This window comes from Paraburkholderia sp. C35, from assembly GCF_003121405.1.
Taxonomy (GTDB): Bacteria; Pseudomonadota; Gammaproteobacteria; order Burkholderiales; family Burkholderiaceae; genus Paraburkholderia.
Window position 1 is genome coordinate 1 of the sequence record NZ_QBUY01000008.1, and the last position, 57,671, is coordinate 57,671.

Here is a 57,671-nt window from a genome sequence, read left to right on the forward strand (position 1 = left end):
CTCGAAATGCTGGCAGCGGCGCCGTACAACGGACGCGCGGACATGCCGGAAATCGCGCGCTCGCTGCATCTGGAAGTGGACGATCTGTTCCCGATCGCCGAAGTGCTGCAGCATCTCGCTTTCGCCGACATGCGTGAAGGCGATGTGATCCTCACACCGGCCGGCCGCGAGTTTGCCGATCTGGGAACCCAGGAGCGCAAGGCGCTGTTTGCGAAACATCTGCTGCGCCAGGTGCCGCTGGCTGCACGCATCAAGGAAGTGCTCGACGAACGTCGGGGACACCGTGCGCCGCGCGTGCGCTTCGAACAGGAGCTGGAAGACTTTATCGTCGACGAGGTTGCGCAGGACGTGCTCGATGCCGTGATCGACTGGGGTCGCTATGCCGAGATTTTCTCGTACACCGACAAGACGGAAGTCTTCAGTCTCGCGGACGTCGAAGCCTGAGCGTGGCAGTGGTTTCGGTTGCGAAGCACGACCGGGCGCGATGACCACGCGGCGCCGGCCGCACAATCCGGCTTATTTCCGGCTTATTTCCTGCGCCGCTGACTCATGAGCTTGACGATATTGTTCGTCGGTCGGCTGGTCATGAGGCGCGCGATGTCGTCGAGGTGAACCCAGCGGCACTTCGCGATTTCATTGCTGGGACGCGCTTTGGCGCGATTCGGGATTTCGCAGGCGAACACGTGATGGTGCTTCTGCTTGCCGCGGAAATCGAAGAGATGTTTGGCCGATTTCCCGGCCAGCCGCGTTTCCTCCTTGAGTTCACGAAGCGCGGCGACCGCGCTGTGCTCCCCCTGCTTGAGGATTCCGCCCGGTAATGCCCACTTCGATTGATTACGTGCGACCAGAAGAATTCGCTTGCCTCTACGACAGATCACGGTGGCGCGTTTCTTCAAACCGGACTCCCGCTTGTATTCCAGATTATTAGGGGACACTCGTTGCGCCAGTACATGCGGCGATACTGACTTAGCCCGGTATCCTAGTACATAAATATGCATGAGTGGCAAAGACATAATCGAAAGCCGACTCACTCGCCACAGGCCATACAATATTTCATCAAGGCGTCACAATATTTGCTGTACGCGCGAATTGATGTGATAAGGTCTCGGCAGAACTTTTTCGTCCGATTTGAGGCTCAAATGGATATGGATGGTGACTGGCCTTTGCCGAGGCTCAACGCGCTATTCAAGGTTGACCGAAAAGCGACGGGTCCATCGCTTTCAAAAACGAGTTCGATCGCCAGCACGTTTTCTTCGCTGGCAACGCCTGTTGTCGCCGAGGCCGTGCAACGCGCGAAAGCACTCTCCACCAGCAGCGATGTCGAAGGTTTTCATCAACTTCGCGTCGCCTTCCGGAAATTGCGTGCCCTGTTCTGGGCGTATTCCCCTTATCTCGGCGCGGAGGCAACCGCACAGGCCACGGAAGAATTCAAGCGCCTCGCGGCCATGGCGGGCGTCACGCGCGACTGGGACATTGCGGGCGATCTGCTGAAGGCCGCGCAGGAATCGGGTGCATCGATCGATCCCCTCGTCATGGCGGCACGTGAGAAACGTGCGCAAGCGGTATTGCATAGCCGGACAATGATTCAAGCCGACCATGTCGAAACGTTCCTCAACGAGGTGCTGCTTCGCGCGCAGACCATCTTGCAGTCCGAGTGCCGTGACCGTCCTGTTCGCGCCTTTGCCGAAAAGCGCGTCAGGCTGGCGCAGCGCTCGCTTCAAAAGCGCAGCAAACTGGCCGCTCGCGACGAGATCACGCACGAAGAAAATCTTCACGATGTGCGCAAGGCGGGGAAAAGACTCCGTTATCTGCTCGAGTTCTTTCAGCCTGTTATCAAGGGCGGGCAGGGCCGCACCATCAAGGCATTGACGTCCGTGCAGGACGAGTTGGGGCGCTTCAACGACATCGCCGCCAGCGAGACACTGATCCGCAGCACGTCATTCAGCGATGTCCCACCCGAAGTCGTGCAGGCATCGCTGCGCTGGCTGGAAGAGCAGAAGTACCAGCGCATGCAGGCCGCTTCGCAGCGGGTGCGGGATATTATGGCCTGAGCCCGTATTCAAGCCAGTGAGTACCGCATGATTACGCCTTAGCCGTCTTTCGCGCCGTGCGCGCACCCGCAGGCTTCTCGACGAGGCCGCATTGCTGGATGACTTGCTGCAGATGCTCCGGGCCCGCCGTGATGGCGCTGAGTGCCGTCATCACGACGAATTCAATCAACCTGGGGATAGCCACTTTGGTGTCGGCGCGCGGCGCGCGGTTCGCCAGCAGCAGCGTGGCGAGGCCGTGCTCCATGCTCCACGCCGCATGCGTCACCAGCTTCAGATCGGCCTGGCTCCAGCCACTTTCGATGGCCAGCGCTTCGATGGTGTCGGAGAACAGACCGAAAGAGCGGTTACTTTCCTCGATGAGTTCCGGGTACGCCTGATGGGCCACGATGCGTGGCCCGATCATCAGGCTGAACAGCCCGTTGTGGCGCTGCGCGAACTCGATATAGACCCGCATCATCCGATACGCTTTGGTGAGCGCCGTATCGTCGCTGTCGCGGATGGCAACCCGCAGTGCAGCGAGATCACGGTAGCCGCTTGCCGCGATCGTGGCCAGCAGTTCGTCGATACCCGCAAAATGCCGCGACGGCGCCGCTTCCGACACCCCCACCATACGCGCGAGAGATCGCAGGCTCAGGTCTTGTGCCGAGACCTCCATGAGCGCGCTGCGCCCCGCTTCGATAAGCGCGTTGCGCAGATTGCCGTGATGGTAATCCGCGTTCTTCGCGATAGATGGCTTCGGACTCACGTGATCTTTGTTCAAGGAGCAAATCAAGGAAACGATTATAAATTCCGCTCGGAGAGGCACGCAATATTGCGGATTACGTGGCCCGTTGAGCGGGCAGATCGTCAACGCGCGAGCGCCTGCTGATAACGCGTTGCACGCCGAACAGAAGCACGATCACGCCGAGCGCCTGCACGCAGGCCACCATGACGAATCCGCTCGCATAGGTTCCCGTGGCATCGCGAACGTAGCCGATCAGAAGCGGCGTGACGAATCCCGCGACGTTGGCGACCGAGCTGATCAACGGCACGCCAACCACCAGCGATTTGCCGCTGAGCAGGCCGACGGACATCTGCCAGAACAGCGTAATGCCCGCGCCTGTTCCAGCGAAGCCGAGCACGAGCAGCAGGAATGTCGCGATCGTGCTGCTGTGCCAGACCAATACAAGCCCCGACAGGCTGACCGCCGTGAAGAACGAGGCGAGCGCGCAGAACAGCCGTCGGCGGTGCGGTGCGCCGCCAATGCTGCAGATGAGCACATTGCCGATTGCCCCGAGCATGCAGGCGCCCGCCACTGCGCTGCCAATCTCCCGGTATCCGCCGAAACCGGCCTCACGAAGGATCGTAGGAGAGAAGAAAAATAGCGCCGCCGTTGCGGCAAGCAGGCAGAAGTAAGCGGCACTCAGGATCCAGACAGCCGGGTTCAGGAGTAGTGAGCGCTCGTCGTTGCCAATGTCGTCAGTCGTTTCGGCGTGGTCACGGAGATCGTCTTCGATAAGCTGGCGTTGCCGAGGCGACAGCCATTTTGCGCTGCGTGGCAGATCGGGAAGGAGCGCGAACGCAACGCACGCCAGCGCGACGGTGGGGAGTGCCTGAGTGAAGAACATCCAGCGCCAGCCCTGAAGCCCGAACAGTCCGTTCAGATGTTCGAGTGCGAATCCTCCCATCAGGCCGATCGTGACCGTCGAGAACAGCGAGCCTGAATGGAAGATGCTGAAATTGCGGGTGCGCCGTTTTCCCGCGAACCACGCATTGAAGTACAGCACCACACCGGGATAAAAACCCGCTTCGAATACGCCGAGCAGAAATCGCAGCGCGTAGAACGTCGGTGCGTTGTCGACGACCGTCATCGCTACGCTCGTCAAACCCCAGCCGCCCGCGATACCGGCAAGCACCGCGCGCGCACCGAACTTCTTCTGCAGCATGGTTGTCGGAATGCCGAACAGCACATAGCCGATGAAGAAAAGACCCGCACCCAATCCATATACCGTTTCGCTGAACCGCAGATCAGTGATCATCTGCAGCTTCGCGAAGGCGACATTCGAGCGCCCGACCCACGCCAGCATCCATAAGCCGAACAGGATCGGCAATATTCTCCATTGCGCAGAAGCATAAGCCTTGCGCAGGAGGGCGCTATCTGGCGATGAACCGTCTATACCCGCTTGCTTCACCCCTTCCATTCGCTCCTCCGATGTGTTGCGTGAGATAAGTGCGCACATCGCCTGTTGTGAAAACGGTGGCGGCTTGTGTGCAGGGCGCTACCTGTCGCGCTTGTCGGTTGCGTTTGCTCACGACGGCCGGCAGCGCGACAGGTGGTCGTGCCTAGATGGACTGCGCTTCCGCAAGATCCACGGTGTCGATCTTCACGGCCGACGGCGGCGGGCCGCCCAGGAGAATGCCCACGTCGATCGCATGCCGGATCTCGGCATCGTCCAGACCTGCTTCGCGGAACACCTGCTCGTTGTGTTCACCCCTGAACGCGGGCGCGCTGCGCATGCCGAGATCGTCGTCGGAGAAATGCCACGGATAGCCGTGCAGCAGATACGAACCGCCGCTACGATCCGGGACTTCCTGCACGGCACCCCATTGCTTTGCCCAGTCCGTTTCCGCCAGTTCCTTAAGCGTGCGAATCTGGCCGATTGCGATCTTGGATTCGTCGAGTTGCGCATCGAGCGTCTTGAGATCGCGGAACGACAGCATCCATGTCTGGATCAGTGCGTGCAGGGCCTTGTAGTTCTGCAAGCGGCGTTCAGCGGTGCAAAAGCGCGGATCTTGCGCGAGGTCGATCCGGCGCATCGCGCGCAAATAGTTCGTGAAGGTATTGCTGCCGACAATACTCTGCGCCGCCACGAACTCCTCGCCACCAGGGCCGACGAAATGTGGACCGTCGGCGGCACCGAGAATGCCGGGTTCCGCACCCGTATCGATACCCGCGAGATCGAGGTGCGCACGCTCGTTGATGGACAGCATCACGGCCGCCATCGCGACATCGATATACTGGCCGCGCCCCGTCACTTCCCGTTTGCGCACAGCGGCGAGCACGGCGATCGTCGCCTGCAGACCGGCGTAGACGTCCGCGTGCGAGAGGGGATCGGTCCATCGGCGGTCATCGCCTGCGCTTTCGAAATGGCGCAGCGTGTTGTGCGTGAACCCGGCTTCGGCCTGCACCGTCGGCGCGTACGCCATGCGTGAAGCCCACGGGCCGTGCTGGCCGTAGCCCGTGATCGATACATAGACCAGCCTGGGATTGCGCTTCGCGAGCGTGTCGTAGTCGAGTCCGAACCCCTTGAGCGTGCCCGCCCGAAAATTCTCGACGATGATGTCGGCCTCGTCGCACAGGCGCAGCACGAGTTCGCGTGCGTGCGGCACGTTCAGATCGATGCTGACGTTGCGCTTGCCGCTGTTCTGCTGCGCGTAGTAGCCCGACATGCCATCGCGATTCGGGAACGCCGCACGCGACACGTCCGGCCGCGGCGGCTCGATCTTGATCACATCGGCGCCGAGATCGGCAAGGGTCCGTGCACACAGCGGACCGGCGAGCACGCGCGAAAAATCGACGACCTTGAGTCCTTCGAGTGGTCCGGCCATGTCAGTTTCCTTCGAAAATGGCCGTGCCGGGGCCGGCCGCATTGAAGGCCTCCAGTCCACGCCTGATATCGTGCGATGCCCAGATCGGCTTTTGCACCTCGAACATCGCCTCATCGGCGGCAGCGATGCCCTCGTTGACGGCGACCCGTACGAGTTGCTTGGTGGCTGCATGCGCGACGGTCGGGCCCGCCGCCAGTTCCTGTGCAATCGACAAGGCGACTTCATCGAGTTTGTCGTCGGGCACGACCAGATTGATGAGGCCCCAGCGTTCGAGCGTGGCCGCATCGTAACGGCGGCCGAGCATCGCCAGTTCTTTGGCACGTGCCGGGCCGGCGCGCATCACCTGACGCTGGATGCCGCCGAGCAGCGGATGCAGACCGAGCGCGACTTCGACGGAGCCGATCTTGGCCGATTCCGCAACCACGCTGTAATCGCAGGCCAGCGCCACTTCGAAGCCGCCACCGAGACAGGTGCCGTTCACCGCGACGACGATCGGGATAGGCAGCGTCTCGAAGCCGCGCAATACGTCCAGCGGATCCATCAGCGCCTTGCCTTGCTTCGCAATGCGATCAGGAAAGAGCGACACTTCTGCGCCCGCCGAAAAGTGGCGCAGGCCGCTGCGCAGCAGGATGGCGCGCGAGCCGCGTTTCACGGCCGCGTCGAACTCATCGAGCAGGGCGCGGTACAGCGTCGGCCCCATCAGGTTATGCGGGCGACGGTTCATCGTGAGAACCGTGACATGACCTTTGAGTTCTCTCAGAACAATGGGTTCGTCCATGCTTGCTCCATTTCTTCGGTATTTATGTTAATAACATTAACATTTGGATAAAAAATAAGGCCGCGACGGCGCGCGACGCATTCAGTCGTCGAGACCGGCCACGACGCGTGCGTCCCGTTCGGCGCCATCGCCGAGTACGTCCAGCGCTTTCTGATAGGCGTCGCTCTGGAAGGTGGCGAGCGCCAGTTCGAAGCTCGGAAATTCGACCACGACCGTGCGTTCCTTGAGGCCCGCCTGGAACGCCACGACCTCGCCGCCGCGCACCAGAAACTTCCCGCCTGCTGCTTTCACCACGTCTGTCGCGAGCACGCCGTACGCTGCCAGCCTGCTTGCATCGTGGACTGCGCGATACGCAGCCACCCAGTATCCCTTTGCCATTTCGCTTCCTCAGTCGATGAAGTACAGGACAATGGTAACGGCGTTAACATAAACTTCAATGAGGGTAATTCCTGGGCCGAAAGTGCTGGGCAGAACGAGTGTTAACGGTGCTAACATAAATCGATGCAATGACTCAATTTTTCTGCGGAGAACTTCATGCCGTACACCACTATCAATCCTGCTTCGGGCGAACTGCTCGCCACCTTCGATGACATATCGGACACATTGCTCGAAGAAAAACTCGCCGCGGCGCAGCGTGCGTATGAAACCGACTGGCGCCGTCGCCCGGTTGACGAGCGGGCGCGCATCGTGTCGCGCGCTGCCGCGCTGTTGCGGGACAAGGTCGATGAATATGCCGGTTATCTGACGCTGGAAATGGGCAAACGCAGCGGCGAGGCGCGTAAGGAGGTGGAGTCGGCGGCCAACATACTCGACTACTACGCAAAGCATGCACAAGCGTATCTGCAGCCGCGAGCGCTTGCTGAAGCGCCTGGCTCGGCCGTGCATATCGAGCCGATCGGCGTGCTGTTCGGCATCGAGCCGTGGAACTTCCCGTACTACCAGATCGCGCGCGTCGCCGGCCCGCAACTGATGGTGGGCAACGTGCTGCTGCTCAAGCATGCGGAAAGCGTGCCGCAATCCGCACTGGCTTTTGCGCGGCTTTTTGAAGAGGCAGGCGCGCCCGAAGGCGTCTACACGAATCTGTTCATTTCAATCGAACAGGCAGGCCGCGTCATCGACGATCCGCGTGTGCAGGGCGTGACGTTGACGGGCAGCGAGCGCGCCGGCGCCGCCGTCGCCGAACGCGCGGGGCGCAATCTGAAGAAGGTCGTGCTCGAACTGGGCGGCAGCGATCCCTTCATCGTGCTCGAAGATGCGCCGCTCGACTGGGCGATCCAGAGCGCTGTCGCGGGCCGCATGCTGAACGCGGGGCAGTGCTGCGTAGGTTCCAAGCGCATCATCGTGGTCGGCAAGACGCGCGGCGAGGCCTTTCTCGAAGGCTTCGCCAGACAGATGACTGCCCTCAAGACAGGCGATCCCGCTGATCCATCGACATCCGTTGCACCGCTTTCGTCAGAGCGCGCGTTGACGCTGCTGCTGGCACAGATCGATCGCGCGGTGTCGCACGGCGCGCGGGTCGTGTGTGGCGGCAAGCGTGTCGAGCGTCCGGGCTTCTACCTGCAGCCGACTGTTCTCGCCGGGATCGCGCCGACCAATCCCATCTTTGCGGAAGAGCTGTTCGGTCCCGTCGCCGCGTTTTACATCGTCGAGGATGAGGCCGCCGCAATCGCGCTTGCGAATGGCACACCGTATGGACTCGGCGCGTCGGTGTTCACTGCCGACACGGAACATGGCGAGCGGGTGGCGGCGCAGATCGAAAGCGGCATGGTGTTTATCAACCAGCCTTTCGGCACTGCGCCGGAACTGCCTTTTGGCGGCGTCAAGCGCTCGGGTTTCGGCCGCGAGCTGTCGCAACTCGGCTGCGACGAATTCGTCAACAAGAAGCTCATCAGGGTCGCGCCCGTCGGCGCTGCGCCGTTCGGTCCCGCGCGCGCTGCCTGACGACATGGGGCGCTCCACGGCGACACTTTATTCATCTTTCATTCGAACCCACACCATGACAAGCAAGACGATCATCAGCTGTGCGCTGACTGGCAGCGACGACACATTCCGGATCAATCCCGCCGTGCCCATCACGCCCGAGCAGATTGCCAACGAAGCGATAGCGGCCTGTGAAGCCGGCGCGAGCATCGCGCACATTCACGTCCGCCATCCCCGGACCGGTGCGCCGAGCACGGACGTGGCGCATTACGCGGAAGTCGTATCGCGCATCCGTGCGAGTGGATGCCCGATATTGATCAATCTGACCACAGGGCCAGGCGCGCGTTTCGTTCCGAGCGATGAAGACCCGAACCGCGGCAGCGAACTCAGCACGATGATGACACCCGAGGCTCGCGTGCAACATGTACTCGAATTGCGCCCGGAAATCTGCACACTCGATGTCGCGACGATGAACTTCGGCAATCGCGCCTTCGTGAACGTGCCGGATCATCTGGTGAAGATGGCGAAACTGATCGAACAGGCTGGCGTGAAGATTGAAATCGAAGCATTCGATCTGGGGCATATCCGTCTCGCACGGCATCTGATCGAAACATACGGAATCCTGCAGTCGCCTGTTTTTCAGTTGTGCCTCGGCGTGCCCTGGGGCGCATCGGCCGACACCGAGAGCCTGCTGGAGATGAAGCGCTATCTGCCGGATAACGCGCGCTGGTCGGCATTCGGTATTTCGCGTGCCCAGTTTCCGATCGTGGCGCAGAGCGTGATTCTGGGTGGCAATGTCCGCGTCGGACTCGAAGACAACCTGTATCTGGCGAAAGGCGAACTCGCGCCGGGCAATGCGTCGCTAGTCAAGCGCGCGGTTAGTATCGTCAGGAGCATCGGCGCCGAGGTGGCGACGCCTGACGAGGCACGCAGCATTCTCGGCATTGCGCCTCGCAAACAGGCCACCGTGTAGCTGCAATGCATGGTTTTTAACCGGTAGCCTATGCTTGGTCTACCTATATCGCCGCCTCGCTGATGTCGGATTCTTCGCGTCACGCAAAAGACCCGAATGTTCCGACATAAGCAACGCGGCATCTATCGATGTATGGAGACAACGATGCCTTTGTGGAATATCTATCATCCTGTCGGCGCCTACACGCCGGAAGACAAACTGGAGATGTCGAATCGGATCGCCGACATTTACATCATCCCGCGCTTCTATGTCGGCGTGCTGTTTCATGAGCAACCGAAAGACTCGTTCTTCATGGGAGGCGAATCGCGAGAGGACTTCGTCAGAATCCGGCTGGATCAATTCGCGCGGCACATCTCCAAAGATGTCGAATGGACGGAGTCCTGGCTACGCAAGGCCAATGCCGCGATTGCGCCGTTCGTTCAGGAACGCGGCTATCACTATGAATTGCATGTGGGGGAAACGCCGCGCGAGCTGTGGTTGATCGACGGCATTCGCCCGCCGCGGCCCGATACGGAAGCCGAGAAGAAATGGAAACGCGAGAACCGGGCTTCGGCTTTTGATCCGAGCGAGGGTTGACGCGCGCTGCAAGCCATCTAATGGATGGACTGCGGTCAATGCCGGGCATTGGCCGCAGTCTGGTTGGGCGTTGCCCGATAGCGGCACGGACGTATGACCGAAGCTGGAGGTCTGGGCATCCATGCGTTCCAACGGTTGCATGACAAGACAGATGAGAGGTATTCACTGACGGCCTGTCTAACGAGCCGATGCAGCCGAATGCTTCGCGCGTTTGCGCGCCGGATTTGCCTTTCGCGATTCAGTTTCAGCCGCAAGACCCAGCCTCTTTCGCAATACAGGCACAGCGAAATCGATGAAAGCTCGCAGCTTGAGCGGAATCTGTCCCTGACCCGCATACATCAGATGGATTGGCATAGGTTTCGGATCGAAGGCTTCCAGCAGCCGCACGAGCTTGCCGGATTCGAGCAACGCCTCGATCTGGTATGACGCCAGGCGTGCGATGCCAGCCCCTTCCACGGCAGCGACGACTGCAGCCTCCACTGAATTGACGAACAGCCTCGACGGCACTTCGACTTCGATGGTTCGTGCTTTCGACTGAAACGCCCAGTTGCTGCCCACGGCATAGGCTTCATACGCGATGCAGTCGTGCGACAGCAGATGATCCGGTTTCGTGGGCGTGCCGTGCGCCGCGAGGTAGGCGGGGCTGGCGCACACCATTTGCCCGAGCAGGCCGATGCGCGTGCTGTTTAGCCTGCTGTCTGGCTGCTCGCCAACGCGCAGCACCAGATCGACGCGCTCTTCCAGCAGATTGACCAGGCGGTCCGTCATTTGCACGCGCATACGGATACGCGGAAACGCACGCAGAAACTCGACGATGACAGGCATAACATGCATGCGCCCAGCACGGGCGGCATGCTGACGACCAGTTCGCCTTGTGGTGCGTGGTATTCGCCGGAAGTCGTACGCTCGATTTCCGCGATGTCTTCGAGCACGCGCCGGCACGAGGCCACATAGCCGCGTCCGGCCTCCGTGAGAGTCAAACTGCGGGTGCCGCGCACGACCAGCCGCACGTTCAGGTGCGCCTCCAGTTCCGATACGCGACGGCTCACGGTAGCCAGCGGAATGTTGAGTTTCCGGCTTGCGGCGGAGAGGCTGCCCGTGTCGATCGCCGCCAGCAGGATCACCATCGCCTCGAGTCGATTCATGTGCCTTCCACCAAAGAAAGGAGGGTTCCCAATTCTACCGGCTACCGGTGAGCCCGGCAGAGGCATAGATTGTCGCTTTCCGGAGCTGCCGGTAGTTACCCCGAGGACGTCGCCCATGTTGCTCGATACGCTCAAAGTGAACCGCGACGGCGCGGTTCTGTTCGTCGAAATCGCCGCGCCGCCCATGAATCTGCTTGGCCCGGCACTCGTGCATGATCTGGTCGCGCTGATCCGCGCAGCGGAAGCCGACGACACGGTCAAGGTGCTGGTGTTCCGCAGCGCCGACCCCGACTACTTCATCTCCCACGTCGATGTGAACAAGGTGAAGGAGTACCGCGACGAAGCCGCGAAATTGACAGGCGAACCATCGATTGCGCTGCTGTTTCGTCACCTGAGCGCTAGCCGTCTTGTCTCCATTGCGCAGATCGAAGGGCGCGTGCGGGGCGCGGGAAGCGAATTCGTGCTGGCCTGCGACATGCGCTTCGCGGCACGCGAGACGGCCGTATTCAGCCAGATGGAGGCTGCGTTCGGACTGATTCCCGGCGGCGGCGCGGCGCAGTTCCTGACTCGCCTGATGGGGCGAGGCAGGGCGCTGGAAGTGATGTTGAGTGCGTCGGACTATGACGCGGATATCGCCGAACGCTATGGATGGATCAATCGCGCGCTTCCTGCCGCAGAACTCGATGCGCACGTTGAGTCGCTTGCACGCCGCATCGCGCGCTTTCCTGCGGCTGGGCACGCTATCGTCAAGGAGCGCGTGAACGCTATTTCACTCGCGCCGCTCGACGATTTCCGGCGCGACTCCGAACTCTTTGGGCAAAACGTGCGGAGCGAGGCTGCGCAGCGCCGGATGGCTGATGCGGTCGCGCGTGGCTTCCAGACGCGTGAAGCGGAGCTGGATCTCGCGCGTCTGCTCGGCGAACTCGATGACGCCACGCCCATTCGAAGCGCGTAGCGCCAATCGTGATCAATGCCCCTGCAGCAACCCAATACAGAGCGCGATGCCGAACGCGTACGTTCCCATCGCGGCGATGGCGCGGGCGGGATTGGGCTTCGACATGGTCGGCCACGCAACGAGGGCGACCACCAGCAGCAGCCGGCATGCTGTCGCGCCGGCCATGCACCAGACCTGCCAGTCAGTTGGGTTGCGCATGCCAATGTAGAGAAAGAGCACGGCCAGAAACGGCGCATATTCAGCTGTATTGCCGTGAGCACGGACCAGTTTGGTGAGCAGGCGGTCCGGCTCGGGCGCATAGCCGCTGAGGATGCCGTTTCGGGTGCGCTCGATCGAGATGGCCAGCCCGAGAAGGAATAAGTTCAATCCCAGTAGAGCGGTGCAGACCAGGGCGGTGCTATTCATTGAATGTGCCTTGAAAGTAGGATTGGCTCGTGAATGGGACTGTCGTCGTCCCTGAAACAAGGTTACGTTGAATTCACAGAAGGGTGCTATTGCACGATGGTATTGGCGACATGCTGGCATCCCGCAAGCAAGTATTGAATCTTGATGGTTATACTGTGTGCATATGCACGTCGTTACCCGTATTTCTCATAGGATTGGGATAGCTAAGCTTAATACGGGCGTGCGCAGCAGACGAACACGACTGTCTGATGATTGCAGATTTGCCGGTATTTCAAGGCGTTTTTGCTTGTGTCGATAGTCACGCATTCATCGCATTTCGCCGCGAGACAAAAAGGCGAACCGTTTTCTGGATTGTCATGCAAATCGACATCGAAGGCCGCCAGTCTGTGGACGCACGCTTGCTAGGTGGACAGCGCCTGCTAGAAATGATTGCCGTGGGCTTGCCATTGCCCGCAGTACTGAATGAAATGCGGCAACTGGTAGAGAAACTGGTGAGCGGGTGCCGCTGCGGAATCTCGCTGACCGATCCCGACACCATGAGATCGCTGCGAGTGGGCGCACCGAGTCTCATGCATGGCGACACGGAAGCTAATGTTGATCTCGTCTGCGCGGAATTGAGATCCTATGATCGGGCAAGCTCCCGGAGCGCGCCCATCATCGTGCCGGATATCGCGTCGGATACCCGCTGGCCGCAGGCGTGGCGCGAACGAAGCGTCGCCGCAGGCCGGCGCGCCTGCTGGGTGACACCGATCCTGTCGCGCACCCACGACGTGCTGGGGAATCTCGCGCTGTATTCGCCAGTACCGGGACAACCCGATCCATTTCAGCGTGATGTGATGGCGGAGTTCGCGCACATCGTGAGCGTAGCGATGGAGCGCGCAAGAATCGATCGGTCGTTGGGGAGAAGCGAGGCGTGCTTTCGTGCGATCGTCGAGACGACGCCAGAGTGCGTGAAAGTGATCACGCGCGACGGCACGCTGCTGCGGGTCAACTCCGCAGGAAGCACGCTGGCGGGAACCGGCGATCCCGCTGCACTGATCGGAGCGTGCTTCTACGATTTCGTCGCGGCAGAACATCGCGACCGCTATGTCGAGTTCAATCGCGAGATATGCTCGGGCAAGACAGGCTTTCTGGAGTTCGACATCGTCACGTTGAACGGCGAGCGCCGCCACATGGAAACGCACGCCGCGCCATTACAGCACAGCGATGGATCGATTGTGCAACTGGGCGTGACGCGCGACATCACGGCACGCAGGCAGGCTGCCGAGCAGCTGTGGAAAAGTGCGGCCCTGATGGCCAAAGTCGAGCAGATCAGCTTGAGCGGAAGTTTCTGCTGGCGTCCTTCGACGGGCGGTATCAGCTGTTCCGAGCAGATTTACCGGATCTACGAAATCGAGCCGGGGACAAAGATCACGATGGATCTCATTGTGGCGCGCGTTCACCCAGACGATCGCCACATCGTCGACAACGCGCTGGAGCACGCCCACGATGCCGAAGACATGGAGTGCGATTACCGTCTGCTCCTGCCTGATGGTTCGATCCGGTACGTGCGCATGCAGGCGCATGCGACCTTCGGTGCACACGGTCATCTCGACTACATCGGCGCGGTGCAGGACGTAACGGAACGCAGGCAATCGGAAGACGCGGTGTACGGCTTGCGCGCAGAACTCGCGCACGTCAGCCGCGTCAACGGGCTGGGTGCGCTGTCTGCATCGATTGCCCATGAGATCAATCAGCCGCTGGCGGGCATCCTGACCAACGCCCGCCTGCTGGTGCGCCTGCTGGGTGCGCAGCCGCCCAATATCGACGCTGCGCTCGAAACGGCGCAACGCACGATCCGCGACGGGCAGCGCGCTTCGGAGGTGGTGACCCGCCTGCGCGCGATGTTCAGGAAGGACGTCGCGCTGACGGATGCCGTGGATCTGGGCGAAGCCGTCCATGAAGTGATCGAGTTGCTGCGCAGCGAGATACGCAGGAAGCGGATCGTCCTGCATCTGAAGATAGCCGGCGATCTGCCTCCTGTGACGGGCGACAGGATTCAGTTGCAGCAGGTCGTGCTGAATCTGCTGCTCAACGCGGTCGAGGCGATGCAGGGCGTGGGCGAGCGTCCGCGACGCATCCTCGTCAGGATCGACCGCGACGGCGCTGGCCACCTGTGCGTGAGCGTGATCGACACAGGAACAGGATTCGATCCCCAAGACGCGGCCCGGCTCTTCGACGCGTTTTACACGAGCAAGCGCGAAGGAATGGGCATTGGCCTGTCCGTGAGCCGCCATATCGTCGAACGTCATGGCGGCCGGATCTGGGCGACCTCGAACGAGGGATCCGGTGCCACCTTTGCCTTCTCGCTCCCATGCCGTGCTGCATCTGTGATGGAGCAGAACCGTGCCGCCGTGCAGTTGCAGGACGCCTGCGCCGGGTGTGAGTGAATGGCGATGAGGATCTCAACATGACGGAAGTCCCGCTTGTCGCCGTGGTCGATGACGATGAATCCGTGCGCGAGTCGCTGCACGAATTGCTGCGTGAATTCGGCTTTGCGGTCAGGTCGTTTGCATCGGCGGAAGCGTTTCTGGCTGCCCGTCATATCGACGACGCACGGTGTCTCGTCACTGACATCGACATGCCGGGCATGTCCGGCTGCGATTTGCAGCAGGAACTGCTGCGGCGCGGCGACGACGTGCCGGTCGTTTTCATCAGCGCGCATGCCGACGACGTGCTGCATGCGCAGGTGCTGGAACAGGGCGCAGTCGCATGTCTGTGCAAACCATTCAGCGACATCGTCTTGCTGGAGACGATTCGCGCCGCGCTCAGCGGTGCCGTAACAGGAGGTCGCCGTGATACTGGCCAGTGAAACCGAACGTGAACCCGAAGCCGCATCGACCACGCTTGCCGAACCCGTCGTCTTTATCGTCGACGACGATGTGTCGGTGCGTGAATCGCTGCAGGCGCTGATTCACTACGCTGGTCTGCGGGCCGAAACCTATGCTTCCGCGCGTGACTTTCTCAAACGGCCTCGCGCGGTGGTGCCGAATTGCCTCGTGCTGGACGTCCGTCTGCCGGATATCGGCGGACTCGAGTTGCAGCGCCACATCGCGTCCCAGCGTAAGGAGATGCCGATCATCTTCATCACCGGCTATGGCGATGTGCCGATGACAGTGCAGGCCATGAAAGCGGGCGCGGTCGAGTTCCTCACCAAACCATTCGATGACGAGATCCTGCTGCGTGCCGTTCGCGCGGCCATCGCGCGCAGCCGCGCGGCGCTGGGGGAAGCCGCGAGGATGAGCGTGATCGAGGGCCGCTATGCGTCACTGAGTCGCCGCGAACGCGAGGTCATGGCGCTGGTCGTGTCGGGCTTGCTGAACAAGCAGGTGGGGTTCGAACTCGGCATCAGCGAAATCACGGTGAAGGCGCATCGCAGGCAGGTCATGCAGAAGATGAATGCCATCACGCTCGCGGACCTGATCAATGCGGCGCAGAAACTGCAGTTGGGCCGCACGCACGATGCGGCGCTGGAAGAGGCCGCATAACGGCCCAGTGATCCCACCACGCTGAAAATCCGGCGCGTTCTCACTGCCTGCCCTTGCGTTCAGCAGGGCGGGCCGCAGCCACGTTCACTCGTTGTCCTCAGACCGGTCGCGCGTCGACCCGGCATCGCACGACTGCGCGCCGCGCTCACCTATACCAAGGTGTCGCCGATACCTTTGAACAATAGAGCGCGCGCGGCCTTTCGCGTAACTTTGTTTCGGAACAGGACTCGACGGTCGAGTGCCTAGGTAAAGGCCTGTGCGCGACAGCGTTCGCAATCGTGTCGCTGCGCCAGAGATGGCCATATCAACAACAGGAGTTTGTATGCCAGACGATATCGCGCTTCAGCCCCTGACGCGTCGACGTTTTGTCGGCGCGGCAGCGGCGAGTATCGCGGCCGCCTCGTTGAGCGGGATTGCATTTGCAGAGACCAGTCAGACCATAGCCGACGTTGCACAGGCAACAGATGGCGACAAAACCGCAATCCGTCCGCTGCGGGCTCACGTGCCGGAGTCGCAACTCGTCGATCTGCGCCGACGTATCAAGGCGACCCGATGGCCCGAGCGTGAGACGGTCACGGATGCCACGCAAGGTGTGCCGCTCGCGACCATGCGCAAGCTCGCGCAATACTGGTCGACGGATTACAACTGGCGCAAGATCGAGGCGCGGCTGAATGCCTTGCCGCAATTCGTCACCGAGATCGACGGGCTGGATATTCATTTCATCCACGTTCGCTCGAAGCATCAGAATGCGTTGCCCATCATCGTGACGCATGGCTGGCCCGGCTCGATTATCGAGCAGATGAAGATCATCGATCCGCTGACCAACCCAACCGCGCATGGCGGAACGGCAGCCGATGCGTTCGATGTCGTGATTCCCTCGCTTCCCGGCTACGGTTTCTCGGGCAAGCCGACCTCGACGGGCTGGGACCCTGCGCGTATCGCGCGCGCCTGGGTGGTGCTGATGCAGCGCCTCGGATATCAACGCTATGTTGCGCAAGGCGGCGATTGGGGCAACGCGGTTACGGAGCAAATGGCGCTGCTCACGCCGCCGGGACTGCTCGGCATCCACACGAATATGCCGGCAACCGTGCCGGACAACATTGCCAGCGCGCTCAAGTTTGGCGACGCCGCGCCCGCCGGTCTGTCTCCCGACGAGAAGCACGCGTTCGACCAGCTCGACTTCTTCTACAAGCATGGACTCGGCTATGCGCAGGAGATGGCGGGCCGTCCGCAGACTTTGTACGGGATCGAAGATTCGCCGATCGGGCTTGCCTCATGGATGCTCGATCACGATGCAGCCAGTCTCGCGTTGATCTCGCGCGTGTTCGACGGACAGCCGGAAGGATTGTCGCGCGACGACGTGCTCGACAACGTCACGCTCTACTGGCTGACCGGCACGGGGATCTCGTCGGCCCGTCTGTACTGGGAAAACAGGCTCAATTTCTTTGCACCCAAGCACGTCACGATTCCCGTTGCCGTGAGCGTGTTTCCGGACGAACTGTATGCGGCGCCGCGCAGTTGGGCCGAGGGCGCGTATCCGAAGCTGATTCACTACAACCGGCTGCCGAAGGGCGGGCATTTCGCAGCCTGGGAGCAACCGCAAGCGTTTACGCAAGAGGTGAGAGCGAGTTTCCAGTCGTTGCGTTAGGCGGAGTGGCGGATTGCGCTACGCAGCGGGTGCCGGCTTCTATGTGCCGTTTGCGTGGCGCAGTTCGATGAGGTTTCGTGGGGCATGCCACTTACGATCGATTAATCGTGAATCAAGGTGATCGCTATGACTTGTCAGATTGAGAATGATATTGTCCGCCGTGCATTGATTGCATTATTGACGCCTGAAGCGACACGTGAAGCACGCCGCCTGGAACCCATCGATGACCGGCGCGCCAGAAAAGAAACGCCTCGACGACGCGGGCGCGCTGCCACGCCCGCCCGCATCTTTATTGTCGAACAGCCGACCTCACTCACGCTGACCGTGTGCTGGAGCGATCCGCAATCCGGGCACTACGGCGAACAACTGTGGCGGAAAGGCGTGGCACGTAGAGCATCTTTTTGTGTGTTGACGGGCGAGCGCATCCGTCCCGGCGATGCCGTGTTCCGCCCGCGTGCCGGTGAATCGCACCTGCCTGCGAATCGCGACTACATGCTGCTCGCGGCCGCCGTCCCCGCAGAAGCGAGCCTCGTCACCTGAGCATCGCGTTGCCTTCAAAGCGGCGACCGTGAGTGCATGGAAGGCCGTTTCACTGAAACGCAGGCAGTTACGCGTCAGGCAGGGCGTAATAGATTGCCCGCACCGACGCTCTTGCGTTTCTTCGCTTCTGTCTTGCGGCACATGTCGAGCAATACCCAGCGCGCGACGGTTTCCGGCCGGTCCATGCCGCACTGCGCGGAACGAATCTCCGCACCGGCGTAAACGATGACCGTTCCTTCTATCACCCGATAGGAACCCGTGTGCGTCACATCGGCGACGGTGACCGAAACAGGTCGTCTTTCTTCGTAATGAGCTGAAGCCACTTTCTTGATTTCTAATTGCAAAGTAAAAACTTAAACGTACGAATAACAATCGTCAACTGAATATACCTTTTGAAGCAAATGGCGTTGCAATAACAGCCAATAATCGGCGAAACGTCGCGTGCATGCCTATCTCGCCAGGCAGTGACTTACACTATTGGGCTGTGCCCGATATGGGAAAGCGAGCGCATCCGCTCGCCAGGTAATTACACGCGCTATCAAATCATGGACCTGAACCTGATCGGCCTGTTTGTCGAGATTGTCGAATCACGCAGTCTCAGCGCCGCGGCGCGCAAGCTCGGCATGACGCGTGCGAACATCAGTCAGCGGCTCAAGCTGCTCGAACGCGAAACGGGCGCGCAACTGCTGCGCCGCTCGACACGCAGCTTCGAACTGACGCAGGCAGGGCACACGCTGTACGACTGCGGCCAGCGCATGCTGGAAGACCTGAGCACGGCACGCGCGTCGATCGACTGTCTCGGGCAGACCTTGAGCGGCCGCGTTCGGATCAGCGTGCCGACGGGCTTTGGCCGCATGTTTCTCGGCGGCAAGCTGCTGGAGTGCGCACGCGCGCTTCCGGGCATCACGCTCCCCGTCACCTTCAATAACCGGATCGAAGATCTGATCGCCTCCGAAGTCGACGTCGCGATTCGCATCACGGCGACGCCGCCGCTCGATTACGTGGCGCGCAATATCTGTTCGATCGACTGGAACCTGGTGGCGTCGGCGGAGTACATCGAGAAGCATGGTCCCATCGACTGCCCCGGCGACCTCGAAAAGCAGACGCTGGTCGCGTCGCCGTATCCAGGCCGCCGGGTCACGATGACGCTCACGCATCGCGAAGACGAAACAGACGTTCACGTGATCACGATGCAGCCTGCGCTGCAGTCGTCCGATTATCCGTTCCTGACGGAAGCAGTGTGTCAGGGCATGGGCATCGGACTGTTGCCCGCCTATGTGCCGCACGCGCCGACGAGTTGCAAACTGCTGCGCGTGCTGCCGGAGTTTCGCGTGGCAGGCTTGCAGAACACCTTGTATATCGTGACGCTGCCCAACCGTTTTCCGTCCCCGGCGACGCAGGCGCTGATCGATTATCTGCGCGCCGAAATCCTCTCGCTCTCACAAACCTGGAGCTAGTCAGCGCGTTTTACTAGCGGTAGAAACAGGTCTGGTCCACGGCATTGCCTCGCCTCCAGTGTCAACTTTCAGTTAACAGTTCGTCAACTGCCAGTTGGATTGTCAATGTGCGCCGCGCATTTAACAATCAACCAACACGAAAACATGGAGACGCGGGATATGACTTCCGTTTCGCCGACGCTCGCCGTCAGGCGCGAGCTGCGCAATCGCATTCTTGTCGTGACTGTCGACAATCCACCCGTCAACGCGCTGGGTGTCGCCGTGCGCTGTGCGCTGAGCGACGTCATCGAAGCCGCCGAACATGATGCCGCCGTCGATGCCGTTGTGCTGATCGGCGCGGGCCGCAACTTCATCGGCGGCGCGGATATCAAGGAGTTTGGCAAGCCGCCCTTGCCACCGTCGCTGCCCGTGGTGTGCAACCGCATCGAAGCGTGCCGCAAGCCGGTCGTCGCGGCGATCCATGGCGCGGCGCTCGGCGGTGGTCTCGAGATCGCACTCGCGGCTCACTACCGGATCGCGCTCGCCAACGCCAGACTCGGATTGCCCGAAGTGACACTTGGCCTGCTGCCGGGCGCAGGCGGCACGCAGCGTGCGCCGCGTCTGGTCGGTGCGCAGGCCGCGCTCGATCTGATGTTGAGCGGCCGTCACGTTGGCGCGCAGGAAGCCCTCGCGCTTGGCCTTGTCGACCGGATCGGCGAGACGGATGACGTGCTGCATGAGGGCCTCGCGTATGTGCAGGCCTTGCTCGATGCAAAGGCGCCGACACGCCGCACACGCGACGCAAGCGGGCTGGCAGATCGCACAGCCAGCCGGGCCGCCATCGAAGCCGCCCGTGTCGACGTCACGAAGAAATCGCGCGGCCTGTTTTCGCCGCTGAAAATCGTCGATGCCGTGCAGGCCGCGCTCGAAATGCCTTTCGACGACGGCCTGAATCACGAGCGTCAGTTGTTCCTGCAGTGCCTCGACAGCCCGCAGCGAGCCGGTCTGATTCACGCGTTCTTTGCCGAACGCGAGGTGCTGAAAGCACCCGAAACGCGTCACGCGAAACCGCGCGTTCTTGCGAGCGTCGGCGTGATCGGCGGCGGCACGATGGGCGCGGGCATCGCGGTCGCGCTGCTCGATGCGGGCCTGCCCGTGACGATGATCGAACGCGATGACAGCTCGCTCGCACGCGGCCGCGCCAACATCGAAAAGGTCTACGACGGGTTGATCGCCAAAGGCCGCATGACAGCCGACGCGAAAGCCGCTGTGCTGGCGCGCTGGAGCGGCAGCACGTCCTACGATGCGCTCGCCACTGCCGACCTCGTGATCGAAGCTGTCTTCGAAGACATGTCGATCAAACAAGCCGTGTTCGCCGAACTCGATCGCGTCTGCAAGTCTGGTGCGGTGCTCGCGACCAACACCTCGTATCTCGACATCGACGCGCTGGCTGCCAGCATCTCGCGTCCTGGCGACGTGGTAGGCCTGCATTTCTTCTCGCCCGCCAACATCATGAAGCTGCTCGAGGTCGTGGTGCCGGCGCAAGTCAGCGCCGACGTGGTCGCCACTGCGTTCGAACTGGCGAAGAAGCTGCGCAAGGTACCGGTACGCGCGGGCGTGTGCGACGGTTTCATCGGCAATCGCGTGCTGGCGATCTACCGCGCAGCCGCCGATCACATGATGGAAGACGGCGCGTCGCCGTATCAGATCGACCGCGCGGTGCGCGAGTTCGGTTTTCCGATGGGACCGTTCCAGGTCGCGGACCTTGCGGGCGGCGACATTGGCTGGGCGACGCGCAAGCGCCGCGCCGCGACTCGCGACCCGCAGCAGCGCTACGTGCAGATTGCCGACCGCATCTGCGAGCGCGGCTGGTTCGGCCAGAAGACGGGGCGCGGCTACTACCGCTATACCGATGGCGCGCGCACAGGTACGCCGGATCCCGATGTCGAAGCCATTATCGATAGCGAGCGCGAGCGTGCCGGCGTCACACCGCGCGCGTTCTCCAACGAGGAAATCATGCGGCGCTACATGGCGGCCATGATCAACGAAGGGGCCAACGTCGTGCATCAGCGCATCGCGCTGCGTCCGCTCGACGTGGACGTCACCTTCCTTTACGGCTACGGATTTCCGCGTCATCGCGGCGGCCCGATGCAATACGCCGACAGCGTGGGCCTCGCGACAGTGCTCGCCGATATCCGCGAGTTCGCGCAGGAAGATCCCGTGTTCTGGCAGCCGTCGCCGCTGATCGTCGATCTCGTCGAGCGCGGCGCCACACTGGCCAGCCTCAATCACGCCGCCTGATCCATCCAGTTCTTCATCTTTTTTACAGGCTCAGACCATGCGAGAAGCCGTCATCGTCTCCACCGCGCGCACGCCGCTCACCAAAGCGCACCGCGGCGAATTCAACATCACGCCCGGCCCCACGCTCGCGTCGTTCGCCGTGCGCGCAGCCGTCACGCGTGCGGGCATCGATCCGGAATTGATCGAGGACGCGATCCTCGGCTGTGGCTATCCGGAAGGCAACACGGGCCGCAACATTGCGCGCCAGACGGTGGTCCGCGCGCGCCTGCCGCTGTCGATCGCGGGTACGACGGTCACGCGCTTTTGCGCGTCAGGCCTGCAAGCCATTGCGATGGCGGCCGGGCGCATCGTGGTCGATGGCGCACCGGCGATGATCGCGGGCGGCGTCGAAAGCATCTCGTCGATCCGCACGCGGGAAGACGGCGTGACCGCGCTCGACCCGTGGATCACCGAACACAAGCCGTCGCTCTATATGACGATGATCGATACGGCTGACATCGTCGCGCAGCGCTACGGCATCAGCCGCGAAGCGCAAGACGTGTTCTCGGTGGAAAGCCAGCGCCGTACGGCAGAAGCCCAGGCGGAAGGCCGCTACGCCGACGAGATCGTGCCCGTCACGACCACGATGGCCGTCACCGACAAGGAAACGGGTGCCGTCAGCCAGCGCGAGGTAACGGTTTCCGCCGATACCTGCAATCGCCCCGGCACCACCCATGAAGCGCTCGCGAAGCTCGCGCCCGTCAAGGGAGCGGACAAATTCATCACGGCAGGCAACTCGTCGCAGTTCTCCGATGGCGCATCGGCCTGCGTGATGATGGAAGCGAAAACCGCCGAGCGTCTGAACCTCGCGCCGCTCGGCGCATTCCGGGGCCTCGCGGTGGCGGGCTGCGAGCCGGATGAAATGGGCATCGGCCCTGTGCTTGCCGTGCCGAAGCTGCTCGCACGCCACGGCCTGACGGTCGACGACATCGGCCTGTGGGAACTCAACGAAGCCTTCGCCTCGCAGGCGGTGTACTGCCAGCAGCGCCTGGGCATTCCCGGCGAGCGCCTGAACGTCGATGGCGGCGCGATTTCACTCGGTCACCCGTATGGCATGACGGGCGCGCGCCTCGCGGGCCACGTACTGATCGAAGGACGGCGCCGTGGCGTGAAGTACGCAGTCGTCACGATGTGCATCGCGGGCGGCATGGGCGCCGCCGGACTCTTCGAAATCTACTAAGAGAGACAGCATCATGGATCTGAACTTCACTCCCGAAGAGGAAGCCTTCCGCGAACGCGTCGTGCGTTTCCTCGACGAAAAACTGCCTGCGCGGCTGTCGAGCAAGGTCCGCAACGGTCTGCATCTCACGCGCGGCGACATGACCGAATGGCACGCGATTCTCAACGAACAGGGCTGGCTCGCGAATCACTGGCCGCAGCAATATGGCGGTCCAGGCTGGAACGCCGTGCAGAAGTTCATCTTCGAGAACGAGTGCGCGCTGGCGGGCGCACCGCGCATCGTGCCGTTCGGCGTGAACATGCTCGGCCCCGTGCTGATCAAATACGGCAGCGAAGCGCAGAAGGCTCATTGGCTGCCGCGCATTCTGGATGGCGCCGACTGGTGGTGTCAGGGCTATTCCGAGCCAGGCTCGGGTTCCGATCTCGCGTCTGTCAAGACGAGCGCCGTGCGCGGGATCGACGATGAAGGCGAGCACTACATCGTCAATGGGCAGAAGACGTGGACCACTCTCGGCCAGCACGCCAACATGATCTTCTGTCTCGTGCGTACAGCCACCGACGTGCGCAAGCAGGAGGGCATCAGCTTCCTGCTGGTGGACATGAATGCGCCCGGCGTGGAGGTGCGTCCCATCATCACGCTCGAAGGCGAACACGAGATCAACGAAGTGTTCTTCACCGATGTGCGCGTGCCTGCTGCCAATCTGGTCGGCGAAGAGAACAAGGGCTGGACTTACGCAAAGTATCTGCTGACCTACGAGCGCACCAATATCGCAGGCGTCGGTTTCTCTATGGCGGCACTGGCGCGCTTGCGCCGTGCGGCACAGAAGGTCACGCGCACCGGCCGTCCGCTGGCCGACGATCCCCTGTTCGCAGCGCGTCTCGCGCGCGTCGAGATCGATCTCGAGAACATGAAGACGACCAACCTGCGCGTGATCGCCGCTGTTGCGGGTGGCGGCATGCCGGGCGCGGAAAGCTCGATGCTGAAGATTCGCGGCACGGAGATCCGCCAGGAGCTGTCGTCGCTGCTGCGTCGCGCGATGGGTCCGCATGCGCAACCGTTCATCGAAGGCGCGCTGCACGAGCATCACGACGACGCCCGCGTCGGTCCCGAGGAAGCCGCCAGTGCCGCCGCGCAGTACTTCAACAACCGCAAGCTGTCGATCTTCGGCGGCTCCAACGAAATCCAGAAAAACATCATCTCGAAGATGATCCTGGGCCTTTGAGAGGATCGCGATGAATTTCCAGCATACCGAAGACCGCCGCATGCTGGCGGACACGCTGAACCGCTTCGTGACGGAGCAATATGCCTTCGCGACGCGCGATGCGCTCGCGCGCAGCGACTCCGGTTTCAGCCGTGAACTGTGGGTGCGCTTTGCCGAACTGGGTGTAGTCGGTGCGCTTTTCAACGAGGCCGATGGCGGCCTTGGCGGCGAGGGTTTCGATATTGCCGTCGTATTCGAATGTCTTGGGCGCGGACTCGTGGTCGAGCCGTTCTTGGGCGCGCTGGTCGTGGGACGTGCGCTGGCGCATGTGGGTAGCGGCGTCCAGCGCGCGTTGATCCCGAGCCTGATCGAAGGCCATGCGGTGGCAGCGCTCGCGCACGACGAACCCGGCTCGCACTATGAACTGAGCAAGGTCACGGCGCGGGCATCACGCAGTTCGAGCGGCTGGGTGCTGACGGGCGTGAAGTCGGTCGTGCAGCAAGGTGCCGAAGCGGACTTCTTTCTCGTCTCGGCACGCACGAGCGGCGCCGCCGACGCGGAAGCGGGCATCTCGCTGTTCGTCGTGCCGCGCGAGACGGCAGGCGTGATGCTGCGCGGTTACGGGAAGAGCGACGGCGGCCGCGCGGCCGAACTCGTTCTCAACGAAGTGTGCCTGCCCGATACCGCCTTGCTCGGCGAACGCGATGCGGGCTTCGCGACCCTCGAATACAGCATCGGTGCCGGCGTGCTGGCGTTGTGCGCGGAGGCGCTGGGCGCGATGGACGTCGCAAAGGAACACACGCTGGAGTATCTGCGCACCCGCAAGCAGTTCGGTGTCGCGATCGGCAGCTTCCAGGCGCTGCAGCATCGGATGGCCGATCTGCTGCTCGAAATCGAACAGGCGCGTTCTGCCGTCATCAATGCCGCTGCCGCATTCGGCGCGGGGCGCGTCGAGCGGGAACGCGCGCTATCGGCGGCGAAATACACGATTGGCCGCATCGGCGCGCGGGTTGCCGAAGAGAGCATCCAGATGCACGGCGGCATCGGCATGACGTGGGAACTGCCGCTTGCGCACTATGCGAAGCGCCTCGTGATGATCGACCACCAGCTGGGCGACGAAGATCATCACCTCGAACGCTATATCAACCTTGGCCGGAGCTGAACGCGATGAACGAACCGATCCTTGTGCGCCGCGAAGGCGCCGTGCAGGTGCTGTCTTTCAACAACCCGGCGGCACGCAACGCGCTCACGGCTGAAGTGTACAAAGCGCTGCCCGTCGCGCTCCAGCAGGCACAGCGCGATGCCGGAACGGGCGCGATCGTGCTGACGGGCGTTGGCAACGCGTTCTGCGCGGGCGGCGATCTGAACCGCCTCGCACAACGCCGTGCGATGCCGCCATCCGAACGGCGCGCGGGTATCGAAAGCCTGCACGACATGATTCGCTCGATCCGCGATTGCAGCAAGCCGGTGATCGCCGCCGTCGAAGGAGCGGCAGCGGGCGCGGGTCTATCGATTGCGCTTGCCTGCGATCTGCTGGTCGCCGCGCGCAATGCGTCGTTCTCGGTGGCGTACGTCAAGGTCGGTCTGTCGCCCGATGGCGGCGCGACGGCGTTTCTCTCCGGCGTCGTGTCCCGTCAGCTGATGACCGAGTTGTGCCTGACAGGCCGGCCCGTAACGGGCGAACGGATGCACGCGCTCGGCGTTGCCAACCGGCTGACGGAGCAGGGCAGCGCGCTCAGCGAGGCACTCGCGATCGCGCAATCGCTCGCGGCCGGCCCGGAACGGGCGATCAGCCGGATCAAGCGTCTGTGCCGTCAGGCAGGCGACAACTCGCTCGAGGCACAACTCGATCTCGAAGCCGACTTCATGGCGGAGTCGCTTGGCGACGACGAAGCCGCCGAAGGCATCGCCGCCTTCTTCGACAAGCGCGCGGCGGATTTTGCCGCCTTGCGTCGCGCGCCGGATGCGCAGATGCAATGAACGCACGCCCTGTCATCACTCTCGTCATAGCGGAATGGTCATGTCGAATCTGAATTCCTCCTTGCCGCTCGCCGGCGTTCGCGTTCTCGATCTGTCGCGCGTGCTCGCCGGCCCCTGGTGCGGGATGGTGCTCGGCGACCTGGGCGCGGAGATCATCAAGGTCGAGCACCCGAAGCGAGGCGACGACACGCGCGACTTTGGCGTGCGCATCGGCAGCACGGAAACGGCGTACTTCAACAGCGTCAACCGCAACAAGCGCTCGGTGTGTCTCGATCTGCAAACGGAAGAAGGGCAGCGGATCGCGCGTGAGCTCGCGCAGCAATGCGATGTCGTGATCCAGAACTTCAAGTTCGGTGGCGCGGAAAAACTCGGCCTCGGCTACGAACAATTGAAAGAGCAAAACGAGCGGCTGATCTACTGCTCGATCTCCGGCTACGACCGGCACGGGCCCGAAGCCGCGCGGCCCGGCTACGACATCGTCGTGCAGGGCGAAGCGGGACTGATGGCGCTCAACGGCGAGGCCAGCCAGCCGCCTTTGAAGTTCGGCATCGCCGCCGTCGATCTGTTCACCGGGATGTACTCGGCCCAGGCCATTCTGGCGGCGCTGTTCGAACGCCAGAAGACGGACAAAGGCCGCCACATCGAAATGTCGCTGTTCGATTGCGGGGTGATGATCACCTCCTACTGCGGGCTGGAATCGATGCTGATAGGCAACGACCCGCCGCGCTACGGCAATGCGCATCCGTCGATCGTGCCGTACGGTGTGTTCGACGCTGCCGACGGTCCTGTCGTGATCGCGGTCGGCAACAACGGACAGTACGAACGCTTCTGCCGCAAAGTCATCGAGCGCCCGGATCTGGTTGAAGGAGAACGGTTCTGTACCAATGTCGTGCGAGCGGCCAACCGCGCAGCACTGGTGCCGGAACTCACGCGCGAGATCGGCCTGCGAACGCGCGAGGATCTGCTCCAGCGTCTGCGGCAGGCAGGGATACCGTGCGGGGAAGTGTTCGGGCTGCACGAGGCGTTGACTTCGAAGCGCGCGAAGGAAGGCGGACTCGTGACGACCTTCATGCATCCCGAAGCAGGTAGCACACACGTGCTTGCGCCGCCGTACCGTTTCGACGGTGAGCGTCTGCCCGTGAGAAGTGCCCCGCCCCAACTCGGCGAAGGCACCCACGATGTGCTTCAGTCGCTGCTCGGCGTGTCCCGCGAGCAACTTGCGCAACTGAAGGCGGAAGGCGTCGTTTGACGTTGCCTTGCGCCTGACTATCTGGTGGACCGTTTCATGAGTCAGATCGTGTTTCGAAATGCCGTGAATGACCTGTTCGGCACGCGGCTGCCCATTGTCGCGGGCGGCTTGATGTGGCTCGCCGATGCGAACTACGTCGCCGCTGCGTCTCGCGCGGGGATCATCGGTTTCATCACGGCAGCGAGTTTTCCCGAACCGCAGGCGCTGCGCGAGGAAATCCGCCGCTGCCGCGACCTGTGCGAGGGCGGCCCGTTCGGCGTCAATGTGTCGATGCTGCCCAAGCTCGTGCCGGGCGAGAAGACGCTTGAAGTGTTCGAACTGATCGTCGATGAAGGCGTGAAATTCGTCGAGACCTCCGGGCGCAGTCCCGAAGCTTTCCTGCCGATGCTCAAGGCAGCCGGCATCAAGGTGCTGCACAAGGTGCCTGCCGTGCGCTTCGCCGTGAAGGCGGCGGCGCTCGGCGTGGATGTCGTGTCGATTGTCGGCGCGGAATGCGGCGGCCATCCGGGGCTCGACATGGTGGGGTCGTTTGTCAACGCGGCGTGGGCGGAAAGCCAGCTGGACATTCCGTATCTGATCGGCGGCGGCATTGGCCGCGGCTCGCAACTCGCCGCGGCGCTGGCGATGGGGGCGTCGGGCGTGGTGGTCGGCACGCGCTTTGCCGTCGCCGAGGAAATCTGGGCGCATGACGATTACAAGCAACGCCTCGTGGAAGCGGGGCCCACCGATACGGAACTGAGCATGCAGTCCGTGCGCAATACCGTGCGCACGCTGCGCAACGACACGACAGAGGCCGTGAAAGCCTTCGAAGTGCAAAACCCCGATCTGACCATTCAGGATCTGATGCCGATGGTCTCCGGCAAGATCGGACGCAACGCGTACGTCACGGGCGACTGGAAGAAAGGGCTGCTGGCGGCAGGGCAATCGCTGGCCTTCGTCGATCGCATCGAACCGCTCGCCGATATCGTGCGGCGTTTCGAAACCGATATGCGCCTCGCCCTGGGACGGCTGGCCATCAACTAGCACACGTGCGTTGAGCCGATGAACTCGCCGAAGTACAGACGCTGCCGCAGCGAGCTCACATAAAAACAGCATCGAGCCAACGAAGCTCATTCCATCCGTCAACGACGACAACCGCAGACAAAGGCAGGAGACAGCCATGCAGCACGACACCATCGATTCGATCAAGGCAAGCCCCGCGTACCGGCGGCTCGTCGCGTCACGCCGCCGCGTCAGCTTCACGCTGACGGCGCTGATGATACTCACCTACTATGGCTTCATTTCGTTCGTCGCGCTCGCGCCGAATCTGCTTGCGCATCCTCTCTATGCAGGCGCGACGACGACGGTCGGCATCGTCGTGGGCGTGGCGATCGTGCTGATCGCAATCGGGATGACGGGCTGGTACGTGATGCACGCGAACCGCACGCTCGACCCGTCGATGCACGCGCTCCTCGCCAACGCACGCAAGGGAGACTGAGCGATGAAGCTGATCCGTTTCCTCGCAGGCGCGAGTCTGGGCTGCATCGCTACGCTTGCTCGCGCGTCGGGCGTCGAAGGTGCCGTGCCCGATCATGTCGAACTGAACCCGGTTGCCATCGGCATGTTCCTGCTGTTCGTGCTCGTTACGCTCGGCATTACGCGTTGGGCCTCGCGCAGGACGCGCACGACGAAAGATTTCTATAGCGCGGGCGGCGGCATCTCCGGCTTCCAGAACGGCCTGGCGATTGCGGGCGATTACATGTCGGCGGCGTCGTTTCTGGGGCTATCCGGCATGGTGTATCTGTTCGGGTTCGACGGGCTGATCTATTCGATCGGCTTTCTGGTTGGCTGGCCGTTCGTGATGTTTCTGCTCGCCGAACCCTTGCGCAACCTCGGCAAGTTTACCTTTGTCGATGTAGTTGCTTACCGTTTCGAGCAGGCGCCGATCCGGTTGCTCACGGCGAGCACCTCGCTCGTGGTGGTGATCTTCTATCTGGTCGTGCAGATGGTTGGCGCGGGCAAGCTGATCCAGTTGCTGTTCGGCTTGCAATACTGGGTGGCGGAAGTGATCGTCGGTGCGTTGATGGTGATTTACGTATTCTTCGGCGGCATGACGGCGACTACGTGGGTGCAGATCATCAAGGCCGTGCTGCTGCTGTGCGGCGCCACCTTCATGGCCGTGACCGCGCTGGCGCAATTCGGCTTCAGCCCCGACGAAATGTTCCGGCGCGCGGTCGAAGTGCATCCCGACACGCTCAGCATCATGGCGCCGGGCAAGCTGCTGAAAGACCCGCTCAACGCGTTGTCGCTCGGTATCGCGCTGATGTTCGGCACGGCGGGCTTCCCGCACATCCTGATGCGCTTCTTCACGGTGCCGAGCGCGAAGGAGGCGCGCAAGTCCGTGTTCGTCGCCACGGGTTTTATCGGCTATTTCTATCTGCTGACCTTCGTGATCGGCTTCTCGGCGATTGCGCTGCTTGCCCAGCATCCCGAGTTCTTCAAGACAGCCGCCGACGGCCATTTCAATCTGACGCGCGATCTGCTGGGCGGCTCGAACATGGTGGCCGTCAAGCTGGCGCAAGCCGTGGGTGGCAACCTGTTCTATGGCTTTATCGCCGCGGTGACCTTCGCGACGATACTCGCCGTCGTGGCGGGACTGACGCTCTCGGGCGCGACCGCCGTGTCGCATGATTTGTACGCCTGCTGGCTTGCGCGCGGCAAACCCAACGAAGCGCACGAGATGCGCATCTCGCGCATCGCGACCTTGACGCTGAGCGTGATTGCGATTGCGCTCGGCATTCTGTTCGAGCATGTCAACGTGGCGTTTCTCGTGGGACTGGTAGCGGCCGTCGCGGCCAGTGCCAACTTCCCGGTGCTGGTGTCGTCGATTTTCTGGCGCGGCATGACGACGCGCGGCGCGGTGCTGGGCGGCAGTCTGGGCCTGATTTCTTCCGTGCTGCTCACGCTGCTGTCGAAATCGATGTGGGTCGATCTGCTGCATCACGCTCACGCGCTGGTTTTTCTCGACAATCCCGCGCTAGTGTCGGTGCCGCTTGCGTTTGCCGGCATCTGGCTTTTCTCGACGCTCGATCAGAACGCGCGCGCAAAGCGGGAGCGCGAAGCGTTCGAATTGCAGGAGTTTTATGGGCAAACGGGGTTGCTGGCGGCGAAGGCTGTCGAGCATTGAGCCAGGCGCGTCGCGTTGTAATCGAATAGCGGTCAGAGTCCGGTCAACGCTTCGTGCAGCGTTGACCGGAACTGCTGCACTGCCGGCGACAGATACGTCTTCCTTTTATAGACAAGCCGGATCCTGCTTTCGAACTGCGCTGTTTCATAGGGCAGTGCGGCGAGGTCGCGACCGGCCCAGGTTTGCAGCATCTGTTCCGTGAGCATCGTGATCAGATCGCTGTTGCGCAGCAAGGAGGTCAGCAGCGAGATCGCTGCATCGGTTTCGATCACGGCTTGAGGTGGCGCCAGACCGTGATCGTCGAAATAGCGATCGACGATCTGGCGCAGGCCGTGGCCCGGCATCGGCAGCAGCCACTTTGCTGCGTGCAGCATGCGGGGATCGGCAGGCAGGTGTGCGAGCGGGTGACCCTGCCGCGCGACGATCCGGTAGCGCTGGCTGCCGATTTCGTCGGACTGCAGCTCTTCGTCCGCGATCATGTCGGGCATGAAGCAAAGCGCGAGATCGAGCTGGCCGTCTTTCAGTTCGTCGAACAGCAGCGCCGATACCTGCACGGAAAGCTGGAACGACACCGCGCTTTCGCGTGCCGTGTAGCGGGCGAGTACGGGCAGCAGCGCGGATTCCAGCAAGGCGGGCACCACGCCAATGCGGATCCTGCCCGCCGATGCCGACTTTGCCGCCGCCATTTCCGCGTAGGTTTGCGCAACCGATGCGCCGACCTCGGCTGCGCGCTCGACCAGCACGCGTCCGGCAGCGGTCAGTTCGACGCCACGGCCCTGACGGTCGACGAGCCGTGTATCGAACTCGGCTTCGAGCCGCTGCAGGATCTTCGACACGGCAGACTGTGTGAGTCCCGTTTTCTGCGCAACCCGGTGCAGATTGCGCGTTTGCGCGAGCACCGAGAACACGCGTAGATCTTCGATTCTCATCTGTTGTCTGTCTGTATGCCGTGACCGTTGGCGAAATCCCACTCTAGCCGAAAACCATCTGGCGCGGCACCGTGATTCCTGGCAGGAATCAAACGGCGCCGCACCTTCAGCGCAGCGCGCGACACAATCCCGGTGTCACGTTTCGTTCGATTGAAGGGAGGGCCTCTTGTCCGACATGTCCAGGGCGGCTGCATGTGGGAGCGATGCGCCCATGTCGTCCGCGAATCGCATCGCAATGATCGCGATCATGCTGGCCGTCGCGCTGGCAACACTCGATACCGCCATCGCCAACACGGCGTTGCCTGCCATTGCTCGCGATCTTCACTCGACGCCCGCGCAATCGGTATGGGTCGTGAATGCCTATCAACTCGCGATGGTCGCAACCATCTTGCCGTTCGCCGCGCTGGGCGACGTGGTGGGGCACAGGCGTGTCTATATCGGCGGGCTGGCGCTGTTCACGGCGGCATCGCTCGCGTGTGCCGCCACACCGACCTTGCCGCTGCTGGCTGCCGCGCGATTCCTGCAAGGCGTGGGCGGCAGCGCGATCACCAGCGTCAGCATCGCGCTCGTCAGTGCGCTGTATCCGCGGCATCAGCTTGGACGCGGCGTCGGCGTGAATTCTCTCGTGGTTGGCGTGTCGGTGGCGGTCGGTCCGACGATTGCGTCGCTGATCCTTTCCATGGCTTCGTGGTCGTGGCTCTTCACGATCAACGTGCCGCTCGGGTTGATCGGACTGGCGTTTGCGTTGCCGGCCTTGCCGCGAACCGCCACGAGCGCGCATCGATTCGATCCCGTCGCGGCGTTGTTGAGCGTCGTCGCGTTTGGGGCGCTGATCTTTGCACTCGGGGAAGGAGGGCAGCAGGCGCCCGCGATGTATGTGATCGGCGCACTTGCTGTCGCGATGGGTTTCGGCTCGTGGTTGATGCTGCGCGAAGCAGGACGCGTCGCGCCGATGTTGCCGGTGGATTTGCTCAGACGGCCCGTGTTCGCGCTTTCAGCCGTCACGGCAGTGTGTGCGTTCGCCGCGCAGGGTCTTGCGTTCGTGTCGCTGCCGTTTTATTTCGTCGATGTGATGCATCGTAGTCAGATCGAGACGGGCTTTCTGATTACACCCTGGCCTGTCGTCGTGGCGATAGCGGCGCCTGTCGCGGGACGATTGTCGGATCGCTATCCGCCGGGCGCGCTGGGTGCGGCGGGGTTGGCTTGTCTGTGTGCGGGACTGGTGTTGCTGACGTTGATGCCCGCGCACCCGTCCGTGTTTGCGATTGGAGCACGGATGGCGATCTGCGGTGTTGGCTTCGGGCTGTATCAGTCGCCGAACATCAAGGCGTTGATGGCGAGCGCACCGCGCACACGCAGTGGTGGCGCAAGCGGTGTGGTCGCCCTGTCGCGACTGATTGGACAGACCACGGGGGCAGCACTGGTCGCGTTGTGTTTTGGTGTGGCTGGGCGACATGGGCCGGTTCTCGCGTTGGCGGGCGGGGCGATGTTTGCGGCGGTCGGCGGTGTCGTTAGCGGGGTGCGCTTGCTGGCGCTGTCGCACCGGTTGGGAGACGCGCAGGAGTGACAACGCACCAGTAGACGAGTGCGATCCTGTCTTGGCCACCTGCAGCCGCCGCACGCGCGGCCCGCAGGTGCGCATCCCGCCTTACCCCTCCAATTCGCCCACGTACGCAAGTCCGCGTCACGCCCAGGGAAAACCCCAAACCCAAAACGCAAAATACACTTTGATCTTCTTTCGACTCGAAACTAAACTCTTTCGAAACAAAAGACTTTTCTTTCGAGATTCGGAGACATGCTCGCAAACAAGAGTTCCCTGCGGCGGCGGCTGCAAATCGTCGAACTGGTCCGCAAGCGTGGAGAAGTGTCGGTTGAAGAACTCAGCCAGGCGTTCGATGTGTCGAGCGTCACGATCCGCACTGACCTGACGTATCTGGAGCAGCAGCGCTATCTGGTGCGCTCGTTCGGCAAGGCGCGCTACCTCGCGCAAAAGCCCGGCGAAAACGTGCTGGTTCCCGTCGCGGACGGCGCAACCCAAAAGGCGTCGGAGACGACGATCGCGCGTTTCGCCGCCGAGGCCGTCGACGATCACGAGTCGTTGATGATGGGTGCCGGCGAGATCGTTCACAAGATCCTGCCGTTCCTCTCCGACCGTTCGAATCTGGCGCTGCTGATGCAGGACATCGGCATGGCGCAGACAGCACAACGTTTCCTGCACTGCGAGTTGCATCTGACGGGCGGTCAACTGGAACTGGGCGCGACGGCAATGACCGGCCCCGATACCGAGGCATCCGTCACGAGGCGATCGATCGATCTTTGCTTTCTCGAAGCCTCAGGCCTCGACCGTGACGGCAATCTTCTGTGTGCCGATCCCGCGATGGCCCGAGTGTTTCAGGCGGCACGGCAAGCTGCCTCGCGGACCGTCGTCGTGGCGTATCAGCCGCAGCTCAATGAGCGCGAAGGCGAGGTTTTCGCGAATGTCGCTGACGTCGATGCACTGCTGATCGACGACGGCATCGATCCGCCCACGATGGAGCTGATGCCGCGCAAAGGTCTTGAGCTTCATAGAAGGGAAAGCGGAATCCTCGAATTCCGCAAGCCGTCGAACGCAACCTGATTCCGTGAATCAGGTTGGGATTGGGCATCGGTCGAACCGGCCAGATGTCGGATCACGCCTAGTTCTAACGTGATTGTGGAAGGCGCCGGACCGGTTCGTCGCCATTTATTTCAATGTCCTAACGAAGAAGCGTCATGGCCAACACTGAACTGCACAAAGCGGGCTACATCCTGACGATGGGCGAAATCCTGGTCGAGATCATGGCGACCGAGCGCGGACAGTCGTTCCGTCAGCCCGGCACGTTGATCGGGCCTTATGCCAGTGGCGCACCCGCGATCTTCATCGACCAGGTCGCGAAAGTGGGCAGCCGCTGCGCAATGATCGGCTGCGTCGGCGACGACGACTTTGGCGCACTCAACGTCGAGCGGTTGCGCGCAGACGGTGTCAATGTGTCAGGCATTTCCGTCATCAAGACGGCCACGACGGGCAGTGCATTCGTGACGTATCGCGAGAACGGCGATCGCGATTTCATCTACAACATCGCGAACAGTGCCTCTGGTCATCTGTCCGTCGGTAACATTCGCGACGATCTGCTCAAGCAGTGCAATCACTTTCATGTGATGGGTTCATCGCTGTTTTCGTTTCGCATCATCGAGGCGATGAAGAAGGTGATCGAGACGGTAAAAGGGCATGGCGGCACGGTCAGCTTCGATCCGAATATCCGCAAGGAGATGCTCCGTATTCCCGAGATGCGTGAAGCGCTCGACTTCATTCTCGACTACACGGACGTATTTTTGCCCAGTGGCCACGAAGTCATGCTGCTTGCCAGCGCAAGCAGCGAGCAGGGCGCGATTGACGAGTTGTTGAAGCGGGGCGTGCGCGAAGTGGTAGTCAAACGCGGCAAGGATGGGTGTGGCTATTACGACGGCACAACCGCATTGAATTTCCCTGCCGTGTCTGTCACGGAGGTTGATCCGACGGGCGCTGGCGACTGTTTTGGTGCGACGTACATCGCATGCCGTGCACAGGGCTTCGGACTCGAGAAAGCACTCAGCTATGCCTGCGCCGCTGGCGCGCGCGCTGTGACCTTCCGTGGACCGATGGAAGGGACGGCAACCCTGGCCGAACTCGATGCCTTTATTGCCAATCCCTCGGAGCAGTCTCATGGCTAACGTGGTGTCACGTCTCTATGCCGATGAGGGCGCGGCGAAGCAGCTGAAAGGCATCTACGCGATCTGTTCGGCGCATCCGTGGGTTCTCGCCGCGGCGATGAAGCAGGCGCTTGCGGACGGCACGCCGTTGCTGATCGAATCGACGTCGAATCAGGTCGATCAGTTCGGCGGCTATACAGGCATGAAACCCGCCGACTTTGTGCGCTTTGTCCATCTGATTGCAGATCGCGTCGGCCTGCCGCGCACCCGGTTGATCCTCGGCGGCGACCACCTGGGTCCGAACGCATGGAGAAGCCTGCCAGCAGAAGAGGCCATGCAACGCGCAGAAGCCCTCATCGACGCGTATGTATCGGCGGGGTTCAGCAAGATTCACCTCGATACCAGCATGAGTTGCGGTGATGACCCCGTGCGGCTGTCGGATGATGTCGTCGCCGCGCGCGCCTCGCGACTTTGCGCAATTGCGGAGGCGGCCGCCGAACGCGAGGGCATCGGCCAGAAGCCCGTCTACATCATCGGCACGGAGGTGCCCGTGCCAGGCGGTGCCGCTGAAGAACTGGAAACGGTGGAGGTCACCAGTCATGATGCGGCGCTCGATACGGTCGCCGTCCACCGCAACGCGTGGCGCGAGCGCCATCTCGACGACGCATGGCAGCGAGTCATCGCACTCGTTGTCCAGCCAGGCGTGGAATTCGATCACACTAAAGTCGTCGATTACAAACCGGAACTCGCGACAAGGCTTTCAAGCGTTCTCAACGAATTGCCCGGCATGGTTTTCGAGGCACATTCCACTGACTATCAGACGCCGGAAGCGCTGACAGCACTCGTGCGCGATGGCTTTGCAATTCTGAAAGTCGGTCCGGGCGTCACGTTCGCGCTGCGCGAGGCTTTGTATGCGCTCGCAGATATCGAAAATGAACTCATCGTTCCGGACGCAAGGTCACATCTCCGGGAAGTGGTGGAGAAAGTGATGCTCGCCAAACCCGGCAACTGGGAATAGTACTACCACGGCAGCGACCATGACAAGCAGTTGCTGAGAACCTATAGCTATAGCGATCGCGTTCGTTACTACTGGGCCGACCCGGAAATAGACGAAGCGGCCAACCGACTGATCAGCAATCTGAGCGATGTCGCGATTCCGGAAAACCTGCTGAGCCGCTACCTGCCCGAGCAATACTGGCAACTCAGGCGTGGCCAGATAGACGCTACCCCTATGAGTCTTGTTCTCAGCCGGATCCGCGAAGTGATCGGTGTCTATGCGGCGGCGTGCAGGGCGTGATGTCCTTGCAGGTTATCTGCCTGACGTAGCAGCATAGAAGGCATACACGAGAAGAAATCGATCCACGCATACTATGTAGTATTCCTAGTTAAATAGAACATCAATTGCAATGTTCTACATCAGGAGATAAGGCATGCAGCTGAAAGACAAGATCGCCATTGTGACGGGCGGAGAAACGGGTATTGGCGAATCGGTTTGCCGACGCTATCTGAATGAAGGTGCCAAGGTCGTCGTGGTGGATGTGAAGCCCAGATCCGCGCTCGAAGCGACCTATGCAGATGTTGAGAAGAGCAACCTGCTACTGCTCCAGGCCGACGTCACGCAGCGCGACAGTATCGAAGCGATTGTGAGTTCCACTGTCGACCGGTTCGGGCGTATCGACATTCTGTTCAATAACGCCGCTGTGTTCGACATGCGTCCTCTACTCGACGAGTCGTGGGAGATCTTCGACAGGATCTTCGCGGTCAACGTAAAGGGGATGTTTTTCCTGATGCAGCGAGTCGCACAACAGATGGTCGATCAGGGCAGTGGCGGAAAGATCATCAACATGGCGTCTCAAGCCGGACGTCGCGGCGAAGCGCTCGTTTCACACTACTGCGCAAGCAAGGCTGCTGTCATCAGTTATACACAGTCGGCTGCGCTTGCACTTGCACCTCATCGCATCAACGTCAACGGCATTGCGCCAGGCGTGATCGACACGCCGATGTGGAAAGACGTCGATGCACTCTTTGCGCGCTATGAGAATCGGGCAATCGGCGAGAAGAAGCGTCTGGTCGGCGAGTCCGTTCCATTGGGTCGCATGGGACGGCCAGACGATCTGACGGGCGCGGCTGTCTTCCTCGCTTCGGCAGACGCGGACTACATCACTGCCCAGACGCTCAACGTAGATGGAGGGAACTGGATGAGCTAGTGACGTAACGCGTCAGGCTAATGACGCAGTTCGATTCGACTTTGCAGGCCATTTCCTCGCCCAATCTGCGGGAGAACATTGTGATTACCCATTCGAACACGGCTTATCGTTTTGCCGATACTGTTGTCGCCATTACCGGTGCGGCGGCCGGAATCGGCAAAACGACAGCCTCACTATTTGCGCAAGCGGGTGCTTCCGTTGCGTTGCTGGATATGTCTCCCGCCGTCTCCGAGTTTGCGTCGGCGCTAGGGCCGATGCATCAGGGATGGACTGTCGATGTCAGCGATGCCGATGCAGTCGCGCGTGTCGCACGGCAAGTTATCGAACGGTTCGGCCGCGTGGATGTGCTGGTCAATAACGCGGGTATCGGACCCTTGGCGCCCGCGGAAAATTTTCCGTTGACGACCTGGGACAAAACCATTGCCGTCAATCTCAGCGGTCCATTTCTGGTGGCCCGCGCGTTCGCGCCAGGCATGCTCGCGCGCAAGCAGGGAAGAATCATCAATCTCGCGTCGCAGGCGGCTGTGATCGGCATCGAGGGGCATCTCGCCTATTGCGCGAGCAAGGCCGGCGTGCTCGGGCTGACCAATTGCATGGCGCTCGAATGGGGACCGCACGGTGTCACGGTCAATGCGATCTCGCCGACCGTCGTTGAAACGGAACTCGGATTGACGGGGTGGGCGGGAGAAAAAGGCGATCGTGCGCGTGCGACGATCCCGACTCGCCGGTTTGCGAAACCAGATGAAATTGCTTCCGCGATTCTTTATCTGGCCAGTGGTGAAGCAGCCATGATCAATGGTGCAAATCTTCTTATCGACGGTGGATACACCATCACGTGAGGTGCGCAAAGCAGTGCGGAAATAGCAGTCCTGAAGCCGGTTCTCCGTGCAAAGGAAGTCCCGGCATGAAGTCCATTCTGGATGGAAACTGAGGAGACGAAAATGAATGCGAAATCTTATATCAATCGCCGTGTTCTGCCTGCGCTCTGCAAACGCCTGGCCATGGCAGCTGCGGTTTGCGGCATGCTGGGCGCAAGCGCAGCAAATGCCACAACACTGACGATAGGCGTTCCCAACAACAACGATCAGCTTGAGTTAAAAAAGCTCTCTGCAGCATTCGAGAAAGCGAATCCGGATATCAAGCTCAATTGGCTGATTCTCGAAGAGAACGTGCTGCGTCAGAGATTGACAACGGACATTACCACCAATAGCGGCCAGTTCGACGTGCTCATGATTGGTTTATATGAAGCGCCGCTTTGGGCGAAACGTGGTTGGCTCGTTCCGCTGAACAATCTGCCGGCGGATTACGATGTCAACGATCTGTTCAAGACGGTTCGCGATGGTTTGTCCTATAACGGCACACTCTATGCGCTGCCCTTCAACGCAGAGAGTTCCATGACGTTTTACCGCAAGGATCTGTTCGCCGCGAAAGGCCTGACCATGCCTGCCCAGCCGACCTATGAACAGATCGCGCAGTTTGCCGACAAGCTGACCGACAAGGCCAATGGAACCTATGGCATCTGTTTGCGTGGCAAGGCGGGATGGGGCGAGAACATGGCGTATGTCGGCACGCTCGTCAACACATACGGCGGCCGCTGGTTCGACGAGAAGTGGCAACCGCAGCTCACATCGCCGGAATGGAAGAATGCGATTACGTTTTACGTGAACCTGCTGAAACGTGATGGTGCGCCCGGCGCCAGTTCAAACGGATTCAACGAGAATCTCTCGCTGATGACGGCAGGAAAATGCGCGATGTGGGTGGATGCCACCACGGCGGCAGGCATTGTCTATAACCCGAAGGAATCTTCTGTTGCAGACAAGATAGGTTTTGCAGCGGCGCCCGTGCAGGCCACGCCGAACGGATCGCACTGGCTCTGGTCGTGGGCCTTTGCTGTTCCCAAAACATCGCGCTCGCAGGATGCCGCGAAGAAGTTCATTGAATGGGCGACGTCGAAGGAGTACATCAAGATGGTCGGCTCGGATCTGGGCTGGGCGTCGTTGCCTCCGGGCACCCGCGTTTCGACATATCAGATTGCCGAGTACATGCAGGCAGCGCCCTTCGCCGAGTTCGTGCGCAAGGCAATTGAAACTGCCGATCCTACGCATCCGACGGCAAAGCCCGTTCCGTACACAGGCGTGCAGTTCGTGGCGATCCCTGAATTCCAGTCGTTCGGCACAATTGTCGGACAGAGCATTGCTGGCGCGCTGGCCGGGCAGTCGTCGGTGGATCAGGCGCTCCAGGCGGGTCAGGCAGCGACGGAACGCGCAGTGCGCCAGGCTGGATATCTGAAGTAGAGCCGAGGTGTCATGAAGTTGTGGCGCTGGCAACAGTCAGCGCCACAACCACACCGTCAACCCGCGAAAATAGTCTCAGGCAATCCGCGCACACCCGGCATCTGGATCGCGAACAGCGAGCCCGAAAGCGGGGCACTCTTGAGCACGTCCTGCGCGAGCCGCACGCGTGCACTCGTCACATAGAGCACATCCAGATTGGGGCCACCGAAGCAGCAACTCGTCGGGCGCGGCACGGGCATACGGATACGTGTCATCTCGCGGCCTTCGGGATCGAAGCGCGCGACGCACCACTCGTCCCACATGGCAACCCACAGGCAGCCTTCCGCATCGACGGTCAATCCATCAGGCGAACCCGCCGATGCGTCGAACGAGATCAGCGGCCGGCGATTGTCGATCGTGCCGCTGATAAAGTCGAAGTCGTACTGGAAAACGAGCTTGCGGTGCGAATCGGTGAAATACATGCGCGTGTTGTCCGGACTCCAGCCAAGCCCGTTCGCGACCGTGAAGCCGGTATCCATCTTGCGCCACGCGCCGTCCGCTTCGACCTTGAACAGATTGCCGCGATTCGGGGCCGCGCCCATGTCCATCGTGCCAACCCAGAGCCGTCCCATCCGATCGCACTTGCCGTCGTTGTAACGGTTGCCGGGCCGGTCGGACTCGGGATGCGACAGACGTGTTTGCGTGCCGCTGTCGTCGATGGTCATCAGCCCGTTGGGCGTAGCGATCAGCAGGCCACCCGTCGCTTTGGGAATCACCAGGCTCACCATCGAACCCAGCTTGGTTTCCGTGTCTTTGCCCGTCGCGACATCGAAACGATGAATCGCGGGCGTCAGGATGTCGACCCAGTACAGCGCATCGTCGCGCGGCGACCAGAGCGGTCCTTCGCCCAGCAGCGACGGAACCTGGCTGACACAGCGCACCTCGGTGTTCGATTGCGCTTCCGGTTGTCCTTTGGACGAGATCGACATCGAGCGGCCGCCCGCGTTGTGCGAAATCTTGCGCGCCGCGCCGATGACAGCCGCCGAGAGGCTGTGCGCACGCGTCTCATCGAGTTCGGCCAGCTTGCCGGAGATCGCTACCGCGCCGACGGGCCGCTGCTCGAAATCGAACACGGGCGCGGCCAGCGCGACTGTGTCCGGCGAGCTTTCGCAGACGGCAATGGCGTAGCCGCGTGAGCGCGTCAGATCGAGTTCGCTTCTGAGTGCGACGATCGACGTGAGGGTGCGCGGGCCGAGCGGCGGCAGCGTGATCGATTCGAGCAACTGTTGCTGCTGGCTGGTGTCGAGCCAGGCCATCATCGCCTTGCCGACCGCACTCGCATGCAGCGGCAGCCGCTCGCCGACGCCCGGCGCAAGCCGCACCGATTGCCGCGCCTGTTCCCCCGCGATCACTACCGCGCTCAGGCCTTCGAGCACGACGAGATGCACGGATTCGCCTGTCTGGTCGCGCAGCAGCAGCAACTCATCTTGTGCCGCCACCCGCAGGTCGAAGTCGCTCCAGACTTCGTGCGCGAGTTCGAGAAAACGCAGGCCGAGACGAAAGGTCTTGCTGCCCGCGTCGTGCTGCAGAAGGCCTTCGCGCTGCAACGTGGCAAGAATGCGGTGCAGCGTGGCGCGCGGCATCCCGCATGCGTGCAGCAACTGCGTGAACGTCATCGGCGCGGGCGCCTTCGACACGATATTCAGCAGCGCCATCGCCTTCTCCAGCACGCCGATGCCCGCTGTGCCTTTTTCAGCGACCACGACGGCTTCAGCGGCTGCCTTGGCACCCGCACGCTTCGCTGCTGCCGGCTCAGCCGGCAGTTTGTCTCTCACGGTGTTCAAGTTATGGGATCGCCGGGTGGCAAAAGAGGTTTTCGACCGATTGTACGCTGAAAGTCCATTTCTCACACCGGTTGTTCTATTCAATGGAACTCCCATACATTTGCAGCAGCCCGGACATGCGGTTCGGGCGCGCAACGCCCGATGCGCGGCCTGCTCGCTGTTCCGATAGCCGGACGCGACGCCATCCGCTTGGTTCCGGTCGCACGCGGGGTCTGATAGCATGCGCTGCAAACAAGACAGGCGTGCCGCCGCCATACACCCGATCATGCTCGAAGACGAATCCCCTGCTCAAACCGCCGGCTCCGCCGGGCTGGGCGTGCTCGACAAGGCGCTGGCGCTATTGAACGTCGTGTCGGCAAAACGCGGCCCGATGAGCTTCACCGATCTCCAGCACGCGTCCGCGCTGCCCAAGTCCACCTTGCACCGCCTCACGCAGACACTCGTGCGCGAAGGTCTGCTGCGCTACGACGGCTACACCAAAAAGTTCCAGCTAGGCTTGCGCCTGCTCGAAATGGCGCACAAGGTGTGGAGCGACTTCGACCTGCGCGTCGCCGCGCAAGACACGCTGACCTCACTGCGCGACGCGCTGGGCGAGACGGTGCAGCTTGCCGTGCTGAATGGCGACGCAGTCGTGATCGTCGCCAGCGCCGATGCGGCCCACGACATGGCGCGCACGTCGATGGTCGGCATGCCGTTGCCCATCCATGCGACAGCGGCGGGCAAAGCAATCGTTGCCAATCTCGATCCCGCGCAATCGTCGCGGCTGATCGAGCGGCTGGATTTGCAACGCCATACGGAGCGCACCCTCGCGACAGCCGGCGCGCTACGCGACGAACTCGATCTGGTGCGGGCGCGCGGCTATGCGATCGAAGACGGCGAGCACGCGGACCACAGCGTGTCGATCGCCGCACCGATCTTCGATTACGAAGGCAGGCCGATCGGCGCCATCACCGTGACGGGCAACGACGCCCGGCTCGACGGTGAGCGTCTGCATGGCCTGAGCGCTGCGCTGATCGGTGCCGCGCGCGGCATTTCCCATTCGGCCGTCGGCGCGGCCATGTCGATTGCGCCGCGTGAGCGGCCAAAGCAGGCGCCCGCCGCCGAGGTGCGGTGCGTGACGGAAGCGCGCGCGCTGCTCGGCGAAGGGCCGATCTGGTCGCCGCGCGACAACGCGCTGTACTGGGTCGCCATCCTGATGCCGTCGGTGCACACCTATCGCGCCGCGGACGGTACGGCGGCGGAAATCCGGCTGGGCTCGATGGCAAGCGTGGCGATCCCGAAGTCGTCGGGCGGCCTCTTGCTGGCCACGCCCGGAGGACTGATGAGCTTCGATCCCGCCACGCGGCGCATGACGCAACTGTGTCATCCCGAGGCCGACCGTCCTGCCAACCGCTTCAACGACGGCAAATGCGACCGGCGCGGCCGCCTGTGGGTCGCGTCGATGGACATGGCGACGGCGCTCAACCGTGGCAGCCTGTTCCGCGTCGAAGCGGACGGATCCTGGCGCAAGATGGATACGGGCTTTACGGTGCCGAACGGGCTGGGCTGGAGCCCCGACGACACCCGCATGTACTTTATCGATACCTTCCGCCGGGTGCTCTACGAATACGACTTCGACCTGATGTCGGGCAGCATGTCGAACCGGCGTGTGCTGATCGAGTTTGCGCCATCGGAAGGCCGCGCGGACGGGCTGACCGTCGACGACGAAGGCTGCATCTGGATCGCGATGTGGGACGCCTGGCATGTGGTGCGCTACGCACCCGATGGCCGCGAAATCCAGCGTATCCGCATGCCGGTGCCGCGCCCGACCAGTTGCTGTTTCGGCGGCCCGAATCTCGACACGCTCTACGTGACGAGCGCTTCCGTGCGTTTGTCGGAACAGGCGCTCGCCGAAGCGCCGTTGTCCGGCTCGCTGTTCGCGATGGAAATTCCCGGCGTGCGCGGCTTGCCCGAGGTCACCTTCGCAGGCTAGGCGCGCGCAGCGCGCCGCCGTCCTGATATTCGCGCCGCTGGCCGGCGCGGGGCCGCTTTTCGAACGGCTTTCTGAATTCTCCCTCACTTGGTTCCATTCATTGGGACTTTCCCGCTAAATCCTGCATAAGACTGCGGCGCTACACTGCGCTGCATGTGCTTGCCAATGACCGCCCGAGGCGGTTCCCGCCTACGTTTTCTCCCGTTTTGCTGCGACTCTGCGGCAGGTTGGGCCGCGCGCGCATACGGGACATCCCTGGCTGCAAGCCACTTCCATTCGTCCCATTCAGTGATAGACTTCGCTCCACGTTGTTCCAATGAATGGAACATCAAACGAGGAGGAGACCAGCCAGAATGAAAGCAAAACAACAGTTGCTCGTCTTGGCGACGGCAGCTTTGGGGGCGTCGTCGGTGATGGCCCAGTCCAGCGTGACGCTGTACGGCATCGTCGATCTCGAAGTCGGCAAGTACGACGGCAGCACCGCGATCCGTGAGAACACGGGCGCGACGAGCCGCTGGGGTTTGAAGGGTTCGGAAGATCTCGGCGGCGGATATCGGGCGGTCTTCTGGCTGGAGCAGCAGTTCAACCCGAACGACGGCACGTTCTACAACTCCAGTTCGTTCTTCAGTGGCCGCTCGACAGTTGGGCTGGAAGGCTGGTTCGGTCACTTCGTGGTGGGCCGCGACGTCAACGCGAGCCACTACGTCGAATCGAGTGCCGATCCGTTCGGTCAGGACGGGCTGGTCGCGGGTTATGGCGCACGCGGTGGCATCTCGCAGGCCAACGGCGGCCCCGGTCAGATCGATACCGTGCGGACCAACAACTCGGCCAACTATGTGTACACGTGGGCGAACCTGACCTTGCGCGCGATGGTGGCCGCGCGCGACAGCAACATCCAGGGCGGGGCAGGGAGCATCCCGTATTCGACCTCGCTGGTTTATGAAGACCCGAAGCTGAAGTTCGGCGTGTCGTGGATCCGGCCGCAAAACTACAACGCGCATTGGGCCTACACGGCAGGCCAGTACGACCTCGGCTTCGTGCGGCTCTATGGCGGCTACGGTTTCGGCCAGAACACGTTCCAGCAGGTGATGCACAACCAGATGGCCGGTTTCGCGATACCGACTGGCCCCTACGGCATGGTGCGCGGCACGTTCTCGCATTCGACCGCGGATGGCCACACGATCCAGTGCCGCAGCGTGCTCGGCTATGTGTATTTCCTGTCGAAGCGCACCTCGGTTTATGTCGATGGCGTGTATGACGCCAACGCGGGCAAGTACACGTACCGCACGAACAGCACGACGGGCGCGAGCGGCTGGCAGCCGACAGGCACGTCGTCGAGTGGAACGGGCTTCACGGTGGGCATGAAGCAGGCGTTCTGATGCGCCGCTGCTGCGCTGCGCGGGAAGAGGCGTTGAAGCAGACGGCAATCAACAGATGATCAGGAGGTAACTTGGTTACACGCAGACAGTTCATCGGTGCGGTGGCAGTCGCATCGGGATTCACAGCAGCCGGGGTGAAGGCGCAGACCCGTGGCATCACGTACGTCGGCTGGTCGCAGGACGAGGCGGCGAGCAAGCCGACACTGGCCGCGCTGTTCAACGGCTATCGGCAGAGTGCGGGTGTCTCGCTCGATACCGTCGGTTATCCGTGGGCGCAGATGCAGCAGAACGTGCTGCTGCGCCTGCGCTCGGGCCAACCGATGGACGTCGTGCAACTGAACGAGCGCTGGGTGCCGCAATTCGCCTCGACGAACCGGCTGGTCGACATCGACAGCGTGTTCGGCGCCGCGCAGTTGAACAGCCGCATCAGCAAGGGCGTGCTGGAACTCGGCGAGTATCACGGCAAGCAGATGGGGTTGCCCTGGTCGGCGGGTTCGATCGGCATGGTCGCCAATGGCAAGGTGCTGCAAGGCGCAGGTTTGACGGCGCCGCCCGCAACCGTCGATGAATTCGTCGGCGCGCTCAAGGCGATCAAGAAGGCGAACCCCGGCGCCGTGCCTTATGCGATGGCAACCAAGAACAACAACGCGCTGAGTCCCGACTTCCAGGTGGGGCTGTGGACTTTCGGCGGCAGGCTATTCGACGACAGCGGCAAGGTTGCCGTGAACAGTCCGGCGGGCGTGAAGGCGCTCACGTTCATGGCCGGCCTCGTCAAGGATGGGCTCGCTGCCAAAGACGTCGATCGTCCCGACGCGCGCCGTATGTTTGCGCAATACCAGACCGGCTTCTATAACGATGCGCCATTGGCGCGCGGCTTCGCGCGCAGCAACTCGGGCCTCGGCGACAAGTTCGATCCGCTCGTCGTCGCGATGCCGACGCCGGTGCCGCGCAAGGGCGATACGCCGCGCTCGCTTGCGTGGGGTCATCTGCTGAGCATCTTCAGCGACGGCAAGCAGAAGATCGATGCGAATTCGCCGCAAGCGAAGCTGCTCGCGTACCTCGCGCTCAACGACGATTCGCAGTTGCGCATCTACAAGGACATCGGCCTGTTTCCGGTGACGAACAGCGCGCTCGCCAAGCTTTCTGCCGATCCGTATGTGTCGGTGTGGTCGAACGCGGCGCGCAGCGCGACCCGCGACGAGACATCGTTCTGGCCGAATTCGGCGGCGCTCACCACGGCAATCGGCGAAGAAGTGCAGGCCGCGCTGCTCGCGCAGAAGTCGCCGCAGGAAGCGATCGACAGCATGAGCAAGCGCTTGCAGGATCAGACAGCAGGCGTGACGAGGTTCTGACATGAGCGATTCATCCATTGCGTCCAGCCCGCCGCATGAAGCGCGCCGTCCGTCGACGCTCAAGCAGCACGAGCGCAGGGTCGGCGTCATCTTTGCACTGCCCGCGCTGCTGGCGTTTGTCGTCGTCATCCTGATTCCGTTCGCGAAGTCGCTGAAGCTGTCGTTGTTCAGATACACGATCGATACGCCGGAGCCGCAGTTCGTCGGGTTCGACAACTTCGTCAAGCTGTTGCGCGATCCCACCATCGTCAGTGTCTGTCTGAACACGCTGATGTTCGTCGTAAGCGCGACCTTGCTGACGATGATCATCTCGCTCGCATGGGCGCTGATGATGAATCAGGCGTTCAAGGGCAGGGCATTCGTGCGCGCGGCCTCGTTGCTGCCGTGGGTGTTGCCGTCGACGGTCACGGCCTTTCTCGCGGCGTGGATCTTCAACGGGCAGTACGGCGTGCTCAACGCGATCCTGCTGTCGACGGGACTGATTTCCGAGCCGATCACATGGCTTGCCGAACGTCATGGCGCGATGGCTTGCGTGGTCGTCACGAAGGTATGGCTATCGGTGCCGCTGTTCATGGCGTTCTTTCTTGCCGGCCTGCAAAGCGTTTCGCAGGATCAGGTCGATGCCGCGCGCGTGGATGGCTGCGAAAACCTCGGTGTGCTGTGGCACGTGGTGCTGCCGCATCTCGCGCCGACGCTGATCATCGTGATGATTCTCGGCACGATGGGCAATCTGCAGGCCTTCGACGTGATCTATGCGCTCACCGAGGGCGGCCCGGTCGGTGCGACCACGATGCTGTCCGTCGAGGTCTACAAGCAGGCCTTCGAGAACTGGGATATGGGGATGGCGTGTGCCGTCGGCGTGCTGTGGTTCGTGCTGATTGCCGTGCCCACGGTGTTTTATCTGCGTGCTCTGTTCAAGCGGGAGTCGTGATGCTGCTGAATCTTCGAACCGGACCGGCCAAAGCGACCTTTGTCGCGGCATTCGTGGCCATCGCGGCGTTTCTGTTCCTGCCTATCGTGTGGATGGTGCTCACGTCGATCAAGCCGCAAGGCGAGGTGTTCGTGCAGTTTCCCTCGTTCCTGCCGCATGCGCCGACCTTTGAAAACTATCGGAGCCTGTTCGCGCAGAGCGAAATGGCAGGCTATCTGCGCAACAGTCTGCTGACGGCGGGCGGCGGCGCGCTGCTGACGGTCACGCTCGCCACGTACGCGGCCTACAGCTTTGCGAAGTTCCGCTATCGCGGACGCAAACCGCTGATGGTGCTGATGCTGTCGGCGCAGATGTTCCCGTTCGCGATGCTGCTGATCAGCCTGTATCCGATCCTGCAAACGCTCGGGCTGCTGAACACGCGCATCGGTCTGATCATCGCGTACATCGTGCTGGCGCTGCCGAGCGGCACGTACATGCTGTACAGCTACTTCGTCAACATTCCGAACGAGATCATCGAAGCTGCCCGTACCGATGGCGCGAGCGAGCTGTACATCCTGCATCGCATCGTGTTGCCGCTCGCGATGCCCGCGCTCGTCACCGTCGGTTTGTACTCGTTCATGTGGGCATGGAACGACCTGCTGTTTTCGCTGACGCTGATTACGTCGCCCGAACTGCGCACCGTGGGCCCCGGCCTGCTGCTCGGCTACATGGGTGAAGGCAAGAGCGACTGGGGCGGCGCGATGGCGGCGTCGATTATCAGTTCGCTGCCTGTGGTGATCGGCTTTGCGTTTCTTCAACGTTTCTTTATTCAAGGCCTCACAGCCGGGGCGGTCAAATCATGAGACTCGCAGACAAGGTCGCCATCGTCACAGGCACAGGGCAGGGCATCGGCCGCGCGATATTGCGCCGGTTCGTGCAGGAAGGCGCGCGCGTGGTCGCCGTCGAATGGTCGCGTGAAGCGGGCGAGGCCGCGCTCGACGGTTTGCCTTCAGAGCGCGTGCATCTGCTGTGCGCCGATGCTCACGCGCAGTCCACTGTCGATGAAGCCGTGCAACAGGCGTTGACGCGATTCGGCGGCCTGCATGTGCTGGTCAACAACGCCGTTCGCTACACGGAGCGCAAGGTAACGGAATGCTCCGACGAAGACTGGATCACCACGATCGACTCAGCCCTCAGCACCGGCTTTCGCTTCTGCCGCGCAGCGATCCCGCACATGATTCGTCACGGTGGCGGCTCGATCGTGAATCTGGCGTCGATCAACCATATGGTCGCGAATCCGGGACTCGCCGCGTACACGGCGGCCAAAGGCGGCGTCGCTGCGCTCAGCAAGCAGATCGCCATTGAATACGGCACGCAGGGCATTCGCTGCAACGCGGTGTCGCCCGCGCTGATCGCCACCGAACGCACGATGCAGGGCGTGAGCGATCACGACATGCGCCTGAACCGCGAATGCTATCCCGTCGGCCGGATCGGCGAACCCGACGATGTGGCCAATGCCGTGCTGTTTCTTGCATCGGATGAAGCGTCGTTCATCACGGGTGTCGATCTTGCTGTCGATGGCGGCCTGACGTCGCTTGCCGCCAGCGCGGTGCTGTCCACGCGCATACGCGGCTGGTGGGGCCGTCCACCCATCACCTTGCCCGACGCATAGCCACAACGATCCATCGGGAACACATTCATGAAGGAGACAACACATGGCTCAGATTGAGCTGAAAGGGGTGCGCAAGAGCTTCGGCCCCGCGACGGTGATTCACGGCGTGGATCTGCAGATTGCCGATGGCGAATTCTGCGTGTTCGTCGGACCGTCGGGCTGCGGCAAGTCCACCTTGCTGAGACTGATCGCCGGGCTGGAGGAATGCAGCGAAGGCACGATCTCGATTGGCGGCGTGGACGTCACGGACGCGCAGCCTGCACGCCGTGGTATCGCGATGGTGTTCCAGTCGTACGCGCTCTATCCGCATATGACCGTTGCGCAAAATATGGGCTTCGGTCTCAGGATGATTGGCGTGCCGCAAGCGCGGATCGACGAGGCCGTGACGCGCGCTGCGCAGACGCTGCGGATCGAACACCTGCTGGGCCGCCGTCCGAAGGACCTGTCGGGCGGTCAGCGTCAGCGCGTGGCGATTGGCCGGGCGATCGTGCGCGATCCGAAGCTGTTTCTGTTCGATGAACCGTTGTCGAATCTCGATGCCGCGTTGCGCGTCGAGATGCGCGTCGAGTTGTCGAAGATCAAGGCACAACTGGGCACGACCTTCGTCTACGTGACGCACGATCAGATCGAGGCGATGACACTCGCCGACAAGATCGTCGTGTTGCGCGACGGCAGGATCGAGCAGGTTGGCTCGCCGCTCCAGTTGTACACGCGGCCCGCAAACCGTTTTGTGGCCGGGTTCATCGGTTCGCCGAAGATGAACTTTCTCGATGTCGGCGCGAAGGGCGGACGCGGCGCTGCCGTGCAGGTCGCGCTGCCGGGCGGCGGCACGCTGTCGCTGTCAGGCGACATACGCTTGCCCGCCGATCCGTCGATCACGCTCGGCGTGCGCCCCGAGCATCTGCAACTCGCCGATCTGGACAACAGCCACCTGCGTGGCCGCGTCGTGCTCGCCGAGCGTCTTGGCGGTGAGACGTATGTGCACGCCCAGGTCGAATCGGCGATGGTGCTGGTCAAGGCGGCAGGCGACGCGCCCGTTCGCGCCGGGGAGAACGTTGGCCTGTCGATTGCCGCGCGCGAGGCGCATCTGTTCAACTCGGCCGGTGCGCGCATTGCCGTTGCCGAACCGCATGCGCTGCGAGCCTGACACGATGACACCACATCCATTACAGATCGTCGAGGTGCGTCACTGGAAGGTCGCGATGCCTTTCAGGCAGGCACTCGAATGGGGTTCGGGCGCACGGCCCGCTGCAACCCGGCTGGTCGTCGAAGTGACGCTGGCCAATGGCGTGAAAGGCTACGGCGAAACCATCTGCCTGCTCGAATTCGTCGAGCCCGTACTCGTCAACACCGTGATACCGATTGCGAAGCAACACCGCGCGTGGGATGTCGAGCGCTTCACGCGGCATGTGTTCGGCGCGGGCTATTACCACCACAAACGCGCGGCCGTCATGGCCATGGCGGCTGTCGAAATGGCGATGTGGGACGCGCAGGGACGCGTGGCGGGCTGCCCGCTGGCGGACCTGTGGGGCGGCATCTATCGTTCGCAGGTCGAGGTCTCTGCGTATCTGTTCGGCACCGATGCCGCGCAACTCACCGACGCCGCGCAACGCTTTCTCGACGAGGGATACCGAAGCTTCAAGGTGAAGATCGGCATGACGCCCGCAAGCGATCTGTCGAATGTCGAAGCCGTGAAGCGCGTGACGGGCGATCTGCCGCTGCGTGCCGACGTGAACAGCGCGTGGACACCCGGCACGGCCAAACGCATGCTGGAATGTCTGCGCCCGTTCGACCTGCAATACGTCGAACAGCCGCTCGAACTCGACGACTTGCAAGGTCACGCACAACTGCGCGGCGCCCAGCCTGTGCCGATTGCGCTCGACGAATCGGCCTATACGCTCGCCGACGTGGGCAACATCGTGCGCCATGGCGCGGCCGACGTGATCCTGCTCGATCCGCACGAGATCGGCGGACTCTGGCAGACCATCAAGGCCGCGGCCATCGCGGAAGCGCATGGCATTCCCGTCACGCTGCATAGCGGCGGGGAACTCGGTTTCTCGCAATCGGCTTATGTGCAGCTTGCCAGCACCATCCCGAACATGTCGATCTCGATCGATTCCGAGCGCGACTATCTCGCCGACGATGTCGTGCGCTCGGCGCCCACTGTAAAGGACGGCGCGTTCTCGCTGCCCGAGGGGCCGGGACTCGGCATGGAACCGGATTTCGACAAGCTGAACCGCTATCAGGCCGACCACATCCGTGGCGCTTATCTCGACGCGCGACGGCCCGGATGGTTTTCGACCAAACCCGCGTACTGACGCGAAGAGACCTCATACACATGAACAGGAAAAACAGCATGGCACCGATCTCAGGCGTATTTCCCGTATTGCCGACACCGTTCGATGAGCACGGCAAGGCCGACGTCGAGAGTCTGCGCAAACTGGTGCGCTATCTGATCGACGTGGGCGTCGACGGCATGACTTATCCCGGCGTCGCGAGCGAGTTCAACCAGTTGACCACGGACGAGCGGCTCGCCCTGACCGACATCGTGCTCGACGAACTCGATGGCCGCGTGCCGCTGGTCGCGGGCGTATCGAGCACCGATGTCAGCCATACGGTGCAGCTTGCGCAGGCAGCCGCGGAACGCGGCGCCAGCGCGCTGATGATCGCTGCGCCGCCCGATCGCAAGACCGCCGAAGCGCAGATCGAGTTTTTCGCGGCTGTCGCACGCGCCGTCCCCGACACGCCCATCGTGTTGCAGAACGTGCCGGCACCCGTCGGCGCGGGTCTCGATCCCGACGTGCTGGTGGCGATACTGAACGCGGTGCCCGGCATCCGTTACGTGAAGGAAGAAACCTTGCCGAGCGGGCAGCGGCTCACGTCGGTGCGCGATGCGGCGCCGCGCACGTTGCTGGGCGTGCTGGGCGGCGCGGGTGGCCGCTATATCACCGACGAGTTGCGGCGTGGCGCGTGCGGCACGATGCCTGCCGTCGAACTCGCTGAAGTGCATGTGGCGCTGTTTGCCGCGCACCGTGCCGGCGAGAACGAACGCGTGCGGCAGATCTTCACGCGCATGTTGCCCATTCTGAACGTGCAGGCCGTGTTCCGCTGGTCGCTGACGAAGTACGTGCTGCATCGGCGCGGCCTGATCCGTTGCCGTCTGCAACGTGCGGCCGGCCCTTTGCTCGATCACCAGGACGCAGCGGACGTCGATGCCTTTCTGCACGACATCGAAGATCTTCTTGCGCCGTGCCGGACATAAAGCCCTTTCTCTTTTCGAACAGCGCAAACGTCATGACTCACGTACCCGCCATTACCCGCGTCGAATCGTTCATCGTCTCGATTCCGCGCGACGAGCCGTATCTCGGTGGACTCGGCAAAGACGAGCAGGTCAATTCGCGGGGTTATCTGATCCGCAAAGGCAACGGGACCATCTACCCGACCACGGACATGTCCGTGCTGATCCGCGTCACTGCCGAAGACGGCACCGTGGGATGGGGCGAAACCTACGGCATCGTCGCGCCTGAAGCTGTCACGGCCATCATCGACGACGTGCTCGGGCCCGCCGTGATCGGCCGCGATCCGCGCGATGCCGTCGTGATTCAGGAAGATCTGTACAACCTGATGCGGGTGCGCGGCTTCTTCGGTGGTTTTTACGTGGATGCGATCGCGGGCGTCGATATTGCGAGCTGGGATCTGTTCGGCAAGCTGGTCGGGCAACCCGTCGTCAAGCTGATTGGCGGGCAGCGTCAGCAGGAGATCCCCGCGTACGTGTCGGGCTTGCCGGGCCGCACGCTGAGCGATCGCGTTGCGCTTGCGCGTTCGTTCGTCGACAAGGGCTTCAACGCGTTCAAGTATCACGCCGCCGTGTCGTTCGACGGCATTGTCGAAGAGATGCGTGCGCTGCGTGAAGGACTCGGTGATACCGCAAAGATCATGGTCGATCTGCACTGGAAATTCACCGCGCAGGAAGCGATCCAGCTTGCGGATCAGCTGGCGCGCTGGCGGCCGTATTTCATCGAAGCGCCTTGCCAGCCCGAAGATCTCGAAGGCCAGGCGCGTGTGGGCGAACAGATTCGCGTACCGCTTGCGCTGGGCGAGGAATGGCGCACGGTCTATGAGTATCGTCCGCGGCTCGAGCGGCGTTCGATGTCGATCATCCAGCCGGAGATGGGGCATATCGGCATCAGCCAGTTCATGCAGATCGCACGCATGGCGAACGCCTTCCATATGAAAGTGATTCCGCACGCGACCATCGGCATCGGCATTTTCCAGGCGGCGAGCCTGCACGCGACGGCTGCCTTGCCGAACGCACCGATGCACGAATACCAGCATTCCGTTTTCGACCGCAACCTTCGCTATGTGAATACGGCGATGCGTTGCGCGGACGGCGTGTTTCAGTTGCCGCAAGGGCCGGGACTGGGCATCGAGCCAGGCGAGCAGGTCTGGCAGTACGTGCGAAAGAGCAAAGCGGGCTGATATTGCCCGTCATGGCGCACAAGGTGGCCATGACGGGATTTCATTCAATCAAGCAGGGGTGTGGGACATGAAGCCATCTTTTATCAGCCTCGACTGGGGCACGTCGAGTTTGCGCGCGACTCTCGTTGCCGCCGACGGCGCGATCATGGAAAGCCGCAGCGCCGCAGGCGGCGTGATGACCGTGAAGGACCGCGATTTTCATACTCCGTTGAATGCGATCTGCGAGGACTGGATCGACATGCATGGTTGCCCGATCGTGGCGAGCGGCATGATCGGCAGCCGTCAGGGCTGGGTCGAAGCGCCGTATCTCGCGTGTCCGGCTACGCCCGCCGCCGCTGCGCACGCCTTCACCACGCTGCGCGTCGCCGACAAGGTGGACATGCACATCATCCCCGGTGTGCGCTGCGGTGGTGTCGATTCGATCCACGACGTGATGCGCGGCGAGGAGACGCAGATCTGGGGCGCGGGCGTCGGTCCGCAGAGTCTTTGCGTGCTGCCGGGCACGCACAACAAATGGGTATTCGTCGACGACAATTCGACCATCACGCACTTCGCCACCTACATGACGGGCGAACTGTATGGCCTGTTGACGAAACACGGCATTCTTGGGCGCCTGATGGAGTTCGGCACGCGCGACGACGAAGCCTTTCGCGCAGGCGTCGCACTCGGACTCAAACATCCGGAGCAGGCGACGCATGTGGTCTTCGCTGCGCGCACGGCACGCCTGATGGATGAGATGGCGCCCGCCGGCTTGCCGGACTATCTGTCGGGCATCCTGATCGGTGTCGAAGTGGCGAGTGCGCGGGCCGTGTACTTGCCGGACGCATCGCGCCCGGTCGTGCTGATCGGCGACGATGATCTGTGCCGGCGCTACGAGTGGGCGCTGGAGATGGCGGGCTTGCGCACGGAACGGGCGATAGACGGAGCAACCGTGCTCGGGCACGTGCGCATCGCGAAGGAGGCGGGGATCGTCGATAGAAGCGCGCATTGAGCAAGCGGACAGTTTCTGCCTGAAGACCTCTTCACACGCTGCGGACTTCTCACATGGACATCGAGCCGACACGCCGTATCCAGGGTTCTGCCGGAACCAGCCTGCTTGCGAAGGTGCGCGAGTATGCGGCGCAGCGCATTCGCTACGAAGTGATCGGCCTGATCTTCATCGTCATGACGATCAATCTTGCCGATCGCGCGGCGATGTCGGTTGCGGGCACACCGATGTCCGCCGAACTGCACCTGAATCACATTCAGCTCGGGTGGATTTTCTCGTCGTTCGCGTGGGCTTATACGTTGTGCCAGCTGGCAGGCGGGTGGGCGCTGGACCGCTTTGGCGCAAAGCGCACCTATACGGGTGCGATTTTCCTGTGGTCGCTGGCGACTGCGTGTGTCGGCCTGGTACCGCTATTCGGCCAGCAGGCGGCGCCTGCTCTGATCTTCGCGTTGATCTTTCTGGTCGGCATGGCGGCGGCGCCCTGTTATCCGGCGAACGCGAAGATCGTGGCCGCATGGTTTCCGGCCATCGAGCGCGGCACGGCATCGGCGATCTTCAATGCGACCCAGTACTTCGCGGCTGCCGCATTCACACCCGCGCTCGCGCTGCTCGCTGCCAGTCTCGGCTGGCGCTCGGTCTTTTTCGCCATGGGCGTGATCGGCCTCGCGGCGGGCGCGCTGTTCGCGCTCAGGCTGAAAGCGCCGCTCGCACATCCACGTCTGACGCGCGCTGAACGCGAGTTCATCGAAGTGGGAGGCGGCACACTCGATATGGATGGGCGGCGACAGCATGGCGGATCGTCCGCTTCATCTGCTTCATCTGATTCGCGCGGGGCGGTGTTCGGTCAGATCGGGCGGCTGTTGCGAAACCGCGTACTGCTGGGGATTTCACTGGCTCAATACTGCATCAGCACGCTCAGTTTCTTTTTCATCATGTGGGTGCCTGTTTACCTCGTGCAGGAAAGACATATTCCGCTTCTGCGCGCCGGGATTCTCGCGTCGATTCCTGCCATCTGCGGATTCACGGGCGGCATTCTGGGAGGCATGCTGTCGGATCTGCTGTTGCGCCGGGGCCGCTCGCTGACGGTCGCGCGCAAGGTGCCGATATACGCGGGCATGCTGATGGCCTCGGGCATCGTAGCGTGCAATTACGTGAACGCAGACTGGCTCGTGGTCGTCATCATGGCAATCGCATTCTTCGGCAAAGGCTTCGGCGCGCTTGGATGGTGCGTGATCAGCGATACGTCGCCTGTGAATGCCGCCGGGCTGAACGCGTCGGTGTTCAATACGTTCAGCAGCGTGTCAGGTGTTGTCACGCCGATTGCAATCGGATTCCTGGTGCATACGCTTCATTCGTTCAGCGGTGCACTCGTGTTCGTCGGCGCGCATGCGTTGCTGGCTATCGTCTGTTATGCGTCGATTGGGACGATCAGACGGATCGATGCTGTCTAAGCGGCTCGAATGCACCGTGTGGGCGCAAGCCCACACGATAGCTCGCCGTTGTCACGTGCCGAACCCCCACTAGGTATCAATACTGATGCGTCCATTCCGGCAATTGCGCTACATTGAATGCAAGCGCTTGCATTTATTGCAGTGACGGTTGCATCGATCGATGTGATCGGCCTTCCTACGTCGGGAGCACACATGAGCATCTCTTATGTGAAGCGTGCCGCCAAAACACCGGAAACGGAGACGGCGGCGGCGCAGAAAGTGGTCGGCGACATGCTGGCCACGATCGAATCGGGCGGCGAGGCGGCGGTGCGCGCCTATGCCTCGAAGCTCGATCACTGGGACGGCGAGATCGTCGTGCCGCCCGCCGAGATCGAGCAACGGTGCCGCGCTGTGCCGCCGCACGTGCGCGCGGACATCGATTTCGCGGTCAGGCAGGTCACGGACTTCGCGACGGCGCAGCGGCGCTCCATCGAAGACTTCGCGGTCGAATTGCATCCGGGCGTGATCGCCGGCCAGAAAGTGATTCCCGTCAACGTGGTGGGCTGCTATGCGCCCGCCGGGCGCTACGCGCACATTGCGTCTGCCTATATGGGCGTGGCGACCGCGAAGGCTGCCGGCGTGAAGACCGTGATCGCCTGTTCCAGTCCGTTTCGGGGCGAGGGCATTCATCCTTATGTGCTGTACGCGTTTCAGGCGGCAGGTGCCGACATCGTGCTGACACTGGGCGGCGTGCAGGCGATTGCATCGATGGCCTATGGCCTGTTCACAGGCAAGCCCGCCGATGTCGTGGTCGGCCCCGGCAACAAGTTCGTCGCCGAGGCGAAGCGGTCGCTGTTCGGCAAGGTGGGCATCGACGTGTTCGCAGGGCCGTCGGAAGTCGCCGTGATCGCCGATGACACCGCCGATCCCGCCATCGTCGCGAGCGATCTGGTCGGTCAGGCGGAACACGGGCACGAATCGCCGGCGTGGTTGTTCACGACCTCGCCAGCGCTGGCCGCTGAAGTCATCGAACGCGTGCCGCGCCTGATCGACGCGCTGCCGCCCACCGCGCGCGATGCGGCGTCGGCTGCATGGCGGGATTACGGCGAAGTGATCGTATGCGATACGCGGGAAGAAATCGTCGAAGTGTCGGACCGTTACGCGTCCGAGCATCTCGAAGTGCACGCGGCGGATCTCGACTGGTGGCTCGACAGGCTGACCTGTTATGGATCGCTATTTCTGGGTGAAGAGACCACCGTCGCATTCGGCGACAAGACAAGCGGCCCGAATCACGTGCTGCCGACGCGCGGCGCCGCGCGCTATTCAGGCGGCCTGTCGGTGCACAAGTTCGTCAAGACCTTGACCTGGCAGCGCATGACACGCGACGCGGCGCGGCGCATCGGCGAAGTGACGGCGCGCATCTCGCGGCTGGAAGGCATGGAGGCGCATGCGCGCACCGCCGACGCCCGGCTGAACAAATACTTCCCCGACGAACAGTTCGAAAAGGGCGAAGCGGTACAGATCTGAGCGCCGACGTTTTCAACTCATCGCGAGTGCACGATGGAAGCTACGATGTTCAGTCTCGAAGGGCGAACCGCGCTCGTCACGGGCGGCAATGCCGGCATCGGTCTCGCGATGGCGCGTGCGCTCGGGCGCGCCGGTGCGCGTGTCGTGCTGGTCGCGCGGCGCGAACCGGCGCTGCACGAAGCCGTCAGCGCACTCGCGCATGACGGCATCGCCGCGGCCGCCATCGCGTGTGATCTGTCCAATGAGCAGGCCGCGACTGCATGCGCGCAACGCGCGCTCGATGCACACGGTCATATCGACATCCTCGTGAATGCGGCAGGCGTCAATCTGCGTCAACCATTCG

At 62.2% G+C, this 57,671-nt stretch carries 53 protein-coding genes and 1 pseudogene (1 of these 54 running past the window's edge); 42 read left to right on the forward strand and 12 right to left on the reverse strand.

The window, feature by feature from the left end:
- The coding region (locus DK391_RS07340) for an AAA-associated domain-containing protein (RefSeq protein ID WP_204117307.1) at positions 1-444 on the forward strand (444 nt) is incomplete at its 5' end.
- 83 nt (positions 445-527) lie between these two features.
- Here DK391_RS07340 and DK391_RS07345 read toward each other — a convergent pair.
- A complete protein-coding gene (locus tag DK391_RS07345; protein ID WP_109477343.1) occupies positions 528-896 on the reverse strand; it encodes an NUDIX domain-containing protein in 369 nt (122 codons plus the stop codon).
- 243 nt (positions 897-1,139) lie between these two features.
- On the opposite strand from DK391_RS07345, the gene DK391_RS07350 reads away from it, so the two are divergent.
- Complete coding sequence (locus tag DK391_RS07350; protein WP_109477344.1) at positions 1,140-2,051, forward strand: CHAD domain-containing protein; 912 nt, start codon at positions 1,140-1,142, stop codon at positions 2,049-2,051.
- A gap of 31 nt (positions 2,052-2,082) precedes the next feature.
- Here the strand turns inward: DK391_RS07350 and DK391_RS07355 are convergent, their stop codons facing one another.
- The 5 genes from DK391_RS07355 to DK391_RS07375 form a co-directional block, all read right to left on the reverse strand.
- Positions 2,083-2,811 (reverse strand): TetR/AcrR family transcriptional regulator, encoded by a 729-nt coding sequence (locus DK391_RS07355; protein WP_239482741.1) that lies wholly within the window; start codon positions 2,809-2,811, stop codon positions 2,083-2,085.
- Between the two features lie 58 nt (positions 2,812-2,869).
- The gene (locus tag DK391_RS07360; protein WP_109477345.1) at positions 2,870-4,231 is read right to left on the reverse strand and encodes an MFS transporter; all 1,362 of its coding nucleotides are present in this window, start codon (positions 4,229-4,231) and stop codon (positions 2,870-2,872) included.
- Between the two features lie 142 nt (positions 4,232-4,373).
- Complete coding sequence (locus DK391_RS07365; protein ID WP_109477346.1) at positions 4,374-5,639, reverse strand: CoA transferase; 1,266 nt, start codon at positions 5,637-5,639, stop codon at positions 4,374-4,376.
- Position 5,640: 1 nt separating this feature from the next.
- Entirely contained in the window at positions 5,641-6,417 is a 777-nt protein-coding gene (locus DK391_RS07370) for an enoyl-CoA hydratase/isomerase family protein (RefSeq protein ID WP_109477347.1), read from the reverse strand.
- 81 nt (positions 6,418-6,498) lie between these two features.
- A complete protein-coding gene (locus DK391_RS07375; protein WP_109477348.1) occupies positions 6,499-6,795 on the reverse strand; it encodes a DUF1330 domain-containing protein in 297 nt (98 codons plus the stop codon).
- 156 nt (positions 6,796-6,951) lie between these two features.
- Here DK391_RS07375 and DK391_RS07380 point away from each other — a divergent pair, with 156 nt between their 5' ends.
- The 3 genes from DK391_RS07380 to DK391_RS07390 all read left to right on the forward strand — a co-directional run bounded on the left by DK391_RS07380 (position 6,952) and on the right by DK391_RS07390 (position 9,886).
- Entirely contained in the window at positions 6,952-8,358 is a 1,407-nt protein-coding gene (locus DK391_RS07380) for an NAD-dependent succinate-semialdehyde dehydrogenase (protein ID WP_109477349.1), read from the forward strand.
- Positions 8,359-8,413: 55 nt separating this feature from the next.
- A complete protein-coding gene (locus tag DK391_RS07385) occupies positions 8,414-9,310 on the forward strand; it encodes a 3-keto-5-aminohexanoate cleavage protein (RefSeq protein ID WP_109477350.1) in 897 nt (298 codons plus the stop codon).
- Between the two features lie 144 nt (positions 9,311-9,454).
- On the forward strand, positions 9,455-9,886 hold the full coding sequence (locus DK391_RS07390; RefSeq protein WP_109477351.1) for a tautomerase family protein: 432 nt from the start codon (positions 9,455-9,457) through the stop codon (positions 9,884-9,886).
- A 177-nt stretch (positions 9,887-10,063) separates the two neighbouring features.
- On the opposite strand, the gene DK391_RS07395 is transcribed toward DK391_RS07390, so the two are convergent.
- Both DK391_RS07395 and DK391_RS45680 read right to left on the reverse strand, forming a co-directional pair.
- Positions 10,064-10,720: a LysR substrate-binding domain-containing protein gene (locus DK391_RS07395; protein WP_343225339.1), complete on the reverse strand. Its 657-nt coding sequence runs from the start codon at positions 10,718-10,720 to the stop codon at positions 10,064-10,066.
- Complete coding sequence (locus DK391_RS45680) at positions 10,651-11,031, reverse strand: LysR family transcriptional regulator (protein ID WP_343225340.1); 381 nt, start codon at positions 11,029-11,031, stop codon at positions 10,651-10,653. Before DK391_RS45680 ends, DK391_RS07395 begins: the two co-directional genes overlap by 70 nt.
- Before the next feature lie 115 nt (positions 11,032-11,146).
- On the opposite strand from DK391_RS45680, the gene DK391_RS07400 reads away from it, so the two are divergent.
- Complete coding sequence (locus DK391_RS07400) at positions 11,147-11,986, forward strand: enoyl-CoA hydratase/isomerase family protein (RefSeq protein WP_162600728.1); 840 nt, start codon at positions 11,147-11,149, stop codon at positions 11,984-11,986.
- 12 nt (positions 11,987-11,998) lie between these two features.
- On the opposite strand, the gene DK391_RS07405 is transcribed toward DK391_RS07400, so the two are convergent.
- Entirely contained in the window at positions 11,999-12,391 is a 393-nt protein-coding gene (locus tag DK391_RS07405) for an MAPEG family protein (RefSeq protein ID WP_109477353.1), read from the reverse strand.
- A 356-nt stretch (positions 12,392-12,747) separates the two neighbouring features.
- Between DK391_RS07405 and DK391_RS07410 the strand changes: the two genes are divergently transcribed.
- The 5 genes from DK391_RS07410 (at position 12,748) to DK391_RS07430 (ending at position 18,106) form a co-directional block, all read left to right on the forward strand.
- Positions 12,748-14,820, forward strand: a complete 2,073-nt coding sequence (locus tag DK391_RS07410; protein ID WP_162600729.1) for a GAF domain-containing sensor histidine kinase — start codon at positions 12,748-12,750, stop codon at positions 14,818-14,820.
- Between the two features lie 20 nt (positions 14,821-14,840).
- Positions 14,841-15,242 carry a response regulator gene (locus DK391_RS07415; RefSeq protein WP_109477486.1) on the forward strand — a complete coding sequence of 134 codons (402 nt, stop codon included), beginning with the start codon at positions 14,841-14,843 and terminating at the stop codon, positions 15,240-15,242.
- Positions 15,229-15,918, forward strand: a complete 690-nt coding sequence (locus tag DK391_RS07420; protein ID WP_109477487.1) for a response regulator — start codon at positions 15,229-15,231, stop codon at positions 15,916-15,918. The genes DK391_RS07415 and DK391_RS07420 overlap by 14 nt, the downstream gene beginning before the upstream one ends.
- Positions 15,919-16,240: 322 nt before the next feature.
- Positions 16,241-17,566, forward strand: coding sequence for an epoxide hydrolase (locus DK391_RS07425; protein ID WP_109477355.1), 1,326 nt, complete (start codon positions 16,241-16,243; stop codon positions 17,564-17,566).
- A 126-nt stretch (positions 17,567-17,692) separates the two neighbouring features.
- A complete protein-coding gene (locus DK391_RS07430) occupies positions 17,693-18,106 on the forward strand; it encodes a DUF3331 domain-containing protein (protein ID WP_109477356.1) in 414 nt (137 codons plus the stop codon).
- A 74-nt stretch (positions 18,107-18,180) separates the two neighbouring features.
- Here the strand turns inward: DK391_RS07430 and DK391_RS07435 are convergent, their stop codons facing one another.
- Positions 18,181-18,450 carry a hypothetical protein gene (locus DK391_RS07435; protein ID WP_239482742.1) on the reverse strand — a complete coding sequence of 90 codons (270 nt, stop codon included), beginning with the start codon at positions 18,448-18,450 and terminating at the stop codon, positions 18,181-18,183.
- A gap of 120 nt (positions 18,451-18,570) precedes the next feature.
- Here DK391_RS07435 and DK391_RS07440 point away from each other — a divergent pair, with 120 nt between their 5' ends.
- The 10 genes from DK391_RS07440 (at position 18,571) to DK391_RS07485 (ending at position 30,658) form a co-directional block, all read left to right on the forward strand.
- Complete coding sequence (locus DK391_RS07440) at positions 18,571-19,563, forward strand: LysR family transcriptional regulator (RefSeq protein WP_239482743.1); 993 nt, start codon at positions 18,571-18,573, stop codon at positions 19,561-19,563.
- A gap of 159 nt (positions 19,564-19,722) precedes the next feature.
- Positions 19,723-21,843, forward strand: a complete 2,121-nt coding sequence (locus DK391_RS07445; RefSeq protein WP_109477359.1) for a 3-hydroxyacyl-CoA dehydrogenase NAD-binding domain-containing protein — start codon at positions 19,723-19,725, stop codon at positions 21,841-21,843.
- A 37-nt stretch (positions 21,844-21,880) separates the two neighbouring features.
- Positions 21,881-23,062, forward strand: coding sequence for an acetyl-CoA C-acyltransferase (locus DK391_RS07450; protein ID WP_109477360.1), 1,182 nt, complete (start codon positions 21,881-21,883; stop codon positions 23,060-23,062).
- A gap of 13 nt (positions 23,063-23,075) precedes the next feature.
- On the forward strand, positions 23,076-24,284 hold the full coding sequence (locus tag DK391_RS07455) for an acyl-CoA dehydrogenase family protein (RefSeq protein WP_109477361.1): 1,209 nt from the start codon (positions 23,076-23,078) through the stop codon (positions 24,282-24,284).
- A 10-nt stretch (positions 24,285-24,294) separates the two neighbouring features.
- Positions 24,295-25,425, forward strand: a complete 1,131-nt coding sequence (locus DK391_RS07460; RefSeq protein ID WP_109477362.1) for an acyl-CoA dehydrogenase — start codon at positions 24,295-24,297, stop codon at positions 25,423-25,425.
- 5 nt (positions 25,426-25,430) lie between these two features.
- Positions 25,431-26,243 (forward strand): enoyl-CoA hydratase, encoded by an 813-nt coding sequence (locus DK391_RS07465; RefSeq protein ID WP_109477363.1) that lies wholly within the window; start codon positions 25,431-25,433, stop codon positions 26,241-26,243.
- A 40-nt stretch (positions 26,244-26,283) separates the two neighbouring features.
- Positions 26,284-27,492 (forward strand): CoA transferase, encoded by a 1,209-nt coding sequence (locus DK391_RS07470; protein ID WP_109477488.1) that lies wholly within the window; start codon positions 26,284-26,286, stop codon positions 27,490-27,492.
- A 36-nt stretch (positions 27,493-27,528) separates the two neighbouring features.
- Positions 27,529-28,515: a nitronate monooxygenase gene (locus tag DK391_RS07475; RefSeq protein WP_109477489.1), complete on the forward strand. Its 987-nt coding sequence runs from the start codon at positions 27,529-27,531 to the stop codon at positions 28,513-28,515.
- 136 nt (positions 28,516-28,651) lie between these two features.
- Positions 28,652-28,969: a DUF485 domain-containing protein gene (locus tag DK391_RS07480; protein ID WP_109477364.1), complete on the forward strand. Its 318-nt coding sequence runs from the start codon at positions 28,652-28,654 to the stop codon at positions 28,967-28,969.
- 3 nt (positions 28,970-28,972) lie between these two features.
- Entirely contained in the window at positions 28,973-30,658 is a 1,686-nt protein-coding gene (locus tag DK391_RS07485) for a cation acetate symporter (protein WP_109477365.1), read from the forward strand.
- A gap of 32 nt (positions 30,659-30,690) precedes the next feature.
- Here DK391_RS07485 and DK391_RS07490 read toward each other — a convergent pair whose 3' ends face one another.
- Entirely contained in the window at positions 30,691-31,587 is an 897-nt protein-coding gene (locus DK391_RS07490; protein ID WP_109477366.1) for a LysR family transcriptional regulator, read from the reverse strand.
- Positions 31,588-31,798: 211 nt separating this feature from the next.
- On the opposite strand from DK391_RS07490, the gene DK391_RS07495 reads away from it, so the two are divergent.
- The 7 genes and pseudogenes from DK391_RS07495 (at position 31,799) to DK391_RS07525 (ending at position 39,796) form a co-directional block, all read left to right on the forward strand.
- Positions 31,799-33,154, forward strand: coding sequence for an MFS transporter (locus DK391_RS07495; RefSeq protein WP_204117308.1), 1,356 nt, complete (start codon positions 31,799-31,801; stop codon positions 33,152-33,154).
- A 228-nt stretch (positions 33,155-33,382) separates the two neighbouring features.
- Positions 33,383-34,204, forward strand: coding sequence for a DeoR/GlpR family DNA-binding transcription regulator (locus DK391_RS07500; protein ID WP_109477368.1), 822 nt, complete (start codon positions 33,383-33,385; stop codon positions 34,202-34,204).
- A 134-nt stretch (positions 34,205-34,338) separates the two neighbouring features.
- Complete coding sequence (locus DK391_RS07505) at positions 34,339-35,316, forward strand: sugar kinase (protein ID WP_109477369.1); 978 nt, start codon at positions 34,339-34,341, stop codon at positions 35,314-35,316.
- Positions 35,309-36,592, forward strand: a pseudogene (locus DK391_RS07510) (D-tagatose-bisphosphate aldolase, class II, non-catalytic subunit). Before DK391_RS07505 ends, DK391_RS07510 begins: the two are co-directional and overlap by 8 nt.
- Positions 36,593-36,725: 133 nt before the next feature.
- Positions 36,726-37,502, forward strand: coding sequence for an L-iditol 2-dehydrogenase (locus DK391_RS07515; RefSeq protein ID WP_109477370.1), 777 nt, complete (start codon positions 36,726-36,728; stop codon positions 37,500-37,502).
- A 20-nt stretch (positions 37,503-37,522) separates the two neighbouring features.
- A complete protein-coding gene (locus tag DK391_RS07520) occupies positions 37,523-38,341 on the forward strand; it encodes an SDR family oxidoreductase (protein ID WP_109477371.1) in 819 nt (272 codons plus the stop codon).
- 162 nt (positions 38,342-38,503) lie between these two features.
- Complete coding sequence (locus tag DK391_RS07525; RefSeq protein WP_109477490.1) at positions 38,504-39,796, forward strand: sugar ABC transporter substrate-binding protein; 1,293 nt, start codon at positions 38,504-38,506, stop codon at positions 39,794-39,796.
- 56 nt (positions 39,797-39,852) lie between these two features.
- Here DK391_RS07525 and DK391_RS07530 read toward each other — a convergent pair whose 3' ends face one another.
- Positions 39,853-41,610 carry an SMP-30/gluconolactonase/LRE family protein gene (locus DK391_RS07530; protein WP_239482749.1) on the reverse strand — a complete coding sequence of 586 codons (1,758 nt, stop codon included), beginning with the start codon at positions 41,608-41,610 and terminating at the stop codon, positions 39,853-39,855.
- Positions 41,611-41,839: 229 nt separating this feature from the next.
- Here DK391_RS07530 and DK391_RS07535 point away from each other — a divergent pair, with 229 nt between their 5' ends.
- The 14 genes from DK391_RS07535 to DK391_RS07600 form a co-directional block, all read left to right on the forward strand.
- Positions 41,840-43,591, forward strand: a complete 1,752-nt coding sequence (locus tag DK391_RS07535; protein WP_239482744.1) for an SMP-30/gluconolactonase/LRE family protein — start codon at positions 41,840-41,842, stop codon at positions 43,589-43,591.
- Between the two features lie 353 nt (positions 43,592-43,944).
- The gene (locus tag DK391_RS07540; RefSeq protein WP_162600730.1) at positions 43,945-44,970 is read left to right on the forward strand and encodes a porin; all 1,026 of its coding nucleotides are present in this window, start codon (positions 43,945-43,947) and stop codon (positions 44,968-44,970) included.
- A gap of 71 nt (positions 44,971-45,041) precedes the next feature.
- Positions 45,042-46,322 (forward strand): sugar ABC transporter substrate-binding protein, encoded by a 1,281-nt coding sequence (locus DK391_RS07545; protein WP_109477373.1) that lies wholly within the window; start codon positions 45,042-45,044, stop codon positions 46,320-46,322.
- A gap of 1 nt (position 46,323) precedes the next feature.
- Positions 46,324-47,253, forward strand: coding sequence for a sugar ABC transporter permease (locus DK391_RS07550; protein ID WP_109477374.1), 930 nt, complete (start codon positions 46,324-46,326; stop codon positions 47,251-47,253).
- The gene (locus DK391_RS07555; protein ID WP_204117309.1) at positions 47,253-48,095 is read left to right on the forward strand and encodes a carbohydrate ABC transporter permease; all 843 of its coding nucleotides are present in this window, start codon (positions 47,253-47,255) and stop codon (positions 48,093-48,095) included. Before DK391_RS07550 ends, DK391_RS07555 begins: the two co-directional genes overlap by 1 nt.
- The gene (locus tag DK391_RS07560; RefSeq protein WP_109477375.1) at positions 48,092-48,904 is read left to right on the forward strand and encodes an SDR family NAD(P)-dependent oxidoreductase; all 813 of its coding nucleotides are present in this window, start codon (positions 48,092-48,094) and stop codon (positions 48,902-48,904) included. Before DK391_RS07555 ends, DK391_RS07560 begins: the two co-directional genes overlap by 4 nt.
- Before the next feature lie 43 nt (positions 48,905-48,947).
- Entirely contained in the window at positions 48,948-50,051 is a 1,104-nt protein-coding gene (gene ugpC, locus DK391_RS07565) for a sn-glycerol-3-phosphate ABC transporter ATP-binding protein UgpC (protein ID WP_109477376.1), read from the forward strand.
- Positions 50,052-50,055: 4 nt separating this feature from the next.
- Positions 50,056-51,222: a mandelate racemase/muconate lactonizing enzyme family protein gene (locus DK391_RS07570; protein ID WP_162600731.1), complete on the forward strand. Its 1,167-nt coding sequence runs from the start codon at positions 50,056-50,058 to the stop codon at positions 51,220-51,222.
- A gap of 38 nt (positions 51,223-51,260) precedes the next feature.
- On the forward strand, positions 51,261-52,166 hold the full coding sequence (locus DK391_RS07575; protein ID WP_109477378.1) for a dihydrodipicolinate synthase family protein: 906 nt from the start codon (positions 51,261-51,263) through the stop codon (positions 52,164-52,166).
- A 32-nt stretch (positions 52,167-52,198) separates the two neighbouring features.
- Positions 52,199-53,383: a mandelate racemase/muconate lactonizing enzyme family protein gene (locus DK391_RS07580; RefSeq protein ID WP_109477494.1), complete on the forward strand. Its 1,185-nt coding sequence runs from the start codon at positions 52,199-52,201 to the stop codon at positions 53,381-53,383.
- 67 nt (positions 53,384-53,450) lie between these two features.
- Positions 53,451-54,374 (forward strand): 2-dehydro-3-deoxygalactonokinase, encoded by a 924-nt coding sequence (locus DK391_RS07585; RefSeq protein WP_109477379.1) that lies wholly within the window; start codon positions 53,451-53,453, stop codon positions 54,372-54,374.
- Between the two features lie 53 nt (positions 54,375-54,427).
- Positions 54,428-55,822 carry an MFS transporter gene (locus DK391_RS07590; protein WP_109477380.1) on the forward strand — a complete coding sequence of 465 codons (1,395 nt, stop codon included), beginning with the start codon at positions 54,428-54,430 and terminating at the stop codon, positions 55,820-55,822.
- A 192-nt stretch (positions 55,823-56,014) separates the two neighbouring features.
- Entirely contained in the window at positions 56,015-57,328 is a 1,314-nt protein-coding gene (gene hisD, locus DK391_RS07595; RefSeq protein ID WP_109477495.1) for a histidinol dehydrogenase, read from the forward strand.
- Positions 57,329-57,361: 33 nt separating this feature from the next.
- Positions 57,362-57,671 carry the 5' end (the start) of an SDR family oxidoreductase gene (locus DK391_RS07600; protein WP_109477381.1) on the forward strand. 455 nt of this gene lie beyond the right edge of the window, so 310 of the gene's 765 nt are visible here — the first part of the coding sequence; it begins with the start codon at positions 57,362-57,364; the stop codon falls past the right edge of the window.

Bases quoted from the DNA above. Each gene is read 5' to 3' on its own strand.
- DK391_RS07350 (WP_109477344.1), top strand. From the start codon at position 1,140: ATGGATATGGATGGTGACTGGCCTTTGCCGAGGCTCAACGCGCTATTC.
- DK391_RS07360 (WP_109477345.1), bottom strand. From the start codon at position 4,231: ATGGAAGGGGTGAAGCAAGCGGGTATAGACGGTTCATCGCCAGATAGC.
- DK391_RS07365 (WP_109477346.1), bottom strand. From the start codon at position 5,639: ATGGCCGGACCACTCGAAGGACTCAAGGTCGTCGATTTTTCGCGCGTG.
- DK391_RS07370 (WP_109477347.1), bottom strand. From the start codon at position 6,417: ATGGACGAACCCATTGTTCTGAGAGAACTCAAAGGTCATGTCACGGTT.
- DK391_RS07375 (WP_109477348.1), bottom strand. From the start codon at position 6,795: ATGGCAAAGGGATACTGGGTGGCTGCGTATCGCGCAGTCCACGATGCA.
- DK391_RS07380 (WP_109477349.1), top strand. From the start codon at position 6,952: ATGCCGTACACCACTATCAATCCTGCTTCGGGCGAACTGCTCGCCACC.
- DK391_RS07385 (WP_109477350.1), top strand. From the start codon at position 8,414: ATGACAAGCAAGACGATCATCAGCTGTGCGCTGACTGGCAGCGACGAC.
- DK391_RS07390 (WP_109477351.1), top strand. From the start codon at position 9,455: ATGCCTTTGTGGAATATCTATCATCCTGTCGGCGCCTACACGCCGGAA.
- DK391_RS07395 (WP_343225339.1), bottom strand. From the start codon at position 10,720: ATGCATGTTATGCCTGTCATCGTCGAGTTTCTGCGTGCGTTTCCGCGT.
- DK391_RS45680 (WP_343225340.1), bottom strand. From the start codon at position 11,031: ATGAATCGACTCGAGGCGATGGTGATCCTGCTGGCGGCGATCGACACG.
- DK391_RS07400 (WP_162600728.1), top strand. From the start codon at position 11,147: ATGTTGCTCGATACGCTCAAAGTGAACCGCGACGGCGCGGTTCTGTTC.
- DK391_RS07405 (WP_109477353.1), bottom strand. From the start codon at position 12,391: ATGAATAGCACCGCCCTGGTCTGCACCGCTCTACTGGGATTGAACTTA.
- DK391_RS07410 (WP_162600729.1), top strand. From the start codon at position 12,748: ATGCAAATCGACATCGAAGGCCGCCAGTCTGTGGACGCACGCTTGCTA.
- DK391_RS07415 (WP_109477486.1), top strand. From the start codon at position 14,841: ATGACGGAAGTCCCGCTTGTCGCCGTGGTCGATGACGATGAATCCGTG.
- DK391_RS07425 (WP_109477355.1), top strand. From the start codon at position 16,241: ATGCCAGACGATATCGCGCTTCAGCCCCTGACGCGTCGACGTTTTGTC.
- DK391_RS07430 (WP_109477356.1), top strand. From the start codon at position 17,693: ATGACTTGTCAGATTGAGAATGATATTGTCCGCCGTGCATTGATTGCA.
- DK391_RS07445 (WP_109477359.1), top strand. From the start codon at position 19,723: ATGACTTCCGTTTCGCCGACGCTCGCCGTCAGGCGCGAGCTGCGCAAT.
- DK391_RS07450 (WP_109477360.1), top strand. From the start codon at position 21,881: ATGCGAGAAGCCGTCATCGTCTCCACCGCGCGCACGCCGCTCACCAAA.
- DK391_RS07455 (WP_109477361.1), top strand. From the start codon at position 23,076: ATGGATCTGAACTTCACTCCCGAAGAGGAAGCCTTCCGCGAACGCGTC.
- DK391_RS07460 (WP_109477362.1), top strand. From the start codon at position 24,295: ATGAATTTCCAGCATACCGAAGACCGCCGCATGCTGGCGGACACGCTG.
- DK391_RS07465 (WP_109477363.1), top strand. From the start codon at position 25,431: ATGAACGAACCGATCCTTGTGCGCCGCGAAGGCGCCGTGCAGGTGCTG.
- DK391_RS07470 (WP_109477488.1), top strand. From the start codon at position 26,284: ATGTCGAATCTGAATTCCTCCTTGCCGCTCGCCGGCGTTCGCGTTCTC.
- DK391_RS07475 (WP_109477489.1), top strand. From the start codon at position 27,529: ATGAGTCAGATCGTGTTTCGAAATGCCGTGAATGACCTGTTCGGCACG.
- DK391_RS07480 (WP_109477364.1), top strand. From the start codon at position 28,652: ATGCAGCACGACACCATCGATTCGATCAAGGCAAGCCCCGCGTACCGG.
- DK391_RS07485 (WP_109477365.1), top strand. From the start codon at position 28,973: ATGAAGCTGATCCGTTTCCTCGCAGGCGCGAGTCTGGGCTGCATCGCT.
- DK391_RS07490 (WP_109477366.1), bottom strand. From the start codon at position 31,587: ATGAGAATCGAAGATCTACGCGTGTTCTCGGTGCTCGCGCAAACGCGC.
- DK391_RS07495 (WP_204117308.1), top strand. From the start codon at position 31,799: ATGTCGTCCGCGAATCGCATCGCAATGATCGCGATCATGCTGGCCGTC.
- DK391_RS07500 (WP_109477368.1), top strand. From the start codon at position 33,383: ATGCTCGCAAACAAGAGTTCCCTGCGGCGGCGGCTGCAAATCGTCGAA.
- DK391_RS07505 (WP_109477369.1), top strand. From the start codon at position 34,339: ATGGCCAACACTGAACTGCACAAAGCGGGCTACATCCTGACGATGGGC.
- DK391_RS07515 (WP_109477370.1), top strand. From the start codon at position 36,726: ATGCAGCTGAAAGACAAGATCGCCATTGTGACGGGCGGAGAAACGGGT.
- DK391_RS07520 (WP_109477371.1), top strand. From the start codon at position 37,523: ATGACGCAGTTCGATTCGACTTTGCAGGCCATTTCCTCGCCCAATCTG.
- DK391_RS07525 (WP_109477490.1), top strand. From the start codon at position 38,504: ATGGCAGCTGCGGTTTGCGGCATGCTGGGCGCAAGCGCAGCAAATGCC.
- DK391_RS07535 (WP_239482744.1), top strand. From the start codon at position 41,840: ATGCGCTGCAAACAAGACAGGCGTGCCGCCGCCATACACCCGATCATG.
- DK391_RS07540 (WP_162600730.1), top strand. From the start codon at position 43,945: ATGAAAGCAAAACAACAGTTGCTCGTCTTGGCGACGGCAGCTTTGGGG.
- DK391_RS07550 (WP_109477374.1), top strand. From the start codon at position 46,324: ATGAGCGATTCATCCATTGCGTCCAGCCCGCCGCATGAAGCGCGCCGT.
- DK391_RS07555 (WP_204117309.1), top strand. From the start codon at position 47,253: ATGCTGCTGAATCTTCGAACCGGACCGGCCAAAGCGACCTTTGTCGCG.
- DK391_RS07560 (WP_109477375.1), top strand. From the start codon at position 48,092: ATGAGACTCGCAGACAAGGTCGCCATCGTCACAGGCACAGGGCAGGGC.
- ugpC (WP_109477376.1), top strand. From the start codon at position 48,948: ATGGCTCAGATTGAGCTGAAAGGGGTGCGCAAGAGCTTCGGCCCCGCG.
- DK391_RS07570 (WP_162600731.1), top strand. From the start codon at position 50,056: ATGACACCACATCCATTACAGATCGTCGAGGTGCGTCACTGGAAGGTC.
- DK391_RS07575 (WP_109477378.1), top strand. From the start codon at position 51,261: ATGGCACCGATCTCAGGCGTATTTCCCGTATTGCCGACACCGTTCGAT.
- DK391_RS07580 (WP_109477494.1), top strand. From the start codon at position 52,199: ATGACTCACGTACCCGCCATTACCCGCGTCGAATCGTTCATCGTCTCG.
- DK391_RS07585 (WP_109477379.1), top strand. From the start codon at position 53,451: ATGAAGCCATCTTTTATCAGCCTCGACTGGGGCACGTCGAGTTTGCGC.
- DK391_RS07590 (WP_109477380.1), top strand. From the start codon at position 54,428: ATGGACATCGAGCCGACACGCCGTATCCAGGGTTCTGCCGGAACCAGC.
- hisD (WP_109477495.1), top strand. From the start codon at position 56,015: ATGAGCATCTCTTATGTGAAGCGTGCCGCCAAAACACCGGAAACGGAG.